Source organism: Leptospira perdikensis (assembly GCF_004769575.1).
In the GTDB taxonomy this organism is placed as follows: Bacteria; Spirochaetota; Leptospiria; order Leptospirales; family Leptospiraceae; genus Leptospira_A; species Leptospira_A perdikensis.
The window spans coordinates 1-57,671 of sequence record NZ_RQGA01000014.1; the positions used below are offsets into that span (position 1 = coordinate 1).

Below are 57,671 nucleotides of genomic sequence, written 5' to 3' on the forward strand. Positions count from 1 at the left end.
GATTTAATCCATATTAAAGATATTATTCAAAGATTTGGAACAATTCCGATGCAGACTTATCCCTTTAGTTCTGTATATAAACATAAGATATATCAGAAATATATAAAAGGTATGAAGGTATTGAAACCTTTGAACTTTATGCCTTATACAAAAAAGATAGCAACGGATTTATTGGAGAAAGAATACGGTTGGAAATCTTATGGACAAAAACATTTCGAGTCAAGATTTACCAGGTTTTATGAAGGATATTGGTTACCCACACGATTCAATTTTGATGTCAGAAGAAATCAGTTATCTAGTTTAATTTTAACAAATCAAATGACGAGAGAGGAAGCCCTCGAAATATTAAGTAAGCCAGCTTATGATTCAGAGACCATTAAACAGGATTTTGAATTTATTGCTTCTAAATTAGGAATTTCCGCTGATGAGTTGGATCATTATCATAAGATGGATTTGAAATTCTATTGGGATTATAAAAATGATCATAAGAGATTGAAGTTTATCGAAAAAATGATTACTTTGTTAAACTTGGGCAGAAGAGGTGGTGCTTTTTAAAAGCAGGACTAAATTTTATGCTTACAATTATTGATTATGGATTAGGGAATATACTTTCCTTCCAGAATGTTTACAAAAGAATCAATATAGAAACCAGGATTGCAAAATCCGTCGATGATTTAACGGATGCATCTAAATTAATTCTTCCCGGGGTTGGTGCCTTTGATCACGCTATTGACTTATTAAATGAATCTGGTATGCGGAACAAGATAGAAGAGTTGGTTTTTGAAAGAAAAATTCCTATCGTTGGAATTTGTGTGGGGATGCAAATTCTTGCAAACTCTAGCGAAGAAGGTGTGAAACCTGGATTAGGTTGGATACCAGGTCGGGTAAAGAAGTTTAATTTTAATAAATTAGAAAAAAAATATCCGATGCCTCATATGGGTTGGAACGATGTTTTACCAAACGCAAATGGATTTCCACTGTTTCGTGGATTAGAGTCAGACTCTCGTTTTTATTTTTTACATTCATATTATTTCGAATGTGAAGATTCAAATCATGAAATTTCAAGAACTGAATATGGGACTTCTTTTTCAAGTAGTGTGAATAGGGGTCATATCTTTGGCGTTCAGTTTCATCCAGAAAAAAGCCATCACTATGGCCAAATACTTTTAAAAAATTTTGCAGAGTTATAAATGCTTCGACCAAGAATTATTCCTTGTTTGTTGGTAAAAGATGGCGGGCTTGTGAAAACCCAAAAATTTTCCGAACCTAAATATGTGGGTGATCCCATAAATGCTGTAAAAATTTTTAACGAAAAAGAAGCCGATGAATTGATGGTAATCGATATTGATGCCACACGACTTCGTAAAGATCCTGATTTAAAGTTATTACAAAATCTCGCCAATGAGAGTCGTATGCCTTTATGTTATGGGGGCGGGGTAAAATCTGTAAAACAAGCAAAAGCAGTCGTTTCTATGGGAATTGAAAAAGTTGCTGTAAGTTCTATTGCAGTAGAGAACCCTAATATCATTTCTAATATTGCCGAAGAGATCGGAAGTCAAAGTATTGTCGCTGTACTCGATATAAAGAAAAAAACGTTAAGTTCTAATTATGATATTTGGACTCATAATGGAACCATAAATTCGAAGTTAGATCCTGTTGAGTTTTCCCAACGGCTTCAAAGTTTAGGTGTTGGCGAAATCATTATTAATTCCATAGACAATGATGGGATGATGAAAGGTTTTGATTTTCCTATCTTTGAAAAAATTTATAGTCACCTAACGATTCCGATGACAATTATGGGGGGTGTCGGCAGTTTTTCTGATATAGAGCAAGCGATTCAAAAATTTGAGTATATCGGTGTCGGTGTAGGAAGTTTCTTTGTTTTTAAGGGAAAGTTTCGGGCGGTTTTGATCAACTATCCAACCATAGAAGAAAGAGACCAAGTGATATTGAAAAATCATCATAGATAAAAATGTAAATTTTAAATTGGAATTAATCACAAACATGTTCAACAACGCAACATTACTCATCACTGGCGGAACCGGTTCTTTCGGGAAAGCAGTTCTTAACCGTTTTTTGCTCTCAGATATAAAGGAAATCCGAATTTTCAGCCGAGATGAGAAAAAACAGGATGACCTTCGAAAAAAATACAACGACCCAAAGATAAAATTCTTTTTAGGTGATGTTAGAGATATTCAATCTTTGTATGGAGCTTTCCGGGATGTTGATTATATCTTTCATGCTGCCGCTCTGAAACAAGTTCCCTCTTGTGAGTTTTATCCGATGGAAGCGGTTAAAACAAATGTAATCGGTACCGAAAATGTAATCCATGTCGCCGAACAGATGGGAGTTCGTAAGCTGATTTGTCTTAGTACAGATAAAGCGGTGTATCCCATTAACGCAATGGGGATATCAAAAGCTTTGATGGAGAAGGTGATGGTCGCAAAAGCACGTACCTTAAGTGATAACAAATTAATGGTTTGTGGAACACGTTATGGTAATGTGATGGCATCAAGAGGTTCAGTCATTCCGCTATTTGTGGATCAAATTTTTTCAAAGCGACCGATTTCCATCACGGATCCTAATATGACTCGTTTTATGATGACTTTGGAGGATGCAGTCGAATTGGTTCTGTATGCATTTCAAAACGGAAGTAATGGAGATATTTTTGTTCAAAAGGCACCTGCTGCAACTATTGAAGTCTTAACTAAGGCAATTTTGGATCTGCTTAAAAAGAACGATCATGAGATCCAGGTAATTGGTACTCGTCATGGCGAAAAACTTTATGAAACTCTACTGAGTCGGGAAGAAATGGCTTCGGCTATTGATGAAGGGGATTATTTCCGAGTTCCTCCAGATCTTAGAGATTTAAATTACGGTAAGTTTGTCGATCAGGGTGAAAAGGAAATTAGTATATCGGAAGACTATAATTCCCACAATACGAAACGATTAAATGTTGAAGAAATGAAAACTCTACTTTTGAAATTAGATTTTATTAGAAATCTTGTAGATGGAAAACTATCGGAACCGTGGGATTAAAAACTAGGAAAACATTGCATTGAAAGTTCTAATTACTGGTTCAGAAGGATTTATCGGGAAAAATCTTCATCTTTTTCTTGCAGAAAAGAAAGAGCTACAATTGTTTCTGAGTTCTCGAAACACTAGCGAGGTAGAACTAGATTCTTACTTACGTGAGGCTGAAGTAATTTTTCATTTAGCTGGTGTAAATCGTCCTAAGGCAGAAAAGGAATTTGAGGAAGGTAACACTAATTCAACAAAGCAGATTGTCGAAAAACTTACTTCAATTAATAAAAATACTACAATTATATATGCTTCATCGGCTCAAGCTGGTATAGACAATCCGTACGGAAGATCGAAAAAACAAGCGGAAGAAATTTTGTGTGAATACCAAAAGAAAACAAACGCAAGGGTTTTGATTTACCGTTTTCCGAATGTATTTGGAAAATTCGCAAAGCCAAACTATAATTCAGTAGTAGCAACTTTTTGTCATAATATTTCCAGGGCATTGCCAATTGAAATTCATGATCCCTCTAAAGTCCTAAACCTTGTTTTTATTGATGATATATTAAGTGAATTTTATCAGCGCTTAGTTCATTCAACGGAAAGTCGCGAACTGTATCCTTCGATATCTCCTGAATATACCACAACACTCCAGGAATTGGCAGATACGCTTTATCGCTTTGAAAAAGTAAGAACATCACTTCATATATCATCCGTAGGAACCAACTTCCAGAGAGCTCTTTATTCTACATTTATTAGTTATATGCCCATTAACGAATGCCAATATAACATACCTTCTTATGAAGATCCCAGAGGGCGTTTTGTTGAAATGTTGAAGACTGAATCTTCTGGGCAGTTTTCCTATTTTACTGCTCCGCCTGGTATAACACGTGGTCGGCATTATCATCATACAAAAACGGAAAAATTTCTGATCATACAAGGGAAGGCGTTATTTCGATTTCAACATTTAGTAACTAAGGAATATTACGAAGTTAAAGTAGAAGGTGAAAAACCAATGATAGTAGATACTATCCCTGGTTGGACTCATGATATCACAAATATCGGAGATAATGAACTTATTGTAATGCTTTGGGCTAATGAAGTTTTTAATAGAGATTTACCAGATACTTTCGTCGCTGAAATAACAAAATGAACAAGTTAAAAGTTTTTACGATTATTGGAACAAGGCCGGAGATAATTAGACTTTCTCGAGTGCTAAACGCATTAGACAAAGCATGTGACCATAAAATCATTCATACCGGGCAAAATTATGATTTTGAACTTAATGAAATTTTTTTTCAAGACTTAGGAATTAGAAAACCTGATTATTTTCTAGAAGCAGCTGGTGGTAATGGTGCTGAGACTATCGGAAATATAATCATTCGATTCGATGAGTTGTTATCAAATGATGTCCCTGATGCAATACTAGTGCTAGGTGATACGAATAGTTGTCTTTCTGTAATTCCTGCGAAGAGGCGTAAAATTCCAATTTTTCATATGGAAGCAGGAAACAGGTGTTTTGACTTGCGAGTACCTGAAGAGATAAATCGGCGAATTGTTGATCATACAGCTGATATAAATCTTACTTATAGTTCCATTGCTAGAGAGTATTTGTTACGCGAAGGTTTGCCTCCAGATCAGGTGATTAAAACTGGTAGTCCAATGTTTGAAGTTTTGAATCACTATATGTCTGGTATTCAGTCATCTAAGATATTGGATCAACTTAATTTAAAGAGCAAAGAATATTTTTTAGTATCTGCTCATAGGGAAGAAAACATTGATTCTGATCAAAACTTTAATTCGTTAGTAGATACTCTGAATACAATTTCCGAGAAATACAATTTTCCAGTGATTGTATCAACTCATCCAAGAACTCAAAAAAAGATAGATCGTTTAAATATAAATTTTCATAAAAATGTAAAACTTTTAAAACCACTCGGTTTTATGGATTATAACAAACTGCAAATAGAGTCAAAAGCAGTTCTTTCTGATAGTGGAACCATTACGGAAGAATCTTCTATACTTAAATTTTCTGCATTAAATATCCGGGAAGCTCATGAGAGACCAGAGGGAATGGAAGAAGCTGCAGTAATGATGGTTGGTTTAAACAAGGAACGCATTCTACAAGCACTTGAATTGTTAGATGATACGGGAGTTAATTATTTCGATAATTCTAGAGTCGTTAGTGATTATTCTATGCCGAATGTATCAACTAAAGTTGTGAGAATTATTTACAGTTATACAGATTATGTGAATCGGATCGTTTGGAAAAAGTATTAAGATCGGTTCTGAAATAAACTGAATGAAAGTTTTGATTATAGTTGATGATTATTTGCCAAAGAGCATCAAAGTCGCAGGAAAAATGATGCATGAACTTTCTTTAGAGTTCTTACATTTGGGAAATGTAGTCACAGTTGTTACTCCGGATCCTGACCAAACAGAATCAGTTACTTTTAGTGATCTTGAAGGCATTCAAGTCATTCGATTTCGTTCAGGAAAAATAAAGAATGTTTCCAAACCTATTCGACTTTTTAATGAAATTTTATTATCTTTTCGCGCACTCCGGGCTTTATCTCCTTGGTTAAAAAAAAATCCACACGATTTAATTGTATTTTATTCACCAACAATATTTTGGTCGGGTTTAGTCCGTTATCTAAAAGCCATTTGGAATTCTCATTCCTATCTGATCCTTCGGGATTTCTTTCCACAGTGGGTTATCGATAATGGAATTATTGGTAACCATTCAATACTGGCTTATTTGTTCCGATTTTTTGAGAGACGGCTTTATCGAATAGCTGATTGTATTGGAATCCAATCACCAGCGAATTTGAAATGGTTTAAGGAAACTTACGAAAGCAGTTTAAATACACAGCTATTATACAACTGGGCATCTCCTTTAGAAAAAAATAAAAATCAATTTTCAATTAACATCAGGGAAAAATACAATCTTCAGAATAAAATTATTTTTTTCTACGGAGGTAACATTGGTCAGGCCCAAGACATGAAGAACCTTCTTATTTTAGCGGAACGTATGTTGGTTTTTCCTAATGTTTGTTTTTTATTTCTTGGTGCAGGTGATGAATTCGAATTGGTTAAAGATACAATTTCTACAAAAAACTTAAGTAATTCTCTATTGTTTGGATCCGTTTCCCAAAGTGAATTTACATCTATCTTAAGCCAAGTTGATGTAGGTTTATTCACCTTACACCCTCGGCACAAAACACATAACTTTCCAGGTAAAATCTTGGGGTATATGCAGGTTGGAATTCCAATTTTAGGGGCCGTCAATTTAGGAAACGATTTGAAAAACGTGCTCGAAGCTGAGAATGCTGGATTGGTTTGCGTAGCAGGTGATCATGATAATTTATTTAAAAATGCACAGACCATGTTAGATCCAGAAACTCGAACTAAAATGGGAGAAAACGCTAAAAAGTTGTTGGAATCTACTTTTTCAGTAGCAACAACGGTTCATAAAATTCTTTCCACAACTAAAAATGAAAGCGGTGATAAAAACTAACAATGACTGAATACACTAGACGGCATTCTAGATGGTTTGAACAAATTCTCCTTAGTTATTTGTTCCAATTTTTTACAGGTGGAATTTTACTGATTGCCGTGACTGCCTTTCCTATTTGGGGATTTCAGTTTTGGAAATCGAATGATCCAAATCTAAATACTTCTTTAGTGTCTACTTTGACTGCTTTTTTCATTTCAACATTTTCTTTGAGGAAAATTTTTCGCCTGCCAGGATCAGAAACAGTTTCTTATGTAATTCCAGTGGCAACTCTCTGTTTTATAATTCCTATCCTTTATATACTTTTTGCGCGATTAACATATTCGATACAGATTATGTTAATCGGATATATTGTAACATTGGCTTGGTGTTATCTTGGTTTTTTTCTTGGTAGAAGGTATCGAATGGTTCGATACGCACTATTACCATTTGGTGAGGCAAGAGATTTTGGAACCGCGCACGGCGCTCTTTTTGAGGTATTGAAACTTCCGAGCCTCGAAAACCAACGTTTCAATGCAATCGTAGCAGATTTTTCTTCAAAGGAAATGCCTCCTGAATGGGAGAAATTTTTGGCAAGATGTACACTTTCGCGAATCCCTGTGTATTCAACAAAAAAAATTAAAGAGGCACTGACCGGGAAAGTTCAGATTAATCATTTATCTGAAAACGAATTCGGTAGTCTACTACCATCAAGTTTCTATGAGTTTGTAAAAAGACTGATAGATGTTTTTGCTGCGCTTGTAGTGATTCCATTCTTATTACCATTTATGATTTTGATCGCTTTTTTGATTAGAATTGAATCACCAGGGTCCGCTTTATTCATTCAGACAAGAATGGGGTTTCGGGGAAAAACTTTTAAGATGTTGAAATTTCGAACGATGTTTCAAGATAAAAAAGGTGGCGGATTTACTGGAGCAGAAGACGATCCGCGGATTACAAAAATTGGACGTTTTCTTCGTAAATACAGAGTTGATGAATTACCACAAATTATTAATGTTCTTTTAGGACATATGAGTTTCATTGGGCCGCGTCCTGAATCCTTCGACTTGTCGCAATGGTATGAAAATGATGTTCCATTTTTTGCTTACAGGCATGTTGTAAGGCCAGGAATTAGTGGATGGGCACAAGTAAACCAAGGTTATGCTGCAGAAGTTGATGGAATGAAAGTAAAATTAGAATATGATTTTTATTATATAAAGAATTTTTCATTTTGGTTGGATTTACTGATTACCTTTAAAACTGTTAAAACAATATTAACCGGCTTTGGTGCTAGGTAAACTTTTCGTGATGAAGATAAATGAGTTCTTTTCAATAAATTCAAATTTTCTGCATTTGTTTTTTGTTTTTTTTACTTCGTTCATTGTTCGTATTCTTTGGATCATAAATGTAGAATCATATCCTACAATGGATGGGTATGCATATTATTTGAATGCAGTGAAATTTGTGGAAACAGGAACCATTGACTATTATTGGCCAATGGGATATTCTCTTCTACTTTCAGTGCCCATAAAAATGGGCTTCGGTAATTTGTTTTATTTGAAGCTCATGAACGTTGCCATGTCATCAGGAACGGTTGTTTTTTGTTATTTGATTTCAATACGTTTTATTTTTAATAAAAAATTGCGGTTGGTTTCTGTTTTCTTTTTAATCTTTTATCCTGAATTTATCTTTTATAACTCCCTATTGTGGAATGAGACTGCCTTTATTTTCTTTTTATCACTTTTAGTTTATCTGTATTTAGAGCAAAAATATTTTTATTCTTCGGTTGTGTTTGCTTTATCATTATTTATTAAACCTGTTTTAATATTTTTTCCCTTGGTTTTAATTATTTTTGATAAAAGTGGCAGAAATAAGGTGAAATTGTTTTTTACATTATATGCCGCTGTTATTGTAATTCATTTGCCCTGGTCTTTTTATTTATATACTAAAACCAATCATCTTCATTTAGTTTCCTCAAATGGATCCACTAATCTATTTATAGGAAATAATAAATTTGCGACGGGTCATTATGACGAAGAGGGCTTGAAAAATTTGACCCAATTCCCATCGCAAGATTTAACTAAAAATGTTTTGGATTTTTGGTTCAATCAGTATCAAGATATTCCTCTTTTGGTAAGTAAAAAAATTGCATATTTAATATTTCCGATGCCAAGCCCTTGGGTTCCCTCTGTTGGAATTGGCACAAATCTTAACAGTGCTTTGCCTCGATACATTGAAAAAAAGGAGTTAGCTAAACTTCTTGTTATCTATCCTAATGATTCTATTCTATTTAACGAAAACTATGAAATGAATACAGTCCTAGGGGTTTATCAACTAAGGAAGGGAACAGATGATTTTACAAAATCGACTATTGCTGATAAACTTCTTTATGCAGGTATGTTCCAGTATGATTTGTCTACTGGTTTTGAAATTTTTTCTAATTTTTCATTTTGGCTTAACATTTTTTTAATTGCAGCTTTTCTGATTCGCATTGTCCTTTTTGGATTAAAAAGAAATTTGATATTTTTTATTCCATTATACTTTATTCTGTTTTATTCTATCTTTTTTGGAGATTTCCGATTTTTCCTTCCTGCTATGCCTTTTGTAATTATTGGAAATTTTGTCTCTAGACGTACCTTCCAAATTTAAATATGATTCTACTTACTTTTAGTTTCTATTTATTGCTTGTTGTGTTATTAACTTGGTTAAGCTCTCGTGGTATTGTTTTAATCCTGATCATTTCCTGGTGGGGGATTTGGAACTTTTTATCTTATTTTTCCATTTCTGGAATTCAGATTATCGATATAGATACTCAGTTTGTATATTTTCTTTTTTTCGCTTCTATAACAGCTGCATACATTTCTTTTGAAAGGATAAGTCAAAAATGGAAAAATAGAAGTTTTAATTTTTCAAATGTAAAGTCTTTATATAAGATTTTGTTTTGGTTGGCTATCTGTGTTCTTTTGCCTGTTCAGATTTTTTTTGTTTTTCGAGCGATCTATATATTAACCTTTATTATGCCTCCCGGGATGTATCGAAATGATGTTTTTGGGCTGATTACAGGTACTTCCACTCTGTTCTTTAATTCAAATGCCCTGGCTTTACTTCATTCCCTAGTCATAGGTCCGTTTCAATACATATATCTATTTACAGGGCTATCATATTATTTGCTTAGAAGGAAACTTGGTTTAATTCTAATTGGTGTAACCTTAATTATATTAGATGCAGTAATGATGTTTGGACGTTTCGGGTATCATTTCTTAATTGTTACTTTATTGTTCGGTTTGATTTTTACTGCCTACTTTAGTGGAATTTCTAAACTAACTCGTCATTCTTTAAAATTGATAGCTGCGTTTTCTTTTCTTGTTCTTTTTTCTCTTTTCATTACTTTGAATAAGGGAAATGAAGGAATGATAGAAATCCTTAAAACTTTTGTTGTTACTTACCACACGGAATCTTTTGCGATATTTGATTTAGAATTAAGAAACCCAAATTCAATACTGCATAACTATACTTACGGTTTATCGACAATTGGTGGGGTTGAGCGTTACTGGACACTAGTGTTGAATAAACTATCTTATCCAATAGTTTCCCAAACAGACATTGTGGGTGCCTATCTTCATCAAAATTTTGTAATTGGCCAGGATTCCTATGGAAGACCACTTTTGTTCAACGCATTTGGTTCAATTTTTTTTACAATGTACCGAGATGGTGGTTTAGTAGCGATTTTTGGTTTTGGCACTATTTTTGGTTTTTTATTATCCTATTATTCAATATCGATTAACACTAGGGACCCATACCGATTTTCAATGTTATTAGGGTTAGTTTATATTCTCATATATGGAATATTTCAGCCCAGTACTCTTGGGCCAATGTTACCGGCTTTTGTTTTCATTTTTCTCTTACATCTTTGCTCCCAAATTTATTCCAGAGTCAAAGATTGAAGTTAATTTTTCAAAACAGTATTTGGCTTATCGCAGACAAGTTATTAAAGTTGTCTGTTGGTCTTTTTGTTAGTATATGGATCGTACGATATCTTGGCCCTGAGTGGTTTGGTAAATTTAATTATATTAATGCCATAATCGTACTTTTGGGGACACTAATTACTTTTGGTTCTGAGGGAATATTGGTCCGTATGTTTGTTTCCGAAGTGGAAAAACAGGAAGAGATATTATCTGCTTCGTTTTCGATTTTCCTTGTTTTTGGTTTTGTTTCATTTATCCTATCATTTTTTGTTATATGGATATTACGACCTACTGATGATTTGTATTTATTGACCTTCCTTTTATCTCTTCCTTCTCTTTTTAAATGTTTTTCGGTAGTTCGATATATTTACGAAGCAAAATTAGAAGTTCGGTATATAGTATGGATTGAAAATTTTATTTTTTTGGTTATCTCTGGAATTCGTATATTGATTATATTTTTAAATTTATCCTTTAATTTTCTTTTTTTAACTTTTGCCTTAGAAGGAATCATTACTTCGTTATCGATTTATTATTTTTATAATAGAAAGAAAAGTTTTTCACTGTTTCAGGTTTTAAACTCCGAACGAGTTCGAAAAATTCTAAATGATTCATTCCCATTGTTTATTGCGGGCCTTGCGATTATTGTCTACATGAAGATTGATCAAATTATGATTGGTTCGATGTTGGGTGATTCTGAGCTCGGAATTTATAGCGTTGGTGTTCGGTGGAGTGAATTTTGGTATTTTATTCCGATCGGCCTTTCTTCTTCTTTTTTTCCTGATTTGATTAAATTAAAAAATGAAAGCGCATCCAATTATGAGAAACGTTTTAAACTTTTACATGTAATTGTTTTTTGGATCGCCATTTTTGGAGCAGTCGGGATACAGTTTTTTTCCGAAACTTTGATTTTGTTTTTATATGGCGATTTGTTTTATTCATCCTCTTCGATATTAAAAATACATATATGGTCAGGTATTTTTGTGTTTTTAGGTGTTGCTGGTGGGAATTTCTTTTTAATTGAAAATCTGCAAAAGTACACCATTTGGAAAAGTTTGTTTGGTTTATTTGTGAACATAATTTTGAATTATGTATGGATTCCGAAATACGGAATTACAGGTGCTGCAATTGCGACATTGATTTCTCAATTTTGCGCCAGTACACTTTTTCTTGTTTTTTTCAAAGAATTAAGACCACTTTTGAAACTTCAATTTTCGGTTTTTTTCGTTTGGAATATAAACATAACTTCTTTGAAATCAATTAAGTAAATTAGATCGATGATTAAAAAAATTAGCATATTATTAAGCAAAATCACTAGAGTTTTTTCTATATTTAGTTCAGAGTACATTCTTGTTTGTAAACTGGATTCGATTGGGGATTATATATTATTTAGAAATTTCCTGCTACCTTTTAAAAAAACTTCATTTGTTCAAAATAAAAAGATACTATTAGTAGCAAACAGTTCTTGGAAATCGATCTATGAAAAATACGATAATGAATTTGCTGAAAAAGTTATTTGGGTGAATGTTGAAAGAATTATTAAGAATCGAGCCTACAGACTTTTGATTCTTCTAAAGCTTAATTGTTTTAAAATTCATACCGTAGTTCAACCAACGTTTTCTAGAGATAGTATCGTCGATTTTCTTTTATTGTCATTGTCCTCCAAACGTAAAATTAGTCAAAAAGGAGATGATTTGAATTATTTAACTGAATTTAAGTTAGCTGCTGATCAAAAGTATGATACATTGATCAACGAAGCCTCCAGAAATCAGTTTGAGTTTGACAGAAATCGGAATTTTTTTTCGCAGCTCGATAAATCATTATCTAATATTCAGCTTGATCTTCCTTTTAAAAAATCGGTGGTTGAAAAGAAATATATTTCATTTTTTATTGGTGCGAGTGCTACGTTTAGACAACTTTCTCTTGATAACCTTTTGTTTATTATTAAACAACTTCTTGATTTTACCGATTTTGAAATTATCATTTTAGGTGGAAAACGGGAATTAGAACACGGTGAAATTTTGTCTGGGATTTCACCAAGAGTTGTCTCTCAGTGTGGTCGAACTACTTTAGTGGATACAATTGATTTAATTGGAAACTCAAAAGCAGTGCTAACTATGGATTCTAGTGGATTACATATGGCCATGGCTTCTAAAGTTGCAAAAGTATTTTGTTTTTCTAACGGAAATCATATCTTTCGATTCGTTCCATATCCAGAGAGTTATAAACAATTGAAAGTTTTTTTCCCTCCTCTAATTCAAAAGAATTTAAGCTCTGAGAAAGAAACTTTATACCAATCTTTTTCTCGCGGTTCTGTGATCCCGATCAATACAATAGATTTTAAGTCCCATGTGGAAGAAATTATAAACGAGTTAAATGCAATATGAAGTTACCTGTTCTATTAATTGGCTTTAATCGACCGGATTTAGCTGAAGTTACGTTAAATAGAATTGTAGAATATAATCCATCTAAAATATATTTTGCAGTAGATGGTGCGAGATCTGATAAACCAAAGGAAGCTGCAAAAGTTCTTGAGGTTCGTAATCTTTTAAAAAAAATTCCCAATTCTATTCCTACAGAAATTCGGTTTTCTGATCAAAATCAAGGTTGCCGTTTAGGTGTTTCATCAGCAATTTCCTGGTTTTTTGAAAATGAAGAGATGGGTGTTATTCTAGAGGACGATTGTTTTCCCGATTTATCCTTTTTTTCCTTTTGTGAAGAACTACTTTTGCGTTACAAAGATGATCCAAAGGTTGGTATGATTTCAGGTGTTAATTTTTTTTATAATCAAATTACTCTAAAGGAGTCATATTTTTATTCAAAATACTTTCATATTTGGGGTTGGGCAACCTGGAGAAGGGCTTGGAGTGGTTATAAGTCTGATCAACTAAAGATATCGGAGATTGATTCGGTACTTAAAAAATATTTTAGTGGGACAAGGGCTCGGAAAACTTGGAAGTTTTGGATAGAAGAATCTTCTATTGGTAAGGTCGATACATGGGATCATCAATGGTCATACCATAATTGGAAAGAAGGAAGGATTTCTATTATGCCTTCTAAAAATTTGGTTCAGAATTTAGGTTTTCGAGAAGACGGAACTCATACTATTGACCAAAATTCAAGTTTTGCAAATTTAAAATTAGAACAGATACAGTATCCTTTAATACATCCAACTCAATTAATTCTCAAAGATTTTTTCCATAACTTTGTCGAGATATATTACTATCCGTCGAGAATTAAAAAGCTGATACTGAAAATAAAGATATATATATATAATATAATTGGAAATTAGAATGGGATTGATTAAACAAATTTTAAGAAAATTGGTAAGACCTTTGTTGGGTGAAGTTCTAGAAAAACAATATCAACTCATTGAAAAAATTGAAAATCTGCATATTTCAATCGGAGAGTTACAATCAAGATTAAATCAAAATACGGATCACCAAAGTTTTACAAATAGTGGATTTAAAGTATTTTCACAATGGGATGAAGATGGCCAAATAGATTTTATTATAAATAGAATTCCTGAAATGCCAAAATCGTATATTGAATTCGGCGTAGAAAATTATTCTGAATCAAATACTCGTTATCTCATGATGAGTCGGCATTGGGATGGCCTTATAATCGATGGATCTAAAACTAATATTGATTATATTCGAAAACAAAATTACTTTTGGCAAAATTCTTTACGGGCGGTAAATGCCTTTATTACAAAGGAAAACATTAATTCTTTGATTTTAAATAATGATTTTTCTGGTGATATTGGAATACTGAGCGTGGATATTGACGGAAATGATTATTGGGTTTTAGAACAAATCAATTGTGTTACACCCGTTTTGGTAATTGCGGAAATTAATAATTTATTTGGTCCTGAAAAGAAAATTTCTATACCTTATGATCCGAATTTTCAAAGATTTAACGCTCACTATTCTGGATTGTATTATGGAGCTTCCTTGCCAGCGTTTACCGGTCTTATGGATCAGAAAGGTTATCAATTGATTGGTTGCAATAACATTTGTAATAATGCATTTTTTGTCCGAAATGATTTTGCTGGAAGGTTTCAGGTGAAATCAGCGAAAGAGGCATATTCGCTGAATCCTGCCAGGGAATCAAGAGATGAAAACGGAAATCTTTCTTACGCCACAGGCTCTGCAAATCAAATTGATATCATTGCAAATTTACCTATTTTTAATTTTGAAACCGACTCCGTGGAAAAAATAGGCATGTTACTTGGTAGAAAATTGCAATTGTAGTATTTAAAAATAATACGATCAATTTCGTTATCTAACCCAAAAACCATTTGTTTGTAATTAGAATGAAAACTCTGAATTGGTTGATTAGGTAAACTTAAATACAATGTTACAGATTAAAAATTTACATATCAGAGATTTTATATTTAAAATCGGATTGATTCTTGGGTTTGTTGCAATCGCTTTACTTTTTACTGGCTTACATAACCAATTGAATTTTAATTTTATCGGCCATGATAATTTTCTTTCTCATGATTATGGGAAACCATTCGTTTCCAGAGCGTTGACAAGTTGGATTGGTCAATATATCAAAGGAAAAACAGATTATACATCGGAAGAAATTGTTTATTTTCTTGAGTTTGTTGGGCATTTTTCAATTTTTTTCTCATATTATCTATACTCAAAGTTATACGGTAGTAAAGAGTTTGCGCTCGTATCTACTGTATTTCTGATGTTGTTAATTCCTTGGTTTTTATTTTTGCCAAGGTATATGCCATTGTATTTTTTGTATGATACATATTCGATTTTGTTTTGTATTCTTTTGTTGTTCTCGCTACAAACTCAGTCCTTTGTTACTTTTGCTTTTTTGATTGCCATAGCTACTTTGAATCGAGAGACTTCTTTGATATTTATTGTATGTTACTTTCTTGTGCATTGGAAATTTGGATCCCGATGGAAACTTTTGTTGAAGACTAGTTTCTTATTAGGTCTTTGGTTCGGAATCAAACTTTCTTTAAATTTCCTTTTTGCAGACAAGAGTGGTGCTGTTTATCAAGATCAGTATTGGTCTAATCTAAGTTTTTTTACATCGACTATGTATGAAATTCAGAATCCTAGTTTTTTTGAAGGTTATTACCGCTTGGCTTTTCTGATTTTTCCTTTTTTACTTTTATCTCCGTTTTATTTTAGAAATAATATTAAAATATTGCCTATCAGATTGCGGCGAATGCTTCCTGTTGGCTGGTTGGTTTTGATTGTATATTTGTATACCGCTAATATCTATGAATATCGAATATTTGCAGAATTTTTACCCCTTTATTCTTTGCCACTGATGATCATATTGAAAAATAGGATACTTTTGAATCTTAATGAAATCTAAATCTAAAACACCTAAAATATCAATTATCACAATTGTATTGAATAACAGAATTTTTTTGGACCATACAATACAAAGTGTAGCAAGTCAAGAGTTTACAAACTATGAATATATTATTATTGATGGGGGCTCTACAGACGGAACGAAAGAGCTAATAAAAGATTCAGAGAAGAAGATTGATTATTGGGTAAGTGAACCTGATCGCGGAATTTATGACGCTATGAATAAAGGTGCCAAACTTGCAAAGGGAGAGTGGCTTCTTTTTCTCAATGCTGGGGATAGATTTGCTAATCCTAAAGTTTTATCTGACATTTTTCAGTTAAATAATTTGAATACATACGATTTTATTTTTGGTAATTGGTATACGTGTAATTTACTCAAAACTCCGGATTTATTAATTCCTGGCACGGCAAGTTATGAGCGGGGAGCCATTTTACATCAGTCCGTAGTTTATAAAAAAAAATTACATGAAGTTTATGGTTATTATTTGTTAACGCCTAAACTAATCATTTCTGATTATATATTTTTTCTTTCCATTCCGAGAAATCTCGTATTTCATTTTGAACATCCTATTTCAATTAATGATAACACGGGAGTTTCGACTGCGCCTTGGTCTTATAAACAAAAGTTAGCAATTGATTATGTTTTTAGAAGGATAACTGCATTTCGATTGGTTGTCTTGTATTTGAAATTTCACATTCCTCGGTTTGATTTATATTTATCTAAGAAACTATCGGAATTATTTACAAAGCACTAAGGTTTAAATTCTTTGAGGCAACCGGATAGAGAATATATTCTGTCTGGTTAACTTTTGCAATTGTCGTCATTTTCGAACACCACTAAGGTGAGGAAACAGGAAAGACAAACATTAAAGAAGGATTGGATCCTTTAAAAGCATAAATCTTCGATCAGTTATTGAGAAGATCAATATGATTTATAGGATAGTATTGATTTGTTTCTAAAAGATCGTTGATTTCGTGAGTTAAATTTTTTGACAGAAGGGCTTTGATTAGATCCCTTTTTAGGAAAGGAAATCCATGTTCGGTGATGATTGTATTCCAGAATACATGGGTCGGGTTAATATAGTAAGTTTTGTCAGTGTTTGGACTTAATGAAATAAAGGGTATAAACACAGACATTTTAAAATGGTTTTTTTTCCAATATTTAGTGCCTCCGACTTCATACTCTAGAATGAGTAGTTTTTTCCATCGAGTTGGATAAAAAACAAATTGGTTCCAAAACCTTTCAAAAGCTTCCGATTTTAATACATTATTTTGGAAAACTAAAAAGTAACTCATTAAGTGGTAATCGAACTCGTAAGAGTCTGTAAGTCCCCAGACATCTATATCTGTATTTACGAATTTTGAAAAGATTGGTTGAAGAGGTGTTAGAGGACCATACACACTATCATTCGTTAGAACAATTTGTTCATATGATTTCCAGTCTTTTGTTTCTGATAACCCAACTTTCCAGGAACCAAAATCATAACCGAAGTTTTCTCTCCAGATATATTGTTTTATGAAAGGCCGAATGGATTCGATTTCTTCTGGTAGTGAAATTGGAGATGTATCAATTAATACAATATCGGATCCAAGCTCGTGTAATTTACGTAAATAAAATGTTAAATTTTTGGAAACTTTTCCAGTTGTACTAAAAGTAGAAAACAAAACCAATCGATTGAATTGTTTTTCACGGAATACCGTGTTTACATAGATTTCCGGGACGACAGCCAAAAATATTCTTCGGAATAATTTTGACTTATGGGCAATATATAATAATCTTAGAATTAATTCTTTGAAAAGTATCTTCGTTTTCTTTTTTTGAAGTTTAATCATGAAGGATTTCTGTAAAAACAATCGAACTAAGAATTTATAAAAACTTAGATCTTTATCTTCTGTAAACTGTTTTAAGAGAAAAATTTAAAATATTCTGAAAATCCCTTGATATCGTATAACCTTTTATTTTTTTACTAATATGGATTATTCACGGTTTCCCATTGTTGTTGTAGGGTCGGGTTTTTTTGGCTCGGTCATTGCTGAGAGAGTTGCTTCTGAATTAAAAAAAGAAGTTCTCGTAATTGAAAAGAGAAATCATATCGGCGGAAATTGTTATTCCGAAATCAATCCAGAAACCGGAATTGAATTCCATACCTATGGAACTCATATTTTCCATACTTCTAATCAAAAGGTTTGGGATTATATCCACGGTTTTACTGAATTCAATAATTATTATCATCAGGTCCTAACAACTTTTAAAAATAAAGTCTACCAAATGCCTATCAATTTGGAGACAATCAATCAGTATTACGGTTTGAATCTCAAACCGTATGAGGTAGATTCTTTTTTAGAAAAGGAGAAGGCCAAAGAAAAATTCGACCATCCACCGCAAAACTTTGAAGAAAAAGCAGTATCATTGATCGGTCGACCTTTGTATGAAGCGTTCATTAAAGGTTATACAAAGAAACAATGGAACAAAGATCCTAAAGAGTTACCTGAGTTTATTTTAAACCGTTTGCCCATTCGTAAAAATTACAATGAAAGTTACTACTATAGTCGGTGGCAGGGGATTCCTAAGGATGGTTATGGGAAGATTTTCGAAAGGATGCTTGCGAATCCTTTGATCACAACTTGTCTGAATACCAATTTTTTTGACATAAAGGATAAAATTCCCAAAGAAACAATTTTAATCTATAGTGGTCCAATAGATCAATACTTTGATTATAAGTTTGGCAAATTGGAATATCGTACTCTGCGTTTTGAAACAGAAATACATCCTGTTGATGATTACCAAGGTACATCCGTTATGAATTATGCTGAAGAAGAAGTTCCTTTTACCAGAATTCATGAACCAAGGCATTTACATCCAGAAAGAACTTATGGAAACTCAACGTTAACCATTAAAGAATTTTCATCATTAGATGACGGATCCAATCCATACTATCCTATTAATGATAAGCGAAATACTGATCTAGTAAAGGTTTATCGAAAGGAAGCTGATTCTTTGAAAAATGTTTTTATCAGTGGTAGGTTGGGCGATTATAAGTATTTCGATATGCACGAAACAATTGATGCTGCCCTGACATTATTCGAAAATCAAATCCGTTCGAGATTGGGATAACTTAAAACCTCTTGATAAGGAACTTAAAAAGTTCCTTAAACATAATCAATCTTCCTCGGATGATTTGAAAGATACTCCTTTTTGTGCCACCTAACCCTCTTAAGGTAAAAGTGTTTTGGTGTCTTCTGTAATAGATGAAAGGAGTATCTAATAGAAACACCTTACCTGTTAACTCGGCAACGAGTCCCAACCAAAGATCGTGACCAATTTCTTTCGTTTTAGGAAAGGGAATTGCTTTATCTAAAATAGTCCTTCGGAATGCCATACAAGAGCCGTAATAGGAGCTTCTTGTAATATTTTTGATAATTCCTTTTTTAGACCCGAACAAATTAAAAAAGGAGGAGTGGGTCACGTTCAAGTTTTCATCAGTAACAATTGAGTTATGTAAAACCAAATCATAACTTTTCAATATCTCGTTAATGGTATTTACTTTGTTATCCAACCAAAGATCGTCTTGGTCTGATAAATAAACGTAATCTCCTGAAGCTTTTACTAACGCATTTTGGAAATTTTGAATTGGATCTCTGAATTTCTGATTCAGAAATAATTGTATTCTGGAGTCTTCGGATGCAAATTTTTCTAAAATTTTTACTGTTCGGTCGGAAGAGGAATCATCAGAAATAATCACTTCATCGTTTTCTGACAATTGTATGAGGATAGAATTTAGTTGGTCCGCAATATATTTCTCACCGTTATATGTTGCCATACATACTGAAATTTTTGGTTTCATAAATGTAACTCCCAATCTATTTCAGTTTCTTTATCTGAAAACAAAATATTGTTAATCGTTCCGTTCGAATCCTTGATAATTTTCTTCTATTGACATGTCCCTCTTGGGAAAAGAACTTGTTTGAAGAGTTCGATAAAGGACATTTTAAAGCATAAATCTATGAAAACTCAAAATTTCCCTATTTCGGGACCAGTGCTCATTTTGCCTACGGTTCATGGCGATGATAGGGGCTTCTTTTTGGAGTCGTTTAAGGCTTCGGAATATGCTGCCTTAGGTATTCCTGAACTTTTCCAACAGGACAATCATTCTAAATCCAATCGTAATGTTTTGCGAGGACTCCACTTTCAAGCTCCACCGATGGATCAGGGAAAGTTGGTTCGGGTAGTAAAGGGGTCTGTATTGGATGTTGCCGTTGATATTAGAAAAAACTCAAAAACCTACGGACAACATGTATCTGTAACTCTCACAGAGAAAAATCATGAAATCTTTTGGGTTCCATCCGGTTTTGCTCATGGGTTTCTTGTTTTAGAAGACAATACTGAATTTTTATATAAAGTAACGAATGAATACTCTAAGGAGTCCGAGGGTGGAATCTTGTTTAATGATCCGGCTCTCGGAATTGATTGGGGTATCGACACAGACAGTTGTATATTATCCGAAAAAGATAAACAGCTAACATTACTTAAAGATCTTATCAGTCCCTTTTAGAGAATTTGATAATTTTTTTACATAATTTATATAGTAATAACACAATTAAAAGGCAGTAAAGGTCAAAGAATGAAAGATAGAAGGATTCTTGTCACTGGTGGGGCTGGTTTTATTGGCTCGAATTTTGTTCACACGATACTCGAATCGACGGAAAATGTATCTATCATTGTTGTTGATAAATTAACATATGCAGGTAATTTAAAAAATCTAGATAAGTGGAAAAACGATTCAAGGCTTCAATTTATTAAATTAGATATTACTGATAAAACCGAAGTGTTTTCTAAATTGGAAAATATCCCTGTCACTGAGATTGCACATTTTGCAGCAGAATCACATGTCGATAGATCCATTCTTGGACCCGAGGAATTTGTAAAAACAAATCTAATGGGGAGTTTTTACATGTTGGAATTTGCGAGAATGTTACATGCCCAAAATAAACTAAGGTTATTTCTACATGTTTCTACCGACGAGGTGTTTGGTTCTTTAAGTGCAGAAGGAGCATTTACTGAAACAACCCCTTATGCACCTAACTCTCCTTATTCCGCATCAAAGGCTGGATCGGATCATTTGGTTCGTGCATATTTTCACACTTACGGTTTACCAGTCATTACAACGAATTGTTCTAATAATTATGGTCCATTTCATTTTCCGGAAAAGTTAATTCCTCTTATGATCTTGAACTGTCTTCAAGGGAAATCACTTCCCGTTTATGGCACTGGAGAAAATGTAAGAGACTGGTTGTATGTGAAAGATCATTGCCTTGCCATTGATTTAGTGATGCGAACTGGTAAGTTTGGGGAAACTTATAATATTGGTACTCGAAACGAAAAAAACAATTTAGAAATTGTTTATAAAATATGCGAATTAATGGATGAAAGAAATCCTAAAGGTGCACCTCATAAAAAGTTGATTCAGTTTGTTAAGGACAGGCCTGGTCATGATTTTCGTTATGCAATAGATCCTGCAAAAATCGAAAATGAATTAGGTTGGAAACCAAAATATAAGTTTGAAGAGGCCATTGAACAAACTGTTGATTGGTTTTTGGCGAATAGATCCTGGTGGGAAGAAATTCTATCCGGCGAATATAATAAATACTACGATTCACAATATAAGGAATTAAAAGATAAATGAAGGGTATCATTTTAGCCGGTGGTTCGGGAACACGTCTGTATCCAGTGACAAAGGTTGTGAGTAAACAATTACTGCCTATTTATGACAAACCAATGATTTATTATCCTTTAAGTACCTTAATGTTGGCGGGAATTAAAGAGGTTTTAATTATTTCAACCCCAGAGTCTACCCCTCTATTTCGAGAGATGTTAGGTGATGGTTCTCAATGGGGGATTTCTCTTCAATATGAGGTTCAACCGTCTCCAGATGGATTAGCGCAGGCCTTTCTTATCGGGGAAAAGTTTTTGAACGGCGGTGAACCATCAGCTTTGATTTTAGGAGATAATATTTTCTTTGGTCACGGTATGGAAGAACAACTAAGTGCTGCAGTAGCCAAAAAGAATGGTGCAACTGTTTTTGCTTATCATGTAAATGATCCCGAGAGATACGGTGTTGTTGAATTTGATGCTGAAAGAAGGGCAGTTTCGATCGAAGAAAAACCAATTAAACCTAAAAGTAGTTATGCTGTTACCGGCTTGTATTTTTACGATGCAAAGGTCGTTGAATACGCAAAACAAGTTAAACCATCCAAAAGAGGGGAACTTGAGATCACCGATCTAAATAAGATTTATTTAGAAAAAGGCAATTTGGATGTACAACTGATGGGTAGAGGATATGCCTGGCTTGACACAGGTACTCATGAATCTCTTCTTGAAGCATCAACTTTTGTTGAGACTGTTGAGAGACGGCAGGGCCTTAAAATTGCCTGTCCGGAAGAGATCGCTTATCGTAAAGGTTATATCTCTAAAAAAGAATTGGAAAATTTAGCCGAACCTCTGAAAAAAAATGGATACGGTCAGTATTTGCTTCGAATTTTAAACGAAACTATTTATTCCTAAGAACTAAGAAATCAAAATAAAATGAAAACAATTCTAGTTACAGGATCAACGGGGCAATTAGGAAATGAACTTTTACAATTATCTCATTTGGAGAAAGATTATCGTTTCGAGTTTGTCGATCGTTCTCAATTGAATTTAGCTTCCGAAGAGAGTGTTCGGGATTTTTTCACTAATAAAACTTCTTCCGATTATTTGTCTATTATCAATGCAGCAGCCTATACGGCAGTAGATTTAGCCGAAAAAGATAAACATAGTGCGGAGTTGGTAAATGTGGATGGTCCGAGAAACCTAGCTCAGTATGCAAAGTCAATAGGTGCAAAATTGATTCATGTTTCGACAGATTTTGTTTTTGATGGAAATCATTCTCGCCCTTATAATGAAACAGATTTAAAAAATCCCATATCCGTTTACGGAAAAACAAAATCGGATGGGGAGGATTCTGTTTTAGAAGTAAATCCAGATTCTATTATCCTAAGAACATCATGGGTCTATTCACAGTTTGGAAAAAATTTCTTTAATACCATTGCCAGATTGTCCAAAGAAAAGGAGAGTTTGCGAGTTGTCGCTGATCAGATAGGTTCTCCGACTTGGGCAGGCGATTTAGCACGTGTATGTTTTTCTGCTGCTATCTCTGATCAGTCTGGAATTTTTCATTTCTCCAATGAAGGGGTTGCTAGTTGGTATGATTTTGCTTATGAGATTGTTCGAGCCTTTGGGTACCATTGTGAAGTAATACCGATTGCAACGGAAGAGTATCCGACAGATGCCAAACGACCTGCCTACAGTGTGCTGAATAAACAAAAATTCAGGAAAACATTTGAAGTGCAGAATGTTCATTGGAAAGAAAGGTTGTATCGATTGGTTGAAGAGGTGAAGGGCCAGAAGTTAACGTAAATTTTAAAACAGGCCCATCCATTCAAAAATATCGAATCCGGCTTGTTTTCTATTTTGATTTTTCCTTTCTAATAAACCAATCCCTTTAAAATGAAGTAAATTTTTATGCCTAAAGTATCTGTAATTATGCCTGCTTACAATGCAGTTTCCTATCTCGAGGAATCTGTGAACTCTTTAAAGAATCAAATCTTTACCGATTGGGAATTGTTACTTGTGGACGATTGTTCTAAAGATGAAACGGCTTCTTTAGCAAAAAAAATTGCGAGTACCGATTCTCGTATTCAGTTTATCGCTAAGGAAAAAAATTCCGGATCTGCTGACACACGTAATACGGGGATCAAATTGGCTAAGGGAGAGTTTATCGCTTTTTTGGATGCCGACGATTTGTGGGAGCCGGATTTTTTAGAAAAAATGATTCCATTTATGGAGGAATCCAAAGCTCCCTTTTCCTTTGCGTCCTACCGAATCATCGATGAAGATGGATTCGAATTTTGTGAACCGTTCCTAGTAAAATCTAAGAAATATTCGTATCGAGATTTGTTACATTACAATCGAGTCGGTCTGCTCACGGCTATTTATCATGTTCCGAGTGTTGGGAAAAAATTCTTTGATCCAAGTTTGAAAAGTTTAAGGGATGATTATGCGCTCTGGCTTGATATCCTTCGGGACGGTAAAATTGCGTATGCCAATTCTGAAATTTTAGCACGGTATCGTGTCCGTAGGGGAGCTGCTACATCTAACAAGAAAAAAGTGATGTTAGCCCATTTCCGTATGTTAAAAAACCGTGAAAATATTTCTGCAGTTTATGCCTTAATCCTAACATTGATTCACGGCATAATGGGTCTTCGTAAATATAGAAATAAATAGCGAATTCCCTATCTCATATAATGCTTTTTACCGCTTGACTTTCATTTATCTCCATAATTCCTAGATAGTATCTATGGTCGCTAGACGTAACCTCGGAAGTTCTGAGAAAGCAAACAAAACATCCCTAATCATTCCTATTTATAATGAATCCGGTCATTTGGAGGAATTCTTAGGAAAGATAGACTCCCTTCAATTGCCTACAAAAAAAGAACTTGTATTCATCGACGATGCATCTCGCGATCATTCGCTTGCCATTTTAAAAGAATTTCGTTTTCGTTCCGAACATAAGATTTTGATCCAAGAAAAAAATCAAGGAAAGGGTGCGGCGTTGCACCGGGGAATTGCTGAGGCAACAGGAAATATTATTATTGTTCAAGATGCAGATTTTGAATATGATATGGAAGAAATCCATATGCTCATAGAGCCAATTGCTAAGGGTAAAGCGGATGTTGTGTTCGGTTCTCGTTTTAAAAAAGACGGACGTCAAGTACATCGCACCTTTCATTATTTGATCAATCGCATCCTTACAATACTTTCCAATTTTCTCAGTGGCCTTTACCTCACTGATATGGAAACTTGTTACAAAGCATTTAAAGCTGAGATTGTTCAGAATATTAATTTGGAATCAAAACGATTTGGATTTGAGCCGGAGATTACGGCTAAGTTGGCACGGCTAAAAATCAGAGTTTTAGAATTCCCTATTTCTTATTTCCCAAGGAATTATTTAGAAGGGAAAAAAATTACTTGGAAGGATGGAGTGGCAGCACTTCGTCACATTCTATACTTCAACCTAATAGTTTCCAAGAAGAGTTTTTTTTACAAATCTATGCCAGATAAATACATTCCTAAAACTGCCAACTGGCTTTAAAAATGAAGAGAATTCTACTTCTCCTTTTTGATTTTTTAATCTTTTTTGGTTTTTTAAGTCTTTTCTTTGGAGAAACAAACCAAAAATTTTTTAGAAATGATGCGATTGGTTTAGGATTTTTTCTTTTTACGATTTATTTCGTTTGGAATTTTAAAAAGAAGAAAAACTCTTTTTCTTCTTTATTTCACCTTCTCTTTGTTATATTACTCTCTAATTTTGTTTTTTTTAAATTAGCCGAGTATGATCCCATTCAGCTCCTGCCAGAAAAACTTGCGATTAAGTTGTTTATGTTTTTCTGGTCTCTTGGCTTAATTTACCTTCACTCCAAGTATTCAGAGAAAGAATTTTTTTCCTTTGGTAGCATTTTAGCAATTTTACCATGTTTTGTGACATCTAATTTTATGAGTTATCCGGTAATTCCCATTGGATTTGCACTCGTCCTTACCATTAGACATCAAGAATTAATTCAAAATCGAATCAATTGGCTTCTGCTTGTTGGACTTGCTATCTTTTTATACTGGATTGTAAGAGATTGGTATGACGATTTTGCTTTAATTCGAATTATTCTACTATTTGAAGTATTGGTTTTTGTTTCTATTGCTAGGACCTGGAGAGAAGAGAACAAACAAATCATAGTGGATGGATTGCTTTGGGCATTTCTCATCAATGCTGTTATACTTTCTATTAAAATGTTTTTGGAGCCAAATTTTAGCATTAGCTCTTATCGCGAGGATTTATTCCTTATTCCTGTAAGTTTGATCGGATCAAATTCATTTTTAGTATTAGGACTTGCTGTTTACTCTATGCAGCTAGGGAAGCGATATAAAAATCTGTTTTACTTTGTAGTTTTGCTTTTTGCATCTTTTTTACTCATGATCTCTGTTTCAAGAATATCAATACTCTCGGTTGGTTTACTTGTCTTTTTAACTATGTGGAATCAGCGTTCGAATTCAGTGAAAAAGGTTCTCTTGGTTTTGGCTGTTCCTATCGCACTTTTATATATTTTATTTTCTATATATTCTGAAAAGATGCTTTTAGATATGGGGACAATCGGAATCCGTTTGTCCATTTGGAAGTTGCATTTTTTTTCCACACTTACCAATGCACCGATATTGGGTTTAGGTTTTAATCCAGAAAAAGTAATTCCGTTTTTAGATGTACGTTATTTATCTATTGCTGACTTTGAGTTCGTGAAAGACTATATGATACACTTTCATACTTTTCCTTTAGCACATAATTTGTATTTTCAGATGTTTAGTTCGGTAGGGATTGCCGGGGTTTTGGTTTTTTTCTATTTTGTGTTTTTTTATTCAGTACGATTTGTTAAAAAGTATAATCAGTTTTTACCCAAAGAAAGATTATTGGTTACTATCCTTTTTATTTGGTTAATACATGAGTTTCTTGATTTCAGTAGTTTAGAAGTTGCGAATGTCTTTTTTTTGGGTATTACAACTGTATGTCTCTTACATCCTACGTTTGATGAAGATAAGAATATTGAGAAGGTAAATCCATTTTTTTCAAAAATCTTCTTAACTATTTCTTTTTCCTTATTACTCTTGTTTTCTATTCGGTTTGGTTTTGTAGAACAATCAATTTTTAAGTATTATAAATACGTGCAGCTTTCTTCTTTTTACGAATTTCAATCTAAAACAGATTCCTCTCTGCGTCAGCTAGAGGATCAAGATTCAGATTTCTTTGAAAATTGGAAGATTCGTTTTTTAGGTGAAAGGTATTTTTTTCTTGAACTTGCGTTAGCTACAGGAACGAAAAGGGAAGCTCATTTACTTGTTCAATGTTTTGAAACTATGCCTCGGAAGGAACTTTGTTCTGCTAATTTAATGGCTTATGTGATCAAACAACAAAAGATGGAAAACGCTCTTCATATGAGTCGATATTTTCTATCAACGAAAGATCCATTTGGAATTTATACTCGGGACTTTTTATGAAAAAAAAGAAATCAATTTCCTTTGTCATTCCTTGTTTAAATGAGGAGAAGACCCTTCCTTTGGTTCTAGAAAAACTAGTAACCATTCAGAGAGATTATAAAAACCAATACGACATTGAGATATTAGTATCCGATAACGGTAGTAAAGATAAATCGATAGTTATTGCAAAAAAATTTGGTGCAACAGTAGTTTCTGCTCTAGAAAAGGGATACGGATCCGCTCTTGATACAGGAATTAGGAGTGCCAAAGGTGAAATCATTGTTTTTGCTGATGCAGATGATACATATGATTTTTTGGAATCTCCCGCACTCATTGAAAAACAAATCGAAACAAATTGTGATATGGTCATTGGTTCTCGGTTAGACGGTAAAATTCATACTGGAGCCATGCCTTTTTTACATCGTTACTTAGGGACCCCTGTAATTAATTGGATTATCAATTTACTTTATGCTAAAAAAACAAAGATTCATGATAGTAATTCTGGATTCCGTTGTTTTAAAAAAGAAAGTTATTTAAAATGGAATGTAAAAAGTAAGGGAATGGAATTTGCATCAGAACTTTTGATCAAAGCTTTGATCAATGATTCTACTATGTATCATGTTCCAGTTTCCTTGTATCCTGATAAGGCTGGAAGAATTCCTCACTTACGTACATGGCGCGATGGAATGAGGCATTTATTGAGGATTTTATTTTATGCTCCTCATCTATTTGAACGAGTAGGTATTTCCATATTTTTTGTTGCATGGTCTCAACTTATTGTTTCTGTATTTGTAGGAAAGGTAATCACCATATCCGGCGTTAATTTGTATGGATTACATTCTATGGTATTATTTTCCTTTTTTTCAATTTTGGGTTTGAGTTTTTGGGGAACTGGACTTCTGATCGCAACCAAACAGCCGAGGATTAGTAGGATATATCAGTCAATTTTATCTATGGAAGAAGACCGACTTTTTTTCGTATTGTTAAGTGGTTTCGGAATCATTGTTTTGGCGGTCATTTGGATATTTTTGCAATGGCAAAAATCTGGTTTTGTTTTTATTAATTTTGAACGTGAATTTATTGTTGCAACTAACCTCAGCTTGGCTCTGTTTATCTTTGGTTTGCAAGCTGTGACAGCACATATCATTAAAAGAGATTAAAATGAGCTTTCCCAGAAGGCTGTTTATCTATTTTCTCCTTCTACTAATTCCCATTTTCTATAGATGGAAGTGGAATGACAATACTGTATTTGTTTCTAGTGACCCTGAAATTAAATACTATCAAGTCATTCATAACCTTGAAGGTGGTCCTGCTGAGGATTGTTATTTTCCAGCTAAAGATTTGGGGTTCGATACTTCCATGATCCCATTTGGATACCCATGGGCTTTCTTTTTGAAAGACGGAAATTGTGTATTTCAATACCCAGTATTGTTTAGCTGGATTCAAAAAATCTTAATTACCATTTCATCCAAGAAGTGGATCACTTATATTCCCATTCTATTTTTCTTTTTTAATTTTTATCTTCTGGATCGAATATTGACTAGATACGAGAAGAGGGGATTTGTAATATTAGTTGCCGTTTTATGCATTCAATGTCTAACTCCGATTTTTCTTTCTGCTTTAGATTATTCCGAGTTAACACTAACCAATTTTTTCTTTTTATCTGCAATATTATCCTTCCTTGAGTTTCAAGAAGAAAAACGCTTTCGTTACGGAGTCCTTCTTGCGGTTGCCATTGTTTTTAATTTCCAACTTCGTCCAGAATCCACAATTGCCCTTATTTTCTTTTTAGGGATTGGTTTTGGACTGGATCCTAATAAATGGAAGTTAACAAAGAATCTCATCCCATATATTCTTCTTTGTCTCCTAGTACAAATAGTCTTCTTTTATTGGAATCATCAAGTGTATGGTCATATACTTGGAATGCGAGGATTAAACACAGTGACCGATATGGGATCTGGAGCGATTCAAAGGAACCTGATTCGAGAATGGCTTGCGGATTTATGGGGTAACGAATTTAAAATTGGAATTTTTAAAGGGTATCCGATTTTATTTTTAGGTCTCATTGTATTGTGTTGGGAAAGGAAGTCCGAGATTTTTCCCTTTTTGTTTTCTGGTCTGTTGTTTATATTTCTTTTACCAATTTTATCACCTTACCGAGCAGGTGTGGATATATTTGGAATGCGATATTATGAAAGTGGCATTTATCTTCTAATGCTTGGTGTTTTTTTATCCTTTGCTAAAAGAGAATACACACTTTTATATTTTTTAATTTTATTACCTTTTCTTTATTTCTCTTACAAATCAGATTCAAGGGCCATCAAACAATGGTCATCTTCTGCTAAGTTATATCATCAAATTATGAAACAGATCGATTCACTAGAACCAGACCTGATTGTCCAACGTGGACTTTCTTTGTCTTATCTAGTTGGTGATAGTTATATTAAATATCCACAGGTCGCTGTTTATTCTAACGAAGATTGGGAAAAAGTTGAAACGATTCTGGGAAATCAAAAAATGAAAATTTTATATTTACAATGGGAGGGAAATAAACTCGTGAATGAGGAATTTCCTTCTACTATATGGAAAGAAAAATTTGATATTAATTTTGAACTAAAACCGGTCGTTTATAAGATTCAGTCTAAACATTCGCTGGCTCACTTTAAAGGTTTTCTTTTGGAGAAACAGAAATGAAGAAAATTCTAAATTGGATGAATCATTTGCAGTTGGCGATAACGAATCCAAAAGTCATTATTTCTGTTTTAGTTTTCTGTGTTGGTTTTTTGATTTTCAAACGGATTGGATGGGATAGTGGACTTGGTCCTTTAATGCAGTCGGATTCTCAAATCAAACTCTATCAAACATTGGAATATAAAGAGAGAGGAATTAATTCTCATCAGTGTTTTTCCAAATACCATGACTTCGATTCGGACTTCCGGTTTTATCCCTTTCGTTATCCATGGGCTTACTTTACTACAGAAGTTAATGGTCAGAGGACCTGTGTTTTTCAATATCCAAGTTTCTTTGCACAGTTTTTTTCCCTATTTCCTATTCCCTATCGCGCTTATAATGCCGTTATACTTTTACTTTATTTATTTTTGAGTTGTTCTGTTGTATTGTTTTTACGTTCGATTTTCGCGATAAAGAAAGTAGAATACTTAGGATTAGCAGGGCTTTTGTTTTTAGTCGGATACGCTGTATCAAGTGCTATTGAATTTTCAGAGAGTATCCCAGCTCATCTGCTTTTACTTTCTTTTTTCTACTCCGTTTTTCGTTTGGAAAGCACAGCGAAAAGTTCTATTGTCCGCGATTTCTTTTTTGGTTTTTGTGGGGGAGTTGCGATTTTCCTACGTTCCGAATCAGTAATATATATCGGATTTTTAGGTTTAGTTGTTCTGTATTACAATCGAAGCCAGTTACTATTGTTTGTAAAAAAGTATTGTCCACTTGTTTTCGGTTTGGTTTTCGCTTTGGTTTTATTTGGTTATTATAACTATAACGAATTCCAAGAGGTTCTTGGCGTTCGAAGTAAGGTTAGTTTCGATGATTTTTCTAGATTACTTTTTAAAGAAAGAATTCATTTAGTTTTTGAATTTTTCTTTGGCGATACCAATCGTATTGGTTTTTTATTCTATTGTTTGCCTATTGTGTCTCTGGTTATCTATTCTGTTTTAAAAGTAAATCTAACATATCTGCAAAAAGTAATGATTGTATCCGCGATTCTTTCATTTTTCAGTGTTGTTTTCCTTAGTCCGTATTCTTCTGGAGGATTATACTTAGGTTTACGGTTTACAGAGTTTTCTTATCTTATTATTTCGATTTTTGTTATTTCATTACTTTCGACAGTGACCTTACCGAGAGAACGTCAAATCATTCTTCTTCTGATATTGTTGCAGATTGGATTTGGGCTTTATCACGTTCGGCGAAATTTCAAAACAATTGATTATGTTAAAAAATACCACGATATCTTTCAGGAGAAATTAGAAAAGTATCCGAATGCACCAGTGGTTCATTTGAGCACTTTTGATTTGTTGCTTATATCTGATTCATTTTTGAAAAAACCACATTGGATTGCAAATCGGCAGACCGAATTTAGTGACTTAGAATTAAAGTTTTTGAGCTCTAATGTAAAACATTTTCAAGTATTTGTTTATAATTTTAAGCCACCGAAGGACGATAATGTCACTCAGGAATTCTATGAAAATTGGGTAGATACGAAATACGAAATTAATTCTAAGTATTATAAAAAAGTTTCTGATGAGGAAATCGCCGGGTTTCGTCTGATGTTCTGGGAGAAAAATTGAAACAACAAAATTTTACATTTCATAGATATCGTTTCGAATTAGGCATTCTATTGGTTTTAGCTATTGGGGTTTTTCTTCGACTCTATCAGTTGGATCGCCAAAGTTTATGGGGTGATGAACTTTATTCAGTGTATGGCTCTTCTCTTTCTAGTTGGTCTGATTTTTGGATCTATCTTGCAGAAGACCCTCACCCTCCTTTGTTTCAAATTTTACTTTCTTATTGGATTCGATTTTTACCAAAGTTCACCGAATTTTCGATAAAGTTGTTTCCGGTTTCTATTTCTATACTGAATTTATTTGTGCTTTGGATTTTGACTCAATCTTGGGAAAAACCAAAAAGATTTGTATTTTTATTTCTAATTTCTCTTTCGCCAGGGGCAATTTATTATGCTCAAGAAGTTAGATCTTATTCGCTTCTACTTTGTTTGTCCTCGATTATCCTTGTTTTATTCGTTAATTTAGATAACAAAACCAGTCAGCGATTCCGATTTATCTCTTTAGTTATTACTTCTATCTTAGTTTCTTATGTTCATTTGTTCGGCTTTATTTTTGTCGGAAGTTTATATTTTGTGTTTTGGTTACGGTTTCTATGGAAACGAGATGAACAAACTAGATGGGTTTTTCTTCTTGGTTTATTGACTTTTTTAGCCTTTATTCCTTTTTTATACCAGTTGATGAATGGTACAAAGATTGCTACTGCCAGTTGGATTGATCCTCCAAGTTTGCTATTGTATCTCGCATATTATTCTCTGTTTTTTTATACTTCAAAGAAGTTTTTATTTCTGACAGTGATTGTTCCTATTCTCGTATTCTTTTATTGGATATTTAAAGATATTAGAGGTTGGAAAGGTAGTGATACTAGTGAAAGGTTTTCTTCTTCACAAACATTTCTTTTCGTAGCTTTTTGTATTGTAATTTCTACAAGTCTATTTTCTTTATTTAAACCCATTGTTACCAATCGAAATTGGATCGTAACACTTCCTTTAATTTACTATTTTGTGGCGGATCATCTCAAGGTTGCTGTCGAGCGTTGGTATACCATTGTTGTGTTGATTTTCTTAACTCTTTTTTCTCTTATTGATTTCAAAAAGAATTACTATTTCGTATTTAAGGAAGATTGGAGAGGGGCAGCTCATTTTATTGCAAACAACTGTGAACCCCCAGTTTTATTTTCTGATTCATATCCGGAATATCTGAGTTTGTATTTAAGCTGGGATGGTCATAAAGAATTTTCTCCGGTTCTGACTGGTGCAGATTTAGAGATTTCACAATCAAAAATCTGTGTCGTTAAACGTTTTTTAGGTGGAAATGGTCTTGGGCTTCCTTCATCCGTTGCGATGGAAAAAGTTGGACAATCTTTGTTTTATGGTTTTACTATAGAGGAATACAAAAAGAAATGATAGGAAAGATACTTCAGTATGTTGGCTCGATTTTTGTAAAGAAATCATTTGAGTATGAAAATTTAAATGGAATTAGGGCTTTTTCAATTTTATCAGTTGTTATATTTCATGTTTGGGTTACAGTTAAGCCAATTATCAATGATTCACCTGAGTGGTTATCATTACTTCTGAGTTCTCTTTCTTCGGGGGTCGATTTTTTCTTTTTACTTAGCGGTTTCCTGATTTATGGAGGTCTCAGGCGTGAATACGAAAGCAAGGGTGTAGTTAGTATTTCAGATTTTTTTATCAAACGAAGTCTTCGTATATTCCCAGCATTTTATTTTGCTTTAGCTGTTCTATATTTTTTTAAAAGTTATCAACTATCAAAATTTAACCCAGCATTGATTCAAGACCCAAATGCAGCTGCAATGTTTGAAGAAATTAGAATTGGCCTAGCGAATGTTTGGGTGGATGCCTTGTATTTGACTGACATTTTTCACGTGCCAGTTGTTTATAATGGCGGTTGGTCTCTGTCGATAGAAGAGCATTTTTATCTAATTTTACCTTTTTTCTGTGTTTTTTTCTTTTTTAAAATTAATTTTTCATTTCGACTTTATTTTTACGGACTCTGTTTCATTGTCGCGTTACTTATTCGCTATTTGGTTTCCTTTCCTGATCCAAATATGGATGCTGTTTATTTGTTATATTGCAGATTTGATTCTATTCTCTATGGTATGTTGGTGTATGAATTATACCATCGGTATCCTTGGAGTCAGATTCAAATATTAGGAAAGACCATTTTCTTTTGGATTCTTTTGCTTCTTTCTTGTTCTTTGATTGTATGGATGCATCAAATAGATTCTGGTAGCGCATTTGCTATCGTCTTTCGACCCTCCATTGTTTCTATTGGATTTGGAATTTTAATGTACCTGTCTTTTTTTAATAGAACGATTTTGAATTTGTTTAGTTTTCCTATATTTCGACCATTCGCTAGGTTAGGTTATACAGCATATCTTTGGCATATCATCGTAATTCCTTTGGTTGCGAAAAAGATTACACCATTAGTAATTCGTGAACCAAGTTTGGTTTCAGTATTTATCGCGATTTTCTGGGTTATTTTAAATACATTTCTAATTTCTTGGATTGTTTATTTGATTATCGAACTTCCGTTTTTAAGATGGAAAGAAAGATTGGTCCATCCGGTTAAAATTTAGTAATTGGCTTTAAATCTAATTTGGTAAAGTTTCTAAATGACAAGATTTCAAATGGAGATGGTTGCCATTTTAGTTAAGCGATTTAATGGGAATACTCACTCTTTCTTTGATTTTGCTAGGCCCGGATCAAACCAATTAGCTCACGTACTTCGCAATCGAAAGTCGATTGCGGGAAATTTTAGATTATATCAATTGGGAGTTTTATGAAATATTACTTAGAAGAAAGAAAAAATCCGAATTTATTATCTATCATTATTCCTTGTTACAATGAAGAGTCTGCTCTTCCGTTTCTAAAAGAACGGTTAACCCAACTTTTGAAACTCCTTTCAATGAAAACAGAAATCATTTTTGTCAATGATGGTAGTACGGATGAAACTATTTTTCAATTAGTTGATTGGTCCAAGGTCGATTCAAGAATTCAAGTTGTGAGTCTTTCTCGAAATTTTGGCCACCAAATTGCCGTAACAGCGGGAATGGATTATGCTAAAGGTGATGCTGTTGTTGTTATGGATGCTGATTTACAGGATCCACCCGAAGTGATTTTAGAGATGCTCTCCAAATATCGAGAAGGATATGATGTTGTATATGGGCAAAGACTGGCTCGTTCTGGGGAATCTTTTTTTAAGAAAACGACTGCTTGGGCTTTCTACCGAGTTATGAAGATTTTAGTTCATAAAGATCTTCCGTTGGATTCTGGAGATTTTCGTCTGATTTCGAGAAGGTGTTTGGATGCCTTAAATGGATTACGTGAAAACCATCGGTTCTTACGAGGAATGAATGCGTGGATTGGTTTTCCACAAACTCCTGTGTATTACAATCGTGATCCACGAGTTGCGGGGGAAACAAAATATCCTTTGCAAAAAATGTTAAAATTGGCGATGAATGCAGCAGTTTCTTTTTCTCCATTACCTTTGCGGTTTAGTTTGGGTTTAGGAATTGTTGTGGCAATCATTGGTTTTGGAGTCGGTGTTTATGCACTTTTTCGAGCCTTTCAACATTTTATTTTAAAAATGCCAATTGTTTATAATCCAGGATGGGCCACCATCGTGACATTGATTTGTTTGATTGGAGGATCTATTTTGATCTCAATCGGAATTTTAGGTGAATACATTGCTCGGATTTTTGAAGAATCAAAAGGACGTCCTTTGTATGTGGTTGAGTTCGTGAAAGGTGGAAATCCGAAGACCCGAAAATAAAATCCATTTCATTTTTTGATTTGTTATTTTGATTTTACAGTTCCCGTCCAAATGCGATAGGTTTGTCTATCCAAAATCTGGAAATCACTAGTTATCAATCGCATTTGAGTTTCTAATTTGCCTTCCTCCCATTCAGAAATGGGATATCCCGATTTCCGTTTGTCTTCATTGATTGCCTCTTTCATTTCCTTCGAAAATAGAACTGGATTCCAGGTGATAAAGGCAATTTTTGAATTTGGGTTTGTTGTCAAAATTCTATTTAATAGTTTTGAGTTTAGGTCTGTTGTATAAGAAACGATTACAATATGATCGAAATAATAACTTCCACATGTATAAAAATTTAGATAGTCCTGCAATACAAGAATATCAGGTTTTACCTCTGTTAAAATCGGCGCGAATTTTTTTTCCAAGTTAGTTTTTGACTTTTGTAACTTCGCACCAAGGATTCCCAACGAAAAGGTAAAAAGACCAAAGGTGAGTAAAAAAGAAAAAAACAATTTCTTCCTTTTCTGATAATAATAGCCGAAGAAAGGTTTTAATAAGTAAAGATACGGAAAAATTAGAATTGTATAAAACCTGGGCCCCCAATTGTTAAACCCGTCATTAGGTGCAATGAATGGTATGATGAGAAGTGTTAACGATGTTGCAATTAGGAGAATTTTTTTGGAATCAGATATGGTTTTGTATTTGTACCAATAGACTGTGAACAGAATGAAGGCGAAAGGTAGGTATCCAAAAAAGCCGATCTTTCTATTCGAATAGAATAATAAACTTAGAAACCACTGTAATCTTTTTGAAAAACCAGCGGAAAATCCACTTGAATTTGCTAAAAATCGAGTACCTAAAAAATGTCCATATAAGCTTTGATTGATCGATAAATAAAGAATGAGAAACACTATAGTCGATAGTAAAAATGCAGAATAGGATTTTAGATAACTCTGAAGTTGCTGAAACCCATTTCTTTTTAGATAAAAATATAAATGGCTAAGAAAAAAAATGCCAAAAAAAGGTAATGTGTCTAATCTTACTATGATGATCCAAGCGAGAAAAACACCGCTGATCAATTGAAATGATACCGAACTTCCTTTTTTTAAGAAAGGATATAAAGCAATAGTAGAGAAGGCAAATATCGCCGGTAATTCAGAATACTCCCAACTGAGTGGCCAGAGAAAGGTTCCAAAAAAGGAAATTGTTATCAATAGAAGAGAAAAATGATAATATCTTTTTAAGAAAAAGAAAGTTAAAAGAAGAAAAAGCAGAGAAGTGTATGGCAAAAATGAAATTGGTAATACAAAAAGGAAGGGTGCCAATAAATAAGCAAATTGGATGGGGAAGGCACTAACTAACTTTTCGTTAGTTTTGATATATAAGTTTTTTGCAAGGTGGAAAAACTCTAAATTAGGATCAAAAGCTTTTGCCGGATAATACAAATTATCCGACAAAAAATGATTTTGCCAAATAGAATAGGTTTGTACTGCTTTGTCATGGCTGTCTTGAAAGAGTGAATAACGTGGTTGGGTATATTCGATAGAATAGAAAACTACTAAAATAAAAAAAATCCAAAGGATCCCGGTTTTCATTTTACTATGACTTCTTTTCATTCTTGTGAAATTCCCTTATAAACCTTAGTTAATTCAATTCGTTTTGTATGAATAATCGATTGCTTTCTAACGATTTATCAAGACAGTATGCCAATATCGTAGCATTATGAAAGAATATTTTTTTGAAATTTTTAAGAAAAACAAAAAGGAAATTAACGAGCTTTATGGGATTCGTGCACTCAGCTGTTATTTGGTAATTCTATTTCATTGTTTTGCATTTTCTATTGAGTCTTTTCCGAGCCATTATGCCCCGTATTTGAACAATGCGCAGAATGTCGAATTTCTAATGAGTTTGTTCTTTGTGATTAGTGCTTTTTTGGTTTCCACTTCCTTCTCAAGGGAATTGGAAAGAGCGAGTTTTGTGGAGAGTTGGAAAAATTTTGTTATCAAACGTAGTTTACGAATTTTTCCTGCCTTTTATGTAATTTTGTCTGTTACGATTCTCATAATGGCTGGAATCTTAAAAAAGAGCCAAGGAACGGAAAGTGCATCTGTTTTTGCTGAGGGTCTTGTAGGTTTAAAATTGAAACTCTCCTATTGGTGGACTGATTTAGCTTATATATCCAATTATTTTCCAAATCGTATTATGGTGCATGGCTGGTCTCTATCAATGGAAGAACAATTTTATCTGGCCATGCCAATTGTTTTTTTATTTTATACTAAGGTTCTCACCAATCGAAATCAGAAATTTATTTTTTTAACCCTCCTTCTTTTGTTTCCTAATTTCATTCGGTATTATTATTTTCAGAATTCTAAGTTTGAATCTTTTGATATTTATGTACAAACATTGTTTCATCCAATCCATACACATTTCGAACCGTTTGTTTATGGTATTCTGCTAATGGAACTTTGGAGGTCTGGTAAGATCTCAACGGAAATTAAGGGACTTAAAACTGCGTTTTATATAATCTTTAGTATTTTGTTTTCTATTTTTTGTTATGTATGTACATTAGAATTTTCGGAAGCAAAAGAATACTTTGTTGTTTATCGAATTAGTTTTTATTCTTTTTTTGCCTTCGTGATTGTTTTTGGGGCAGTCGGAGGATTTTTTTCTAAGATTTCCTTTTTTTTGGCGAATCCATTTTTGGTTTTTATCGGTAAACTCAGTTATGGGATTTATTTAGTGCATATGTTGGTGAATACAACGGTAATGTTAACCGTATTGGATCATAAAATTGTAGAAAATAATGATTTTCTCAGGTTGATTAAGGCTTCATTCATTAGTCTATTTATCTCTACTATCATTGCTCTTGTCAGTTATCTTGTGATAGAGAAACCTTTTTTGAAAATTAGAGAATGGACTCAAGCTAGGTTTGATATTTCTACGAATACTTTTTACTATGTGAAAGGAAATGCCAAAGAAAGGACTCTTGTTTCTTTGTTTTTAACCTTTTTATCTTTTTTCCCTTATCTAATCATCAAGCAGATGGTTGCTGTTGCTTTCATTCCTGAGGGGGTTTTGTCTACAGGCATCGTTTGGTTGTGTTTAACGATACCTATTTTAATCAACCTTTGCAGTTTAGCGATCAAGAAAAAACTGTTTTTCTACTATTACCTAAGCCGATTTCAAGATTAAAACAGATCTGATAAAATCGGTTCTGGATTTTAGATTTTAAGATTTAAAGGCAGAAACGAGACCTTCTTTTAGTTTCTGCTTTGCTCCTTCCGCTGATTTCGGAATTGTCAATTCATCAAACAATTTCAATAGAAATCCTTCATCTACTAATTTTCCCTCTAAAACCTTCCCAATCATTCCCGCCACCACGGCTAGATTTTGTTCGATTGTAAAATAACCTTCGGACTCTAAGATCAGAGCCATTCCGATAGCACCCTCTGTTCCGTAGAATGCTTGTTTGGCTCCAAATGCCGATTCATACATTCCCTCAGGAAGTGCCTCCTTTACTTTTTCACGCATTTCTGATTCACTTGGACCATGGCTGGTTTTATTGATGATGCTGAGTTTTACTGGATTAATGTTTCCGTGAATCCTTTGTATTTCTTCTGCAAGAAGACGGATTTTTTTTGCCGCATCTCTTGTGATTGCATCCCGCCCAAGGAAATTCAGTTTGTATAAATATTCTTCTAATTCATCCCCAGTTAATTTTCCCATACAAATAATCTGGTAAAGGGTAAAAATCATATAATCCGATTCTGTATTGTCACCAAGAAGGATTTCCTTCGATTCTGTCGGTAGATAGATGCGGTCATAAAGAAGGATCGAAAGTTTATAGGACATTTGGTCAAAGAGACTTTGGTAGGAAGCACCTAAGAATTTTTTTGTCCTAGACCAAGCTGGTTTGAATCCATTTTGTAAAAATTCGATTGGATTGAAGATTGTTCCCAGTACTTTGTCAAAAACTCCCTTGATGGTTCCTTCTAAGTATTTGAGATGTAAGGATTCGATTTGGATATTGTCTTTGGCAATGGTAGCAAGCATAGTTCTACGAAAGAAGTGGGGGCTTGCGGAAATAAAAGCAAGAGGGGCGTTTGAGAGAGCTATCCTCATTTCCCGATACAATTCAGGCATGCCCGGAAGCGCCTGTTTTTGGTTAGGTGTTTCGAAGACAGCAGTGAATTTTCCTTTTCCTGAGTGTATGTCTGTTGCTAAATAAGTTTGATCAATGTCTGATGTGACAACCATTCCTTTGTAGTCTTCTGGAAGGATTCTAAGTTTACCCTTTCCCACAATTGTTGTTTTTCCTAAAATAGAATCTTCGGTGTTGTTTAAATGGGCTAGATCTTTTGAGTATTGGCGAAAACTATCCAACCCTTCCAATACCACTTGGAAGTCATGAGATCCTATTGGGAGTTTGTCTCGAATTTCGCAGGAAAAAAATCCGTCTTCATCTGCTTTGATTTTCCCTGAGGTGTAGATTTTGTTCCCCGCTAAATCAAAAACCTCTAATTTTAATACGGGTTTTCTCACGGGCGCCAAAGAGAAATCTAAAAAGGGTGTGATTTTTGTTTCATCCCCGATAAAAAGCCCTGTCATCAAATCCCAGAGCCCTTCCGCCTTCATAAGATCAGTAATCCCCACATCGACCACTTGCCCTCTGACATAAGAGCGCCTTTCTCTTCCTAAAGATCCTCCGCAGACAGCAATTCTTTTGATATCGGTAATGATTGGTTGTGTGGTATTTGGTTCTTGGGACATAGAATTTATGCCCTATAGCGTCTAAGAAAACAAGGAGCCGTCTATTCCTTTTTATGGTTTCACTACGATCCACCAACGATTTTGTCCGACTTTTGCAAAAGGAAGGAGAACTCCATGTAGTTTCCGAACCTGTGGATCCTTATTTGGAGCTTGCTGAGATCCAAAGACAAGTTGTGGCCAAAAAAGGCCCAGCCCTCTTATTTACAAATGTCAAAGGAACCAAGTTTCCCGTAGCCACCAATCTCTATGGTTCAGAAAAGAGAATCCATCTTGCCTTTGGGCCAAAACCCGTGGCAACGATCGAACGTCTGGCCAAACTCGCGAAAGAAATTTTTCCACCTAGGTTCTCTAAACTTTGGAAAGAACGTTCGCTAGGACTATTGCCCTTCCAAGTGGGTTTAAAACAGGTTAGAAGAGCTCCTGTTCTCTCTGGTGAGGTTCTTTCAACAAATGACTTACCTCAAGTGGTTTCTTGGCCAAAAGACGGAGGTGCCTTTGTGACCTTACCTTTGGTTTATACCCAACATCCAGAATCGGGAAATGGAAACTTAGGAATGTACCGGGTACAACTCTACGGTGACAAAACCGTAGGTATGCACATTCAAATCCATAGAGGAGGTGGATTCCATTATTATGAGGCCGAAAAAAAAGGAGAGGCCCTTCCGGCACATGTTTACATCGGTGGACCTCCAGCCCTCACTATTGCGGCCGTGGCACCACTTCCCGAAGAGATCCCCGAACTTGTTTTTGCTTCCTTCCTTATGGGCGAAAAACTAAGGATGAAAAAAGATAAATCGGTTTCTCCTTATCCGATTGTTGCGGATGCAGATTTTGCTCTCATTGGTACCATTCCTCCCGATTTAAGAAAACCAGAAGGTCCTTTTGGCGATCATTATGGATACTATTCCTTGTTACACGATTATCCCTACTTAGACCTAAAACATATTCTGCACAGAAAAGATGCCATTTGGGCGGCTACCGTTGTAGGAAGACCTCCGCAAGAAGATCATTACATCGCTGAGTTTTTACAAGACTTACTATCACCTATGTTTCCATTGGTCATGCCACAGGTACTCGGCGTTTGGGCTTATGAGGAATCAGGTGTGCATTCTCTTGCCGCTGCTATTGTAAAGGAACGTTATTTCCGGGAAGCCTTTATGGGAGCCCTAAGGATTTTGGGGGAAGGGCAGTTGTCTCTTACAAAATGTTTACTTGTGACAAACGAACGAGTGAATCTAAAAAACTTTTCAGAAACTTTCCGAGTCATTACAGAAAGGTGTGATCCGAAAACTGATTTTTTTATCTTTAGTCATATCAGCCAAGATACTTTGGATTATACCAGTGGGACGGTGAATAAAGGCAGTAAAATGTTATGGATGGGAATTACTGAGGCTAATGCACCTTTAAAGTATCCCAATCTACCAAAGGAATTTTCTGGTCATTTCAAAGACAAACGTTTTCAAAATCCAAAAGTTTTTTTACCGGGCGTACTTGTGGTACAAGGATCTGGTTATCTTAAAGAAGATCATTTGGCTTCAGCTTTACTCCAGGAAGACCTTGGTCGGTTCCATTATGTATTTCTTGTGGATGACGCAGAAGATTCAGTGCGAACGGATTCTGATTTTATCTGGACTATGTTCACAAGAATGGAACCGGCATCGGATGTTTATGCAAGAACAGATACAAAACAAAACCATATTTCCTACCAAGTTCCGATTGTTTTTGATTGTAGGATGAAACCTTGGATTCCTGAAGTTCTTGTTCCTCTTCCGGAAACAGTAAAACAAGTAAATGAAAAATTTGGAAACATGATCGACTTTCTCTGATTTCATTTGATCGGATCCTTTAGAATTCGACATTTGTTTTTCTTCTTGTTTGTAAAAAGTGAATAGATAGAAACCTTAGGTATAAAAAACTAAAACGAAGACATGGCAAAAAAACTAACTCTCGTCACTGGAGGCGCAGGCCTCATCGGATCCCAAATCATCGAAGACCTAAATCACAATGGAAACACTGACATCTTGGTCGTGGATCATTTGGGAACAACAGAGAAATGGAAAAACCTACAAAGGAATTTTTTCCAGGATTATTACGAGAAAGAAAAGTTCGAGTTGATGTTGGATTCGGGGCATCCACTTCTAAGTGAGATTTCAGAAATTTATCATTTAGGCGCCTGTTCTGCTACCACAGAAAAAGACGCCACATACCTTATACAAAATAACTTTCATTATACGAAAAAATTGGCCGAGTTTGCCGTATCAAAAAACATTCCCTTTCTTTATGCTTCGAGTGCCGCAACTTATGGGGAAGGTGAGTTTGGATACAATGATCAGGCTGCTATCGAGAATTTAAAACCCCTCAATATGTACGGGTATTCCAAACAACTTTTTGATTTGTATGCTAAAAAAATGGGAATCGCCGACAAAGTGATCGGACTCAAATACTTCAATGTTTTTGGATATGGGGAGGCCCACAAAGGAGACATGCGTAGTTTGGTTCTGAAAGGATACGAACAAATTCGAGATACAGGAAAATTAAAATTATTTAAGTCCTATAAACCAGAATACAAGGATGGAGAACAAAAACGTGACTTCCTTTATGTAAAGGATGCTAGTAAAATCAGTATTTATCTCTGTAGTGAACGAAAGTATGGATTGTACAATGTAGGACGGGGGATTGCCGAAACCTGGAACGATTTAGCGAACGCTTTGTTCGTTGCTATGAACAAACCAGTAAATATCGAATATGTGGAGATGCCAGAATCTCTAAAAGACAAATACCAATACTACACCTGCGCAGAAATGGAAAAGATAGGTCAAACGGGGTATCCCTTTGGTTATACCAACCTCAGGGATTCTGTCGGGGAGTATGTTCGTTTCTTGTTAGAAGAAGAGAACTAGTGTTTACTTTTTATACACTTTGACAATGGTTTGGATCAAATCTTTGAATTTGGGATCTTTCAAACTATAAAATACCTGGTTGGAAGATTTTCGAGATTCTAAGATTCCGTTGTTTTTCATCTTACTTAGGTGTTGAGAAGCTGCCGATTGGCTCGTTCCTAACAATTCAACAAGCTGTCCTACCGTTTTTTCTTCTTTTGCTAGTGTATAAAGAATCAATAAGCGGATCGGGTGGGCAATCCCTTGGATTCCCTTAATGGCTTGTTCCAATTGTTGTTTTGTCAGTTCAGTTTTTATTTTCATCAGTAAGAATTCCGTTATATCCTTATGACGAATAGGTATTGTATTTACCTACGAAATTTTTTTCGTTTATAAAAAAAATGACAAAAACATGCAATAAATTTCAAAGGCCCTCGAAACCCGAGGGCGAAGTAATTAATCAAAGTTAGATTCGGACACCACCCGAAATCTCTAAAACCACACCTGTTACCAAATCATTTGAGATGATAAATTCCGCTGTGGATGCAATTTCATCTGGTTCCCCAAGTCTTCCCACTGGGATGATGGATTTCCATTTATCGAGAGCTTCTGGGTTCATATCCTTTAGAACCATTTCGGTTCCAATAAAACCTGGTGCAATTCCTGCCACTCGGATTCCAAATTTTGCAAGCTCTTTTGACCAAGTTACAGTCATAGCAGCAACACCAGCTTTCGCAGCGCTGTAATTGGTTTGTCCTGAGTTTCCGTGCATAGCAATGGAAGCAATAGGGATGATCACTCCCTTCTTTTGTTCTACCATTTTGGCAGCGGCTTCACGAGCCGTAAGAAACACCCCTGTCAAATTGACATCAATGACCGATTGCCACTGGTCGATTCCCATTTTGCCTTTTACTTTTCCTGTCTCTTTGTCCACTCGAATCAGCAGGCCATCGCGTAAAATTCCTGCATTTAAAATAGCAACATCGAGACTTCCCTGGAACGCTGCTGCTTCTTCAATGAGGCGAATGCTGTCTTCTTCTTTGGCAACGTTGGCAACAATGCCGGTCGTTTTGATACCTTCTTTTTGGAAGAGGGCGACGGTTTCGTCCAATTTGTCTTTTTGAATGTCAGAGAGAATGATATTGGCACCAGCTTTTCCTAAGCGGTAAGCCATTGCCTTTCCGAGTCCACCGGCTGATCCGGTGACGAGAATGTTTGCACCTTTTAATTCCATGTCCACCAGTTTCGAAAATGGTGAACATGAGGTCTATCCAAATCGGGGGTTGATTTTCTTAGATTTCTGCTAGTTCGGCGCTACGAAACGACACGTAATTGTCGTTAAATGGTATTTCGACGCGCGCTACCGTTCGATCTCCATGAGTGATGATCCGAAATAGGTTTGGGTCAACCCCTTCATTTTTGAGAAGGATCATAATGAGGGCAATTCCAAGACCTGCACCTTCCGTGTTGTCCATATTGTCCATATAGAACTCGGCGATGTCGTTGTAGTTCATGGACTTTTTCATTTTTTCCCGCATCCGCACTTCTTCGGTTTTGATGACGGGTGTGTTGTTTGTCACTTCAACAAGGAGTCCATCTAAGCAGTAATGGAATTTGATTTGTACGTAAACCCCGCGAGCAAGACAACGTTTTCCATATTCATCAGCCATCTTTTCTGAAAACTTTTTGGAATACTCTTTGATCCCTTGGAGGTAGTCGTTTTCGTCAGTGATGTCTAAGCCTTCGTCTTCAAAGAACACTCGTTTTTGGTTGGCTTTGATTCCATTGATGGTAAGTTCTTTGGAAATTGTATAAAGCATTTCCACAAATTGGGATTGTCCCACTTCAGAAAGGATATTTGTGATAAGCCCTAAAACATACTGCTCTAGTTGGCGATTCATCCGTGAGGATCGTACGACAATTTTGGATTTTGCCTTTACCAAATCGGGGATTTTTGTTTCTAATTCTATAAAGGGTTTCGCCACGAATCATTCCTTAAAGTGGGGGACTTATCCCACATGGTTCTATTATCGAACCGGGAAATCCACAACTAAAATCTCAAGGGAAATTCACTGTTTTTCCTGTTTTTTTGCCATTTCCAGGAAATAAACTCATTTTCCATTGACCAAAGAGCCTCATTTAAAATAGTGTAAAAAACCTAGCCTCGCTTGGAAACCCGCGCTTGGGTGGGAACGTTTTGCCCTCTTAGCTCAGTGGTAGAGCACTTCCATGGTAAGGAAGGGGTCACCAGTTCAAGCCTGGTAGAGGGCTTGTTTAGGGCTGTAGTTTAATGGTAGAACTAGGATCTCCAAAGTCCTTGGTGGGAGTTCGATTCTCTCCAGCCCTGCCAGACTGCAGAATATATAGAATTAGAGAACAGGACAAGGATCAATGAAAGCTACGAGTTTCATTCAGGAATGTAAAGCAGAACTTGAAAAAGTACATTGGCCTACGCGCCAAGAAGTTGTAAGTTCTACCGTTGTAGTCCTAGTTACAGTATTTATCTTTTCCCTATTTTTATCAGCTTCGGACTTTGTATTCCTTAAGTTGTTAAAATGGTTCTGGGCATTAGGAACATAGGTAGGGAAGTGGGCGATTCTTTAGATAAAAAATGGTATGTGCTTCAAACTTATTCCGGTCACGAGAATAAGGTGAAGACAAACATTGAGAAGATGGTCCAACAACAAAAGCTGGAAGACCAAATCTTCGCAGTAAAAATTCCTTCGATGGAAGTTGCCGAAATGAAAAACGGCAAAAAGAAGGTCACAAAGAAAAAACTCATGCCAGGTTACGTTCTCGTTGAGATGAACATGACCGATGACCTTCGATTTAAAATCCAGAACTTACCTTCTGTGTCTACGTTCGTAGGCGGAAAAGGAAAAGGTCCGGAGCCACTATCCCTGGATGAGATTAAAAACCTCTTCAGCGATGTGGGAAGTGTGGAATCGGAAGAAGTTTCGAGACCTCGTTTCCTATTCAAAGTGGGCGAAACATTGAAAATTATAGATGGTCCGTTTGCTAATTTCACAGGACTCGTGGATGAAATTTTCCCTGATAAGGGAAGACTCCGCGTTCGTGTAGAAATTTTCGGAAGATCCACTCCTGTGGAGTTGGATTACCTCCAAGTAAAATCGGAACAGTAGAACTGATAGATTGACTTTTAGTAAGGAACTTGAAACGAGATGGCTGCAAAGAAAGTAGTAAAACAAATTAAACTCCAAGTGGAAGCAGGGAAAGCAAACCCAGCTCCTCCAGTAGGTCCCGCTCTTGGTCAAGCCGGACTCAATATCATGGAATTCTGTAAACAGTTCAACGAGAGATCAAAAACTCAAATGGGTCTCAAACTCCCAGTAGTAATTACTGTTTATTCTGACAGAAGTTTTACATTCGTAACTAAATCTCCTCCAGCAGCTCTTCTTGTTATGAAGGCGCTTGGCTTACAAGGTGGATCTGCCACTCCACACACTGTAAAAGTGGGAACTATCAAACGAGCTCAACTAGAAGAAATTGCAAAAACTAAGATGGAAGACCTAAATGCGAACGATATGGATGCAGCAGTGAATATCATTGCTGGAACTTGTCGTTCCATGGGTGTAAACGTCGAGTAATCATAGGAAACGGGAACTGAAGTCATGAAACGCGGCAAAAAGTATATCCAACTCAAAGAGAAAGTCGATCGCACAAAGGCTTATACCCTGGGCGATGCAGTCGGTTTGGCAAAAGCTACTAGTTTTTCCAAATTCGATGGAACATTAGAGATTTCGACTAAAATCAATTATAAATCTCTCCAAAACGTAAGAGGGACAATTTCCCTTCCACACGGAACAGGAAAGACGATCAAAGTTTTGGTTTTCTGCAAAGGAGACAAACAAAACGAAGCAAAAGAAGCTGGTGCTGATTTTGTAGGTGATATGGATCTTATTGAAAAAGTTGCGGGTGGTTGGACTGATTTTGACGCTTGTGTGGCTACTCCTGATATGATGAAGGAAGTGGGTAAACTTGGTCCAGTTCTAGGTCGTAAAGGCCTTATGCCAAAACCAAAAGCAGGAACAGTGACTACTGATGTATCAAAAGCAGTAAAAGAACTAAAAGCCGGCCGAATTGAATACCGCCCTGACAAAGGGGGAGTGGTTCACTTAGGTGTTGGAAAATGTTCCTTCTCTGATGACAAACTTTCTGACAACATCAATGCAGTTGTTGCAGCTCTTATGAAAGACAAACCTTCTGATGCGAAGGGTGATTATCTAAAGTCTTTCTCTGTTGCGGCGACTATGGGAATCGGCGTTAAAGTCGATGTAAAAGAACTAGTAAACGCGAACATATAACGAGTAAGAATCATGGCAAATCCATCTAAAATTGAAGCAGTAGCAGAACTTAAAAGTCGTTTAGAAAAACGACCGAACTTTATTTTAGCATCTTACAGCGGTTTAACTGTTGAAGATATGTCCAACCTTCGTGCGAAACTTCGCAAAGAAGGATCGGAAATGAAGGTGATCAAAAACAACCTTTTTCTCCGTGCTTTAAAAGAGTCTTCTGAACATAAAAACAACTCCATTGATTTTGGGGATGTTTACAAAGGCCCTCTTGCAGCTATTTTCTCTCTGGATGCACTTCCAGCAGTAGCAAAAGTTTGTAAGGACTTTGCAAAAGATAAGAAGGAACTCGAAATCAGAACCGGCTATATGGACGGGGAAGTTTTGGGTAAATCCGGAGTAGAAGCAATTGCAGGACTTCCGTCCAAACAAGAACTTCTTTCGCAAGTGGCTCGTGGGCTCAATGCTCCTGCGACGCAAATTGCTTCTGGAATCAATCAAATCATGGCATCATTGGCTCGCGCCATCAATGCTGTAGCCGAGAAAAACGGCAATTAGTAATCATAGTGATTAGTAGGATAAGGAGAATATAGGATGTCTGTTGACGCGCTATTAGAACAAATTGGAAGTCTTACACTAGTTCAGGCAGCTGATCTAGTGAAAAAGATGGAGGACAAATTCGGGATTTCTGCTGCTGCACCAGTTGCGGTAGCGGCGGTTGCGGGTGCAGGTGGTCCAGCTGCTGCTGAAGAGCCTGCTACTTTCAATATCATCTTGAAAGCACACGGTGACAAAAAGATCGACGTTATTAAACTCGTTCGCGAAATCACTGGTCTTGGATTGGCAGATGCGAAAACGCTTGTAGAAGCTGGTGGAAAATCAGTGAAAGAAGGCGTTTCTAAAGACGAAGCTGCTGATATTAAGAAAAAACTCGAAGGTGTTGGGGCTCAAGTAGAAGTTGCTGCTGCCGGTTAATCGGTTGCCAATTTTTAAACCCAGTCTTCAAAAACTTAGAGGCAGGGAGGCCGTAGGCGTCCCCACCTCTATTTTTTCGTTTATCATACCATCTATTATTTTCATGTCTCTAGGGAGAGTATTCCATGCATACCCGAATGCAAATTAGAAACCGGGTAAATTTCGGTAAAATTACCGACCTCAATTTACTTCCTAATCTTATCTACGTACAGAAAAAATCCTTTGATTGGTTTCTCCAGTCGGAAGTGAAAGATCCGACGAAACGTTTGAACCAAGGATTGGAAGCTGTATTTCGTGAATCCTTTCCAATCGAATCACCAAACAACGATATGGTCATGGAATATGGCCATTATATCTTGGGAGAGCCAAAACGCGATCCGCAAGAGTGCAAAGACACTGATTCTTCCTTTGCCGTACCACTAAAAGCAGTCATTCGACTCATCATCAAAGATACCGGAGAAATCCGGGAACAAGTTGTCTACATGGGAGACCTTCCTGTGATGACAGACCACGGAACTTTCATCATCAATGGTGCGGAAAGGGTAGTGGTAAGCCAGTTGCATAGATCGCCTGGTATTTTCTTTTCTTACGACCAAGTAAGAGATACTTTCTCTGCTCGTGTGATTCCTTACCGAGGTTCTTGGTTAGAATTCGAGATGGACAACAAAGGGATCCTTGTTGCTAAAATCGATCGTAAGAAAAAGTTCCCAGCAACCCTTCTTGTAAAAGCAATGGGTATGGGAACCAACGAAGAAGTATTACGTTTGTTCTATGGATCTTCTAAAATGAAGATTGCTGGTGCCAATCCGAAAGACCTTAAACGTCTGATTGGTCGCAGAACCATTGCTGATATCATCAACATGGAAACGGGCGAGGTTATGCTCGATGCTGGTTCCAAAATCAATGAGGACAATATCTCCATCCTTCGTGAAATGAAGGTAAAAGATGTGGATGTCATTGAATTTCCGAAAGGAAAAGACAACCCAGTTCTCATCAATTGTTTAGAAAAAGACGGTGTGAATGACTACGAAGACGCAGTCAAAAAATTCCACACCATCATGAGACCGGGTGAACCTTCTACGATTGAAAACGCAGAAGCAGAACTAAAACGTCTCTTTTTCTCTCCAAAAACTTTTGATTTGGGGATTGTTGGTCGCTACAAAATCAACAGTAAATTCGAATTCAATAATCCAAAAGAATTTGCAAAAGCTGAGGACCGAGTTTTAAGAAAACAAGACATCATCGAAACAGTTCGTTATCTTGTGATGCTTATGTCTGAAGCGGAAAACTACTATCCGGACGATATTGACCACTTAGGAAACAGAAGGATTCGTTCTGTTGGTGAGCTAATTGCGAACCAATTGAAACTTGGATTCTCTCGTGTAGAACGAGTGATCAAAGAAAGGATGACGGTTCAAGAGCCAGAACAACAAACTCCGCAGCTTCTTATTTCCATCAAACCAATCACTGCGGTGATCAATGAGTTTTTTGGATCTTCGCAACTTTCTCAGTTTATGGACCAAACCAATCCATTGGCGGAACTTACCCACAAACGTAGGTTAAACGCTCTTGGACCTGGTGGACTTTCTCGTGACCGAGCCGGTTTCGAAGTTCGTGACGTTCATTATTCTCACTATGGCCGTATGTGCCCAATTGAAACACCGGAAGGTCCAAACATTGGTCTCATTCTTTCCATGTCTAGTTTTGCTCGGGTGAACGATTACGGGTTTATCGAAACTCCATACCGCCTTGTAAAAAACGGAAAAGTTCAAAAACAAGTCGAGTATCTCACAGCGGACAAAGAAGAATACCACTATATGGCTCAGTCAAATTCGACTGTAGATGACAAAGGAGAATTCACTTCCAAACTCATCTCCACTCGTCATAGAGGGGACTTTCCTTTCCGTAGCCCGGCAGAAATCCAATACATGGATTTGGCACCGTTACAAGTAGTATCTGTATCTACAGCCCTCATTCCCTTCCTCGAGCATGATGATGCGAACCGCGCACTTATGGGTTCGAACATGCAACGCCAAGCAGTTCCTCTTTTAACAGAAGAAGCTCCTTTTGTGGGAACTGGTATGGAAGCTCGTGCGGCATATGATGCAGGTGTTTGTATCGTCGCTAAAAAAGATGGTGTGGTTTCCAAAGTAGATGCTACTGGTGTTTGGATCAAAGAAGACCAATCCAAAGAGATTGTTCACTATCCACTCATTAAATTCAAAAAAACCAACCAAGGTACTTGTTTTAATCAAAAACCAAACGTTTCCATGTTACACACCACAACTGGTGGTAAGGTAAGTAAGGTTTCTAAAGAACGTGTGGAACTCACTTCTCCTAACGGAGAAAAAGAAACACATGAACTTTTCCACTCGGAAGAAGTACAATATATCTCCGTTGTGAAAGAAGGCCAAGACTTAGGAATTGGTGCACCGGTTGCCGGACAAATCATCAAAGGTGAAAAATACGGTGACTTTGGTCAAATCCTCCAAAAGGGAACCGTTCTTGCTAACGGACCTTCCACTGATGCTGGTTACTTGGCGCTTGGTAGAAACGTACTCGTTGCATTTATGCCTTGGGAAGGTTACAACTTTGAGGATGCGATTCTCATTTCAGAACGAATCATCAAAGACGATGTTTTCTCTTCTATCCACATTGAAGAATTCGAAATCCAAGCTCGGGAAACCAAACTAGGACAAGAACAAATCACTCGTGACATTCCAAACCTTTCGGACAAAGCATTCCGTGATTTGGATGAGTCTGGTGTGATCCGTGTGGGTGCTGAAGTAAAACCAGGTGACATCCTGGTTGGTATGGTGACTCCAAAAGGAGAAACCGACCTCACTCCTGAATACAAACTTTTACACTCCATTTTTGGAGAGAAGGCAAAAGAAGTAAGAGATTCCTCTCTTCGTATGCCAAACGGTTTTGAAGGAACTGTGATCGATATCAAACGTTATTCCCGTGAAACTGGCGACGAACTCGCTGCTGGCGTGGAAGAAATGGTAAAAGTCTATGTGGCTCGTAAACGTAAACTCCTAGTGGGTGATAAGATGGCGGGTCGTCACGGAAACAAAGGGGTCGTAGCACGTGTGATGGCACAAGAAGATATGCCATACATGGAAGACGGATCTCCTGTTGATATCGTACTCAACCCACTTGGTGTTCCTTCAAGGATGAACCTCGGTCAGATCTTTGAAACACAACTTGGATTTGCAGCGAAAAAACTCGGGATCAATTTTGAAACGCCTGTGTTTGACGGAGCATCTGAAGGTGACGTTCACGATTTCTGCAAAAAAGCAGGATTACCGGAAAACAGCAAATTTCAGTTATACGACGGAAGAACGGGAGAAAAATTCATCAACCAAGTATTCTGCGGATACATTTATATGTTGAAACTGGCTCACTTGGTGGATGACAAAATCCACGCAAGATCCACTGGACCTTACTCACTCGTAACACAACAACCACTTGGTGGTAAAGCGCAGTTCGGGGGACAAAGGTTAGGGGAGATGGAAGTTTGGGCTCTTGAAGCTTATGGTGCATCACACACCTTACAAGAGTTACTTACCATCAAGTCAGATGACATGCTTGGACGTGCCAGAATTTACGAAGCAATTGTGAAAGGAATTCACTCAATCAAACCGGGTATTCCTGAATCATTTAACGTTCTTGTTCAGGAACTCCGAGGTCTCGCACTTGATATCATTATCAAAGACTCCGAAGGATTGGAAGTGGATATCTCTGATTACGAAGATGAATTCTCGAAAAACAAAAAGAAAATCAAATTCGAGACCATTGAAAACGTTTAGGGAAGGGAAAAAGTATGAGAAATTACAATAGTTTTGAATCGATTACGATCCGTTTGGCATCACCCGAGCGGATCAAAGAGTGGTCTTTCGGGGAAGTCAAAAAACCGGAAACGATCAACTACCGTACCCTAAAACCGGAACGAGATGGTCTTTTCTGTGAAAAAATCTTCGGAACCACTAAGGATTGGGAATGTTACTGCGGTAAATTCAAATCCATCCGTTATAAGGGAGTGGTTTGCGACAAATGCGGGGTTGAGGTAACTCACTCCAAAGTTCGTCGTGAGAGAATGGGCCATATTGAACTTGCGGCTCCAGTATCACACATTTGGTATTACCGTTCTGTTCCATCTCGTATGGGACTACTTCTTGATATGACCATCAACCAACTCAAAAGTGTTCTTTACTTTGAGAAGTATGTGATCATTGACCCTGCTGATTCCGGAAGGAACAGAGGGGAACTCATCGATGAAGATGAATACCATAATTATTTAGATGAATACGGTGATAAATTTATCGCAGGTATCGGTGGGGACGCCATCAAAGAACTTCTCGCACGTATCGACGTAGATGCAGAAGCTCGTGTGATCCGCCAAAAGATCCAAGATAAAAACAAAATCTCCGACAAACGTATTTTTAAACGCTTAGAAGTTTTGGAAGCTTTCCGTGATTCTGGAAACCGTCCTGAATGGATGGTTTTAGATGTAGTTCCGGTCATTCCACCAGAACTTCGTCCGATGGTTCAATTAGAGGGGGGACGTTTTGCAACTTCCGACCTTAACGATTTGTATCGTCGTGTGATCAACAGAAACAACCGACTCAAACGTCTTCTTGCTTTGAAAGCTCCTGAAATCATTGTACGAAACGAAAAACGTATGTTACAAGAAGCAGTAGATGCTCTTTTTGATAATAGCCGTCGCAAACGTACTGTAAAAGGAAAAGGAAATAGACCTTTAAAATCTATCTCCGACATGCTCAAAGGAAAACAGGGCCGGTTCCGCCAAAACCTACTCGGGAAACGTGTGGATTACTCTGGTCGTTCCGTAATCGTAGTTGGTCCTGAGCTTAAATACCACCAAATGGGTCTTCCTAAAAAAATGGCTTTGGAACTTTTTAAGCCGTTCATTATGAAACGCCTTGTGGATTTGGAACTAGCACCAAATATCAAATCTGCGAAGAAAAAAATCGAAGCAGAAGACAAAGAAGTTTTTGATGTTTTGGAAACTGTAGTTAAAGAACATCCAGTACTCCTCAACCGTGCTCCAACTCTCCATAGACTAGGGATCCAAGCATTTTTACCTGTTCTTGTAGAAGGAAAGGCAATCAAACTCCATCCACTCGTTTGTCACGCGTTCAACGCCGACTTTGACGGGGACCAAATGGCAATCCACGTTCCGCTGGCTCCTAAAGCACAGTTAGAAACTTGGATGCTCATGTTATCACCGCATAACATTCTAAACCCTGCCAATGGACAACCGATTTGTGGACCAACACAAGATATCGTACTTGGAATTTATTACCTCACTTCTGAAGTAAAAGACGCTAAAGGTGAAGGAAAATTTTTCACTGGTCTTGAAGAAGTAATGTATGCGATTGAAACAAAAACTGTTGAAATTCGCTCCAAAATTTCTGTTTTACACGAAGGGAAAATCATCGAAACCACACCTGGAAGACTTATCTTCAACCAAGTGATGCCAAAAGGGTATGTTTATATCAACAGAACCCTCGGTGATAAAGAAACAAACAAAATCATTGCAGACGTATACGAGAAGTTTGGGCCAGGAATCACTGTTGTGATGCTTGATGAAATCAAACGACTTGGTTACCGTTACGCGACTGTATTTGCTCCTACAATCTCGATTGATGACATCCGAGTTTCTCCTCAAAAAGAGGGACTTGTAACGGATGCCAACAAAGAAGTTGAAAAAGCGGATATGGAGTATCGTAAAGGTATCATTACCAACGAAGAACGTCGTAAAAAAGTAATCGAGATTTGGACCAAAACCAATGACCGAATTACTGAAGGTATGTTTAAGGAACTCGAAAAAGACCAAGCTGGATTCAATCCGGTTTACGTCATGGCAGCTTCGGGTGCTCGTGGTTCCAAACAACAGATTCGTCAGCTCGCCGGGATGCGGGGTCTTATGGCGAAACCGTCTGGAGAAATCATCGAACTTGCGATTCGTTCTAACTTCCGTGAAGGTTTAGGGGTTCTAGAATTTTTTATCTCTACACATGGTGCGAGAAAGGGTCTTGCGGATACAGCGTTAAAAACTGCCGATGCCGGTTACCTCACTCGTCGTCTCGTGGATATCTCTCAGGACGTAATTGTTTCTGAAGATGATTGTGGAACTAAGTTAAACATCACTCTTGGAATCGTAAAAGAAGGGGAGAACGTAATTGTATCTCTTGCGGACAGAGTGTTCGGTCGTTATACGGCTGAAGATTTAGTGGATCCAGTTTCTGAGAAAGTGGTATTCCCGAAAGACACACTCATTACAAGAGCGCTTGGTCAACAGATTGAAAACCTTGGTTATGATAAAATCAAAGTAAGATCTCCACTCACTTGTAGATCTCGTCATGGAATTTGTACAAAATGTTACGGTATGGACATGGCTCGCCTTGTTCCAGCGGAGATTGGGGAAGCAGTGGGAACCATTGCAGCTCAGTCGATCGGACAACCGGGAACACAGCTTACGATGAGAACTTTCCACGTGGGTGGTGCGGCTTCTGCTACCATTCAAGAAAAAGAACATAAAGTTCCATATCGTTCCATAGTAAAATCAGTTAACGGTCGTCTTGTGACTAACGCAAACTCTGCAAAAGTATTTGCTCGTCGCGGAACCATCATCGTCAACCGACTCATCCAAGAATTCAATACCGATACACTATCCAGTGTGCGTGTGGTTGAAGGTCAAAGATTAGAAAAAGGGGAAGTATTTGCGACCCAAGTTGGTGAATCGACAGAACAACGAATCACTTCTGACCAAGCAGGAACCGTTTCTCTTGTGGGAACAACTCTCCGCATTTTGGGGGATGACTTTGTCATTCCAGTGAAAATCGGAACCATCCTTCGTGCAGAAGAAGGCCAAATCGTAGAAGAAAACAAGGCACTAGCTGAATTTGACCCTTATAACGAAGTGGCTGTTTCTGAAACTGCAGGAACAATTCAATGGGAAGATTTAGAAATCGGTAAAAACGTTCGTCGTGATGTGGATCCAAAAACTTCTAATATCATCTTAAAAGTGGTAGAACAGAAAAAGGATCGTCTCGTTCCGAAGGTTCTAGTTGGATCAGATGGATACTCTGTTCCTGTGGACGCTCTTCTTCAATTCCAAAATGGAGACAAAGTAAGAGAAGGGGATGTGATCTTCAAGATTCCATCAGTCGCAGAAAAAACACGAGATATCACCGGTGGTCTTCCAAGGGTTGATGAACTTTTCGAAGCTCGTCGTCCGAAAGATGCCTGCACACTTGCAGAAATCGACGGTAAAATCGAAGACAAAGGTGAAATCGTTAAAGAAAAACGAATTCTATACATCATTCCTGAAACAGCGGAACAAGAAAAAGTAAAAGTAGCAATTCCAATCGGAAAACAAATCCGTGTTCGCCAAGGTGACTTTGTGAAACGTGGAGATCAGTTGGATGAAGGAAATTTTGATCCGCATGATATCCTTGCGATCAAAGGACCAAATGCTCTTCACGAATACCTAGTTTCGGAAGTTCAGGAAGTTTACCGCTTACAAGGGGTTCATATCAACGATAAACACATCGAAGTTGTGGTTCGCCAAATGCTTCGTAAGGTGATCATCACTGATAGTGGGGACACATCTTTTGTGAACCAACAACAAGTGGATAAATTCCTCTTTGATGAAGAAAATGATCGAGTGGAAAAAGAAGGGGGATCTCCAGCACAAGGAACTCCAGTTCTTTTGGGATTAACAAAAGCATCCCTAAACACCGAGTCTTATTTCTCAGCAGCATCGTTCCAAGAAACAACTAAGGTTCTAACGGATGCTGCCATCAAAGGAAAAACAGACAACCTAATGGGTCTGAAAGAAAACGTAATCATTGGTCACATGATTCCTGCGGGAACGGGTATGAAAAAATACCGTGACATCGAAGTTTTCAAGGAACTACCTGGAGACTTAGATTGGGATCTGGAATCAGAAGAAGAGGAAGAAGAAGTTTCCGAACTTTCGGAAGCGGCTCCGGTTTCTACTGCCACACTCTCTAGACTTGTTGCCGAAGAGGACGAGGATGAAGATGAGTTGGAAGAAGAATCTGATGATTCGGACGATGAGGACGACGACGATTAGACCAAAACTTTGTCCTTAGAGACTTTTCGAGAGTTTCTGGGGACAAAATCATGTTTTCGTTTACAAAATGTCCCTATCTGGAATTTTGGACGAAAACGTCATTATTTTTTTAAAGACAGAGAAGTAGAAGAAGGAATCGAATGCCTACAATTAACCAGCTCATCCGTATTGGAAGAGAAGACCAAAAGAAAAGAACTAAATCTCCTGCCCTTAAAGCATGCCCACAAAGACGTGGAGTTTGCACTAGGGTAATGACCTTTACTCCTAAAAAACCGAACTCAGCTCTTCGTAAAGTAGCAAGGGTTCGCCTCACTACTGGAATTGAAGTCACTGCTTACATTCCTGGTGAAGGTCACAACCTCCAAGAACACAACGTGGTTCTCATCCGTGGGGGAAGGGTAAAAGACTTACCAGGGGTTCGTTATCATATCATTCGTGGAACACTGGATACACTCGGTGTAGACAAACGTCGTAAAGGACGTTCAAAATACGGCGCTAAGCGTCCTAAAGCGTAATCGGAGAAAGGTATATGTCTAGAAGAAGAGGAAAAGTTGAACCGCGCCACATCGAAGGCGATCCTAAATACAATGACAAAGTGATTTCTAAGTTTATCAACTGCCTAATGGTAGATGGTAAAAAAAGTGTCGCTGAAGCCGTGTTCTACGATGCTTTAGAAGTAATTGCTAAAAAAACAGGACAAGATCCGTTTGCTGTTTTCCAAGAAGCTTTAGAAAATGCAAAACCACAAGTGGAAGTAAAATCTCGCCGAGTGGGTGGGGTGACTTACCAAGTTCCTATTGAAGTTCGACCAGAAAGAAGACTTGCACTAGGAATCCGATGGCTCATCAAATATAGCCGTGGTAGAAACGAAAAATCAATGAAAAACAAATTGGCTGCAGAATTCATAGAAGCGCAAAAAGGCACAGGATCTGCGATCAAGAAAAAAGAAGACATCAGAAAGATGGCAGACGCCAACAAGGCTTTCTCCCACTACCGCTGGTAGTTTTTTCCATTCGATTCCAAACATTGATAAGCCAGGTGAACCACCTGGCTTTTTTATTTTAACGTATAAAAAACATGAAATACCGAACTGTTGGAATTTTTGCACATATTGATTCGGGGAAAACCACTCTTACCGAAAGAATTTTGTTTGAAGCAGGCAAAATTTCGGCAGTTGGTTCCATCGAAGATGGGAACACAGAATCGGATAGTTTGCAGGAAGAAATTGAGCGGGGAATTTCCATTCGGACGACTTTTCATTCCTTTCCTTGGAAAACTACATTTGGTGAGTTTCAAATCCAACTCGTAGACACGCCGGGCCATATTGATTTTCGAAACCAAGTGACTGATCTTTTGGCTGCCATGGAAACGGCGATTGTCGTTCTGGAAGCGGGCACTGGGGTCCAATCGCAAGCGAGGCTTGTGATTGAAGAACTCAGGAAAGCAAACGTTCCCATGGTTTTTTTCATCAATAAACTCGACCGGTTTGATGAAGACTATTTGGACACTCTGGTTTCCCTGGAAGAAATTTTGGCCGGAGCTCCGGTCTCTCTCTTTCAGAAAAATGAATCAGGAAAATTAGAATTCT

The 57,671-nt window shown here is 36.4% G+C and carries 51 protein-coding genes and 2 tRNA genes (1 of these 53 running past the window's edge); 46 read left to right on the forward strand and 7 right to left on the reverse strand.

Going from position 1 to position 57,671, the window contains the following annotated elements; all coding sequences use genetic code 11:
• The 16 genes from EHQ49_RS12725 to EHQ49_RS12800 form a co-directional block, all read left to right on the forward strand.
• The coding region (locus tag EHQ49_RS12725; RefSeq protein WP_482793346.1) for an adenine nucleotide alpha hydrolase family protein at positions 1-555 on the forward strand (555 nt) is incomplete at its 5' end.
• 17 nt (positions 556-572) lie between these two features.
• The gene (gene hisH / locus EHQ49_RS12730; protein ID WP_135580058.1) at positions 573-1,190 is read left to right on the forward strand and encodes an imidazole glycerol phosphate synthase subunit HisH; all 618 of its coding nucleotides are present in this window, start codon (positions 573-575) and stop codon (positions 1,188-1,190) included.
• Positions 1,191-1,970, forward strand: coding sequence for an AglZ/HisF2 family acetamidino modification protein (locus EHQ49_RS12735; RefSeq protein ID WP_135580060.1), 780 nt, complete (start codon positions 1,191-1,193; stop codon positions 1,968-1,970).
• Between the two features lie 34 nt (positions 1,971-2,004).
• On the forward strand, positions 2,005-3,039 hold the full coding sequence (locus tag EHQ49_RS12740; protein WP_135580062.1) for a polysaccharide biosynthesis protein: 1,035 nt from the start codon (positions 2,005-2,007) through the stop codon (positions 3,037-3,039).
• A 19-nt stretch (positions 3,040-3,058) separates the two neighbouring features.
• Complete coding sequence (gene wbjC, locus EHQ49_RS12745; protein WP_135580064.1) at positions 3,059-4,174, forward strand: UDP-2-acetamido-2,6-beta-L-arabino-hexul-4-ose reductase; 1,116 nt, start codon at positions 3,059-3,061, stop codon at positions 4,172-4,174.
• Positions 4,171-5,301: a non-hydrolyzing UDP-N-acetylglucosamine 2-epimerase gene (gene wecB / locus EHQ49_RS12750; protein WP_135580066.1), complete on the forward strand. Its 1,131-nt coding sequence runs from the start codon at positions 4,171-4,173 to the stop codon at positions 5,299-5,301. Before wbjC ends, wecB begins: the two co-directional genes overlap by 4 nt.
• A 22-nt stretch (positions 5,302-5,323) precedes the next feature.
• The gene (locus EHQ49_RS12755; protein ID WP_167483009.1) at positions 5,324-6,538 is read left to right on the forward strand and encodes a glycosyltransferase family 4 protein; all 1,215 of its coding nucleotides are present in this window, start codon (positions 5,324-5,326) and stop codon (positions 6,536-6,538) included.
• 2 nt (positions 6,539-6,540) lie between these two features.
• Entirely contained in the window at positions 6,541-7,812 is a 1,272-nt protein-coding gene (locus tag EHQ49_RS12760; RefSeq protein ID WP_135580068.1) for an exopolysaccharide biosynthesis polyprenyl glycosylphosphotransferase, read from the forward strand.
• Between the two features lie 148 nt (positions 7,813-7,960).
• Positions 7,961-9,163 (forward strand): hypothetical protein, encoded by a 1,203-nt coding sequence (locus EHQ49_RS12765; RefSeq protein WP_135580070.1) that lies wholly within the window; start codon positions 7,961-7,963, stop codon positions 9,161-9,163.
• A gap of 2 nt (positions 9,164-9,165) precedes the next feature.
• Positions 9,166-10,458, forward strand: coding sequence for an O-antigen polymerase (locus EHQ49_RS12770; protein ID WP_135580072.1), 1,293 nt, complete (start codon positions 9,166-9,168; stop codon positions 10,456-10,458).
• Positions 10,455-11,744: a flippase gene (locus tag EHQ49_RS12775; RefSeq protein ID WP_135580074.1), complete on the forward strand. Its 1,290-nt coding sequence runs from the start codon at positions 10,455-10,457 to the stop codon at positions 11,742-11,744. The genes EHQ49_RS12770 and EHQ49_RS12775 overlap by 4 nt, the downstream gene beginning before the upstream one ends.
• A 9-nt stretch (positions 11,745-11,753) precedes the next feature.
• Positions 11,754-12,863, forward strand: a complete 1,110-nt coding sequence (locus EHQ49_RS12780) for a glycosyltransferase family 9 protein (protein WP_135580076.1) — start codon at positions 11,754-11,756, stop codon at positions 12,861-12,863.
• Entirely contained in the window at positions 12,860-13,768 is a 909-nt protein-coding gene (locus EHQ49_RS12785) for a hypothetical protein (RefSeq protein WP_135580078.1), read from the forward strand. Before EHQ49_RS12780 ends, EHQ49_RS12785 begins: the two co-directional genes overlap by 4 nt.
• Before the next feature lies 1 nt (position 13,769).
• Positions 13,770-14,729: a hypothetical protein gene (locus EHQ49_RS12790; RefSeq protein WP_135580080.1), complete on the forward strand. Its 960-nt coding sequence runs from the start codon at positions 13,770-13,772 to the stop codon at positions 14,727-14,729.
• Between the two features lie 103 nt (positions 14,730-14,832).
• Positions 14,833-15,825, forward strand: coding sequence for a hypothetical protein (locus EHQ49_RS12795; protein ID WP_135580082.1), 993 nt, complete (start codon positions 14,833-14,835; stop codon positions 15,823-15,825).
• Positions 15,815-16,579, forward strand: a complete 765-nt coding sequence (locus EHQ49_RS12800) for a glycosyltransferase family 2 protein (RefSeq protein WP_135580084.1) — start codon at positions 15,815-15,817, stop codon at positions 16,577-16,579. Before EHQ49_RS12795 ends, EHQ49_RS12800 begins: the two co-directional genes overlap by 11 nt.
• Positions 16,580-16,730: 151 nt before the next feature.
• Here EHQ49_RS12800 and EHQ49_RS12805 read toward each other — a convergent pair whose 3' ends face one another.
• On the reverse strand, positions 16,731-17,555 hold the full coding sequence (locus EHQ49_RS12805) for a rhamnan synthesis F family protein (RefSeq protein ID WP_167483010.1): 825 nt from the start codon (positions 17,553-17,555) through the stop codon (positions 16,731-16,733).
• 241 nt (positions 17,556-17,796) lie between these two features.
• Here EHQ49_RS12805 and glf point away from each other — a divergent pair, with 241 nt between their 5' ends.
• Positions 17,797-18,939, forward strand: coding sequence for a UDP-galactopyranose mutase (gene glf, locus EHQ49_RS12810; RefSeq protein WP_135580087.1), 1,143 nt, complete (start codon positions 17,797-17,799; stop codon positions 18,937-18,939).
• 1 nt (position 18,940) lies between these two features.
• Here glf and EHQ49_RS12815 read toward each other — a convergent pair whose 3' ends face one another.
• The gene (locus tag EHQ49_RS12815) at positions 18,941-19,669 is read right to left on the reverse strand and encodes a glycosyltransferase family 2 protein (RefSeq protein WP_135580089.1); all 729 of its coding nucleotides are present in this window, start codon (positions 19,667-19,669) and stop codon (positions 18,941-18,943) included.
• A gap of 159 nt (positions 19,670-19,828) precedes the next feature.
• On the opposite strand from EHQ49_RS12815, the gene rfbC reads away from it, so the two are divergent.
• The 13 genes from rfbC to EHQ49_RS12880 all read left to right on the forward strand — a co-directional run bounded on the left by rfbC (position 19,829) and on the right by EHQ49_RS12880 (position 35,033).
• Positions 19,829-20,377, forward strand: a complete 549-nt coding sequence (gene rfbC, locus EHQ49_RS12820) for a dTDP-4-dehydrorhamnose 3,5-epimerase (RefSeq protein ID WP_135580091.1) — start codon at positions 19,829-19,831, stop codon at positions 20,375-20,377.
• A 69-nt stretch (positions 20,378-20,446) separates the two neighbouring features.
• Positions 20,447-21,508, forward strand: coding sequence for a dTDP-glucose 4,6-dehydratase (gene rfbB / locus EHQ49_RS12825; protein WP_135580093.1), 1,062 nt, complete (start codon positions 20,447-20,449; stop codon positions 21,506-21,508).
• The gene (rfbA, locus tag EHQ49_RS12830; protein ID WP_135580095.1) at positions 21,505-22,386 is read left to right on the forward strand and encodes a glucose-1-phosphate thymidylyltransferase RfbA; all 882 of its coding nucleotides are present in this window, start codon (positions 21,505-21,507) and stop codon (positions 22,384-22,386) included. The genes rfbB and rfbA overlap by 4 nt, the downstream gene beginning before the upstream one ends.
• Before the next feature lie 21 nt (positions 22,387-22,407).
• On the forward strand, positions 22,408-23,280 hold the full coding sequence (gene rfbD / locus EHQ49_RS12835; protein WP_135580097.1) for a dTDP-4-dehydrorhamnose reductase: 873 nt from the start codon (positions 22,408-22,410) through the stop codon (positions 23,278-23,280).
• A gap of 105 nt (positions 23,281-23,385) precedes the next feature.
• Complete coding sequence (locus EHQ49_RS12840) at positions 23,386-24,147, forward strand: glycosyltransferase family 2 protein (protein ID WP_135580099.1); 762 nt, start codon at positions 23,386-23,388, stop codon at positions 24,145-24,147.
• A gap of 73 nt (positions 24,148-24,220) precedes the next feature.
• Positions 24,221-25,015, forward strand: coding sequence for a glycosyltransferase family 2 protein (locus EHQ49_RS12845; protein ID WP_135580101.1), 795 nt, complete (start codon positions 24,221-24,223; stop codon positions 25,013-25,015).
• Positions 25,016-25,017: 2 nt separating this feature from the next.
• On the forward strand, positions 25,018-26,961 hold the full coding sequence (locus EHQ49_RS12850) for an O-antigen ligase family protein (protein ID WP_135580103.1): 1,944 nt from the start codon (positions 25,018-25,020) through the stop codon (positions 26,959-26,961).
• The gene (locus tag EHQ49_RS12855) at positions 26,958-28,100 is read left to right on the forward strand and encodes a glycosyltransferase family 2 protein (RefSeq protein ID WP_135580105.1); all 1,143 of its coding nucleotides are present in this window, start codon (positions 26,958-26,960) and stop codon (positions 28,098-28,100) included. The genes EHQ49_RS12850 and EHQ49_RS12855 overlap by 4 nt, the downstream gene beginning before the upstream one ends.
• Before the next feature lies 1 nt (position 28,101).
• Positions 28,102-29,634 carry an LA_3751/LA_3752 family putative glycosyltransferase gene (locus EHQ49_RS12860; protein ID WP_135580106.1) on the forward strand — a complete coding sequence of 511 codons (1,533 nt, stop codon included), beginning with the start codon at positions 28,102-28,104 and terminating at the stop codon, positions 29,632-29,634.
• Entirely contained in the window at positions 29,631-31,244 is a 1,614-nt protein-coding gene (locus EHQ49_RS12865) for an LA_3751/LA_3752 family putative glycosyltransferase (RefSeq protein WP_135580109.1), read from the forward strand. The genes EHQ49_RS12860 and EHQ49_RS12865 overlap by 4 nt, the downstream gene beginning before the upstream one ends.
• On the forward strand, positions 31,241-32,644 hold the full coding sequence (locus EHQ49_RS12870; RefSeq protein WP_135580110.1) for a glycosyltransferase family 39 protein: 1,404 nt from the start codon (positions 31,241-31,243) through the stop codon (positions 32,642-32,644). Before EHQ49_RS12865 ends, EHQ49_RS12870 begins: the two co-directional genes overlap by 4 nt.
• The gene (locus EHQ49_RS12875; protein WP_135580111.1) at positions 32,641-33,837 is read left to right on the forward strand and encodes an acyltransferase family protein; all 1,197 of its coding nucleotides are present in this window, start codon (positions 32,641-32,643) and stop codon (positions 33,835-33,837) included. Before EHQ49_RS12870 ends, EHQ49_RS12875 begins: the two co-directional genes overlap by 4 nt.
• A 203-nt stretch (positions 33,838-34,040) precedes the next feature.
• Positions 34,041-35,033 (forward strand): glycosyltransferase family 2 protein, encoded by a 993-nt coding sequence (locus tag EHQ49_RS12880; protein WP_135580112.1) that lies wholly within the window; start codon positions 34,041-34,043, stop codon positions 35,031-35,033.
• Positions 35,034-35,056: 23 nt separating this feature from the next.
• On the opposite strand, the gene EHQ49_RS12885 is transcribed toward EHQ49_RS12880, so the two are convergent.
• The gene (locus EHQ49_RS12885; protein WP_244241480.1) at positions 35,057-36,613 is read right to left on the reverse strand and encodes an LA_3751/LA_3752 family putative glycosyltransferase; all 1,557 of its coding nucleotides are present in this window, start codon (positions 36,611-36,613) and stop codon (positions 35,057-35,059) included.
• 127 nt (positions 36,614-36,740) lie between these two features.
• Between EHQ49_RS12885 and EHQ49_RS12890 the strand changes: the two genes are divergently transcribed.
• Entirely contained in the window at positions 36,741-38,210 is a 1,470-nt protein-coding gene (locus tag EHQ49_RS12890) for an acyltransferase family protein (protein WP_135580114.1), read from the forward strand.
• A 36-nt stretch (positions 38,211-38,246) separates the two neighbouring features.
• On the opposite strand, the gene EHQ49_RS12895 is transcribed toward EHQ49_RS12890, so the two are convergent.
• Positions 38,247-39,788 carry a phosphatase domain-containing protein gene (locus tag EHQ49_RS12895; protein ID WP_135580115.1) on the reverse strand — a complete coding sequence of 514 codons (1,542 nt, stop codon included), beginning with the start codon at positions 39,786-39,788 and terminating at the stop codon, positions 38,247-38,249.
• Positions 39,789-39,841: 53 nt separating this feature from the next.
• On the opposite strand from EHQ49_RS12895, the gene EHQ49_RS12900 reads away from it, so the two are divergent.
• Both EHQ49_RS12900 and rfaD read left to right on the forward strand, forming a co-directional pair.
• Positions 39,842-41,614 (forward strand): UbiD family decarboxylase, encoded by a 1,773-nt coding sequence (locus EHQ49_RS12900; protein ID WP_135580116.1) that lies wholly within the window; start codon positions 39,842-39,844, stop codon positions 41,612-41,614.
• Positions 41,615-41,716: 102 nt separating this feature from the next.
• Positions 41,717-42,688: an ADP-glyceromanno-heptose 6-epimerase gene (gene rfaD, locus EHQ49_RS12905; RefSeq protein WP_135580117.1), complete on the forward strand. Its 972-nt coding sequence runs from the start codon at positions 41,717-41,719 to the stop codon at positions 42,686-42,688.
• A 3-nt stretch (positions 42,689-42,691) separates the two neighbouring features.
• Here rfaD and EHQ49_RS12910 read toward each other — a convergent pair whose 3' ends face one another.
• The 3 genes from EHQ49_RS12910 to EHQ49_RS12920 all read right to left on the reverse strand — a co-directional run bounded on the left by EHQ49_RS12910 (position 42,692) and on the right by EHQ49_RS12920 (position 44,652).
• Complete coding sequence (locus tag EHQ49_RS12910) at positions 42,692-42,991, reverse strand: ArsR/SmtB family transcription factor (RefSeq protein WP_100790775.1); 300 nt, start codon at positions 42,989-42,991, stop codon at positions 42,692-42,694.
• 142 nt (positions 42,992-43,133) lie between these two features.
• Entirely contained in the window at positions 43,134-43,901 is a 768-nt protein-coding gene (locus EHQ49_RS12915; RefSeq protein WP_135580118.1) for an SDR family NAD(P)-dependent oxidoreductase, read from the reverse strand.
• Between the two features lie 58 nt (positions 43,902-43,959).
• Positions 43,960-44,652 (reverse strand): histidine kinase, encoded by a 693-nt coding sequence (locus EHQ49_RS12920; RefSeq protein ID WP_135580119.1) that lies wholly within the window; start codon positions 44,650-44,652, stop codon positions 43,960-43,962.
• Positions 44,653-44,866: 214 nt separating this feature from the next.
• On the opposite strand from EHQ49_RS12920, the gene EHQ49_RS12925 reads away from it, so the two are divergent.
• From EHQ49_RS12925 to EHQ49_RS12985, 13 genes are all read left to right on the forward strand, one after another.
• A tRNA-Thr gene (locus EHQ49_RS12925) sits at positions 44,867-44,938 on the forward strand.
• Positions 44,939-44,943: 5 nt separating this feature from the next.
• A tRNA-Trp gene (locus EHQ49_RS12930) sits at positions 44,944-45,017 on the forward strand.
• A 41-nt stretch (positions 45,018-45,058) separates the two neighbouring features.
• On the forward strand, positions 45,059-45,247 hold the full coding sequence (secE, locus tag EHQ49_RS12935; RefSeq protein ID WP_002973751.1) for a preprotein translocase subunit SecE: 189 nt from the start codon (positions 45,059-45,061) through the stop codon (positions 45,245-45,247).
• Positions 45,223-45,810: a transcription termination/antitermination protein NusG gene (gene nusG / locus EHQ49_RS12940; RefSeq protein WP_051122343.1), complete on the forward strand. Its 588-nt coding sequence runs from the start codon at positions 45,223-45,225 to the stop codon at positions 45,808-45,810. Before secE ends, nusG begins: the two co-directional genes overlap by 25 nt.
• Positions 45,811-45,849: 39 nt before the next feature.
• The gene (gene rplK, locus EHQ49_RS12945) at positions 45,850-46,275 is read left to right on the forward strand and encodes a 50S ribosomal protein L11 (protein ID WP_135580120.1); all 426 of its coding nucleotides are present in this window, start codon (positions 45,850-45,852) and stop codon (positions 46,273-46,275) included.
• Between the two features lie 24 nt (positions 46,276-46,299).
• On the forward strand, positions 46,300-46,992 hold the full coding sequence (rplA, locus tag EHQ49_RS12950) for a 50S ribosomal protein L1 (protein WP_002974044.1): 693 nt from the start codon (positions 46,300-46,302) through the stop codon (positions 46,990-46,992).
• 12 nt (positions 46,993-47,004) lie between these two features.
• Positions 47,005-47,538, forward strand: coding sequence for a 50S ribosomal protein L10 (gene rplJ / locus EHQ49_RS12955; RefSeq protein WP_135580121.1), 534 nt, complete (start codon positions 47,005-47,007; stop codon positions 47,536-47,538).
• A 36-nt stretch (positions 47,539-47,574) separates the two neighbouring features.
• Positions 47,575-47,955 carry a 50S ribosomal protein L7/L12 gene (gene rplL / locus EHQ49_RS12960; protein WP_135580122.1) on the forward strand — a complete coding sequence of 127 codons (381 nt, stop codon included), beginning with the start codon at positions 47,575-47,577 and terminating at the stop codon, positions 47,953-47,955.
• A 125-nt stretch (positions 47,956-48,080) separates the two neighbouring features.
• Positions 48,081-51,767 (forward strand): DNA-directed RNA polymerase subunit beta, encoded by a 3,687-nt coding sequence (gene rpoB, locus EHQ49_RS12965; protein ID WP_135580123.1) that lies wholly within the window; start codon positions 48,081-48,083, stop codon positions 51,765-51,767.
• 14 nt (positions 51,768-51,781) lie between these two features.
• Entirely contained in the window at positions 51,782-56,083 is a 4,302-nt protein-coding gene (gene rpoC / locus EHQ49_RS12970) for a DNA-directed RNA polymerase subunit beta' (protein WP_135580124.1), read from the forward strand.
• A gap of 140 nt (positions 56,084-56,223) precedes the next feature.
• Positions 56,224-56,598 carry a 30S ribosomal protein S12 gene (gene rpsL / locus EHQ49_RS12975; protein WP_004783543.1) on the forward strand — a complete coding sequence of 125 codons (375 nt, stop codon included), beginning with the start codon at positions 56,224-56,226 and terminating at the stop codon, positions 56,596-56,598.
• A gap of 14 nt (positions 56,599-56,612) precedes the next feature.
• Positions 56,613-57,086 carry a 30S ribosomal protein S7 gene (gene rpsG, locus EHQ49_RS12980; protein ID WP_135580125.1) on the forward strand — a complete coding sequence of 158 codons (474 nt, stop codon included), beginning with the start codon at positions 56,613-56,615 and terminating at the stop codon, positions 57,084-57,086.
• A gap of 74 nt (positions 57,087-57,160) precedes the next feature.
• Positions 57,161-57,671, forward strand: the beginning of a protein-coding gene (locus EHQ49_RS12985; RefSeq protein ID WP_135580126.1) for an elongation factor G-like protein. The gene runs 1,412 nt beyond the window's last position; only the first 511 of its 1,923 coding nucleotides appear in the window; the start codon lies at positions 57,161-57,163; its stop codon lies off the right edge, out of view.

What these genes read in the sequence shown, in the direction of transcription:
- EHQ49_RS12915 (WP_135580118.1), bottom strand. Translation starts at nt 43,901, where the DNA reads ATGGAATTAAAAGGTGCAAACATTCTCGTCACCGGATCAGCCGGTGGA.
- rplJ (WP_135580121.1), top strand. Translation starts at nt 47,005, where the DNA reads ATGGCAAATCCATCTAAAATTGAAGCAGTAGCAGAACTTAAAAGTCGT.
- rpsG (WP_135580125.1), top strand. Translation starts at nt 56,613, where the DNA reads ATGTCTAGAAGAAGAGGAAAAGTTGAACCGCGCCACATCGAAGGCGAT.
- rfaD (WP_135580117.1), top strand. Translation starts at nt 41,717, where the DNA reads ATGGCAAAAAAACTAACTCTCGTCACTGGAGGCGCAGGCCTCATCGGA.
- rfbC (WP_135580091.1), top strand. Translation starts at nt 19,829, where the DNA reads ATGAAAACTCAAAATTTCCCTATTTCGGGACCAGTGCTCATTTTGCCT.
- EHQ49_RS12900 (WP_135580116.1), top strand. Translation starts at nt 39,842, where the DNA reads ATGGTTTCACTACGATCCACCAACGATTTTGTCCGACTTTTGCAAAAG.
- EHQ49_RS12795 (WP_135580082.1), top strand. Translation starts at nt 14,833, where the DNA reads ATGTTACAGATTAAAAATTTACATATCAGAGATTTTATATTTAAAATC.
- EHQ49_RS12845 (WP_135580101.1), top strand. Translation starts at nt 24,221, where the DNA reads ATGGTCGCTAGACGTAACCTCGGAAGTTCTGAGAAAGCAAACAAAACA.
- EHQ49_RS12790 (WP_135580080.1), top strand. Translation starts at nt 13,770, where the DNA reads ATGGGATTGATTAAACAAATTTTAAGAAAATTGGTAAGACCTTTGTTG.
- EHQ49_RS12800 (WP_135580084.1), top strand. Translation starts at nt 15,815, where the DNA reads ATGAAATCTAAATCTAAAACACCTAAAATATCAATTATCACAATTGTA.
- rpsL (WP_004783543.1), top strand. Translation starts at nt 56,224, where the DNA reads ATGCCTACAATTAACCAGCTCATCCGTATTGGAAGAGAAGACCAAAAG.
- rpoB (WP_135580123.1), top strand. Translation starts at nt 48,081, where the DNA reads ATGCATACCCGAATGCAAATTAGAAACCGGGTAAATTTCGGTAAAATT.
- rplK (WP_135580120.1), top strand. Translation starts at nt 45,850, where the DNA reads ATGGCTGCAAAGAAAGTAGTAAAACAAATTAAACTCCAAGTGGAAGCA.
- rplA (WP_002974044.1), top strand. Translation starts at nt 46,300, where the DNA reads ATGAAACGCGGCAAAAAGTATATCCAACTCAAAGAGAAAGTCGATCGC.
- EHQ49_RS12740 (WP_135580062.1), top strand. Translation starts at nt 2,005, where the DNA reads ATGTTCAACAACGCAACATTACTCATCACTGGCGGAACCGGTTCTTTC.
- rplL (WP_135580122.1), top strand. Translation starts at nt 47,575, where the DNA reads ATGTCTGTTGACGCGCTATTAGAACAAATTGGAAGTCTTACACTAGTT.
- glf (WP_135580087.1), top strand. Translation starts at nt 17,797, where the DNA reads ATGGATTATTCACGGTTTCCCATTGTTGTTGTAGGGTCGGGTTTTTTT.
- EHQ49_RS12760 (WP_135580068.1), top strand. Translation starts at nt 6,541, where the DNA reads ATGACTGAATACACTAGACGGCATTCTAGATGGTTTGAACAAATTCTC.
- rfbA (WP_135580095.1), top strand. Translation starts at nt 21,505, where the DNA reads ATGAAGGGTATCATTTTAGCCGGTGGTTCGGGAACACGTCTGTATCCA.
- EHQ49_RS12815 (WP_135580089.1), bottom strand. Translation starts at nt 19,669, where the DNA reads ATGAAACCAAAAATTTCAGTATGTATGGCAACATATAACGGTGAGAAA.
- EHQ49_RS12895 (WP_135580115.1), bottom strand. Translation starts at nt 39,788, where the DNA reads ATGTCCCAAGAACCAAATACCACACAACCAATCATTACCGATATCAAA.
- EHQ49_RS12880 (WP_135580112.1), top strand. Translation starts at nt 34,041, where the DNA reads ATGAAATATTACTTAGAAGAAAGAAAAAATCCGAATTTATTATCTATC.
- nusG (WP_051122343.1), top strand. Translation starts at nt 45,223, where the DNA reads ATGGTTCTGGGCATTAGGAACATAGGTAGGGAAGTGGGCGATTCTTTA.
- EHQ49_RS12735 (WP_135580060.1), top strand. Translation starts at nt 1,191, where the DNA reads ATGCTTCGACCAAGAATTATTCCTTGTTTGTTGGTAAAAGATGGCGGG.
- rfbD (WP_135580097.1), top strand. Translation starts at nt 22,408, where the DNA reads ATGAAAACAATTCTAGTTACAGGATCAACGGGGCAATTAGGAAATGAA.
- EHQ49_RS12860 (WP_135580106.1), top strand. Translation starts at nt 28,102, where the DNA reads ATGAGCTTTCCCAGAAGGCTGTTTATCTATTTTCTCCTTCTACTAATT.
- EHQ49_RS12755 (WP_167483009.1), top strand. Translation starts at nt 5,324, where the DNA reads ATGAAAGTTTTGATTATAGTTGATGATTATTTGCCAAAGAGCATCAAA.
- EHQ49_RS12840 (WP_135580099.1), top strand. Translation starts at nt 23,386, where the DNA reads ATGCCTAAAGTATCTGTAATTATGCCTGCTTACAATGCAGTTTCCTAT.
- EHQ49_RS12780 (WP_135580076.1), top strand. Translation starts at nt 11,754, where the DNA reads ATGATTAAAAAAATTAGCATATTATTAAGCAAAATCACTAGAGTTTTT.
- secE (WP_002973751.1), top strand. Translation starts at nt 45,059, where the DNA reads ATGAAAGCTACGAGTTTCATTCAGGAATGTAAAGCAGAACTTGAAAAA.
- EHQ49_RS12910 (WP_100790775.1), bottom strand. Translation starts at nt 42,991, where the DNA reads ATGAAAATAAAAACTGAACTGACAAAACAACAATTGGAACAAGCCATT.
- EHQ49_RS12785 (WP_135580078.1), top strand. Translation starts at nt 12,860, where the DNA reads ATGAAGTTACCTGTTCTATTAATTGGCTTTAATCGACCGGATTTAGCT.
- EHQ49_RS12890 (WP_135580114.1), top strand. Translation starts at nt 36,741, where the DNA reads ATGAAAGAATATTTTTTTGAAATTTTTAAGAAAAACAAAAAGGAAATT.
- rpoC (WP_135580124.1), top strand. Translation starts at nt 51,782, where the DNA reads ATGAGAAATTACAATAGTTTTGAATCGATTACGATCCGTTTGGCATCA.
- wecB (WP_135580066.1), top strand. Translation starts at nt 4,171, where the DNA reads ATGAACAAGTTAAAAGTTTTTACGATTATTGGAACAAGGCCGGAGATA.
- EHQ49_RS12850 (WP_135580103.1), top strand. Translation starts at nt 25,018, where the DNA reads ATGAAGAGAATTCTACTTCTCCTTTTTGATTTTTTAATCTTTTTTGGT.
- rfbB (WP_135580093.1), top strand. Translation starts at nt 20,447, where the DNA reads ATGAAAGATAGAAGGATTCTTGTCACTGGTGGGGCTGGTTTTATTGGC.
- hisH (WP_135580058.1), top strand. Translation starts at nt 573, where the DNA reads ATGCTTACAATTATTGATTATGGATTAGGGAATATACTTTCCTTCCAG.
- EHQ49_RS12855 (WP_135580105.1), top strand. Translation starts at nt 26,958, where the DNA reads ATGAAAAAAAAGAAATCAATTTCCTTTGTCATTCCTTGTTTAAATGAG.
- EHQ49_RS12865 (WP_135580109.1), top strand. Translation starts at nt 29,631, where the DNA reads ATGAAGAAAATTCTAAATTGGATGAATCATTTGCAGTTGGCGATAACG.
- EHQ49_RS12875 (WP_135580111.1), top strand. Translation starts at nt 32,641, where the DNA reads ATGATAGGAAAGATACTTCAGTATGTTGGCTCGATTTTTGTAAAGAAA.
- EHQ49_RS12885 (WP_244241480.1), bottom strand. Translation starts at nt 36,613, where the DNA reads ATGAAAACCGGGATCCTTTGGATTTTTTTTATTTTAGTAGTTTTCTAT.
- EHQ49_RS12770 (WP_135580072.1), top strand. Translation starts at nt 9,166, where the DNA reads ATGATTCTACTTACTTTTAGTTTCTATTTATTGCTTGTTGTGTTATTA.